Genomic DNA, 57,671 nt, shown 5'->3' with positions numbered 1-57,671 from the left:
TATTATTAGGATTTAGCTTTTTAATTACTTTCATTTCAAATGGACAAATTCTGCCTGTACGTTTAACAACAGAAATGGCTGAAAATCCATTAGCAGTGGTTCAGAATCAGCCGAGATTGAGCTGGCAGTTGGTTTCAAAAGAATCTGATGCATCACAAATAGCTTATCTTATTTTAGTGGCTTCTTCTGCAGAAAAACTAGACAATGATGATGGAGATATTTGGAATTCGGGAAGAGTAAATACCGATAAAAACCTGCATATCGTTTATAACGGAAAACCATTAAAAAATGAAACCAAATATTTCTGGAAGGTTAAAGTTTGGAACCAATCAGGAAAAATTTCAAAATGGAGTAGAACCGCTTCGTTCAGAACGGCGCCGCTGGAATCAGATTTAAATCCGACTTGGATTGGTGCGATTACCAAAGCCGATAGTCATTTGCCGGAAGGCAGAAACTACCATACCGCCACTTTCAACAGAGAAAAAAAGAACTCGTTTATCAATGCTTCTGATTCTTTGGCACGCAGAAGTATCATGCTTCGTAAACCTTTCGAAATAAAAAAAGAAATCAAAGAAGCCGTTATTTATATTTCAGGTTTGGGACATTACGAATTAACCATCAACGGAAAAAAAGTGGGTAACAGCCAATTTGCGCCTTTGTGGACAGATTATGATAAAACCGTTAATTACAATGTTTACGAATTAAGCACAAAAGAATTTCAAAAAGGCGATAACGTAATTGGTGTTTTGTTAGGAAACGGAATGTACAACACATTGGCAGAAAGATATACGAAATTTTTTGTGAGTTTTGGCCCGCCGACTTTATTCTTTAAAATGAAAATCAAGTATAATGACGGTTCAGAAGAAATTATAAAATCTGATGGAAGCTGGAAATACAGCAAAAGTCCGATTACGTATAACAGTATTTTTGGAGGAGAAGATTACAATGCCAATTTAGAGCAGAAAGATTGGAATCGTAAAGGTTTCAAAGATAGAGATTGGAAAAAAGTAGTCATTCAGGAAGTACCAAAAGGAGTTTTAAGACCTCAGACAGCGCCACCGATTACGATTCAGAAACAATACGAAGTTAAAACCGTAAAAGAACTGAAACCAAATTTCTATGTTTTTGATATGGGACAGAATCTTTCAGGATTTCCGACTATCAAAGTAAAAGGAAAAAGAGGACAGTCGATTCGTGTTTGGGTTGCTGAAGGCTTAAATGAAGAAGGAACAATTGCGCAAGGAAGATCTGGAAAACCGTATTACTACGATTACACTTTAAAAGGCGATGGATTTGAAGAATGGACGCCAAAATTTAGTTTCTACGGTTATCAATATGTTCAAATTGAAAACATTAATTACAAAGAAGATAAAAATAAAGATCTTCCAACTTTGGTTGATTTAAAATCGAATTTCATTTACAATTCGGCTGGAGAAGCAGGAAGTTTTTCATGTTCGAACGACATTTTCAACAAAACACACGAATTGATAAACAATTCAATCAAAAGTAATTTTCAAAGTGTTTTTACGGATTGTCCGCAACGTGAAAAGTTAGGCTGGCTCGAAGAAATTCAATTGAATGGTCCAGGTTTGATGTTCAATTATAATCTTCAGACTTTCCTTCCTGCAACGATGCAGAATATTTCTGATTCACAAAGAGAGAATGGTTTAATTCCGACAATTGTTCCAGAATATGTAATCTTTGGAGGCGATTTTACCGATTCTCCAGAATGGGGAGTTACAGGCGTAATTCTGCCTTGGATGTATTATGAATATTACGGTGATGCTTCATTATTAGAAAAATATTATCCGATAATGAAAAAGTACGTCGATTATTTAGGAACGAAAGCGACAAACAACATCGTTTCGCACGGATTAGGCGATTGGTACGATTACGGAACACATCCTGCGGGATATTCTAAAAATAGTCCGATTGCGCTTTCTGCCACTTCTCATTATTATTATGGAGCATATTTAACGGCGAAAGCATCAAAATTGCTAGGAAAAACCGAAGATTTTGAGAAATACAATACGTTGGCTTCAGAAATTAAAACAGCTTTCAATAAGGAGTTTTTCAATGAAGAAACCAAACAATACGGAACAAGTAGTCAGTTTAGCAATGCCGTTCCGATATTTATGGATATTGTGGAGCCTCAGTATAAAGAAGATGTAATGCAGAATTTACTAGCTGATATCAAAGAAAAAGGAGATCGTTTGACAACGGGAGATGTTGGAAATCGTTACTTATTTCAGGCTTTGGCAAGAAATGGCGAAAACGAAACTATGTACAGAATGCACAATCATTACGATGCGCCGGGTTACGGTTTTCAGATTAAATTTGGCTTGACCACTTTAACGGAACAATGGGATCCGAGAAAAGGAAATTCGTGGAATCACTTTATGTTAGGGCAAATCGAAGAATGGTTTTACCAAAGTTTAGCCGGAATTATGTCCGATCCTGATAAACCGGGTTTCAAACATTTCTTTATTCAGCCGGAAGTGGTGGGCGACATGACTTTCGCAAAAGCGGACTATCAATCGGTTTACGGAAAAATTGCTTCTTCTTGGGAAAAGAAAGGCGGCAAATTTATTCTGACAGTTCAGATTCCTGTGAATACAACAGCGACAGTAAAATTACCAGTTGCTAAAAATTCAGAAATAAAAATTGATAATAAAAAGGTTAGAGCAGGTTATAATGAAAAAGATAAAAAGCCATTTTTAGAATTAGGATCTGGAATTTATATAATAGAATGCACAATATAATGGAACGCGGATGAGACGGATTCGCTATCGCGAAAACGCTGATTGACACGGATTTTTTTATTTGTTTTAGGAAAAGAAAATCCGTTTTTATCCGCGTCTTTACGAAGTAAATCTGTTTCATCAGCGCACCAACACACAACAATATTAAAATGAAAAATTTAAAATACATCTTCCTAGTTTCTATTTTTGCTTTGACATTTGTCAATGCGCAAAGTACTTCTGATACTAATTTTAGAAAACCGGTTTCAGAAACTTTAAAGAAAATAGAAACTACTTTTAACGTAACCATCAACGACGACAGAGGATTACTGAAAGGAAAAGAACTGGATTATGCCGATTGGAGAATTGAATCAGGAAATCTGCCGCTTTCGCTGACCAATATTTTAGCGCCGTTTGAATTAATGTATTTTAAACAACCCGATGGAACCTACATCATACGCAAGTATGAAAACCATAAAGTTTCGGTAGATAAAGGAAAAGAGCGTTTGTTTTATTTAGAAAGCCTTTATTCGACCAAAGAACAATGGGAAAAACGCAAAGCAGAGTTAAAAGCTTGTATGATCACTTCGTTTGGTCTGGACAAAGCGCCGCCAATGCCAAAATCAAAACCTATTTTAACTCCAAAAAGAATTTATAAAGATTATAGCGTCGAAAATATTGCTTTAGAAGTTTTGCCAGGCGTTTATGCCACAGGATCGATTTACAAACCGTATCCGTTGAATAAGAAGTCAGCTGTAATTATCACACCAGATGGGCATTTTGGAGACGGTAGATACAGAAAAGACGAACAGTACCGTTGTGCTATGATGGCAAAAATGGGCGCCATTGTAGTCGGTTACGATTTATTTGCCTGGGGAGAATCGTTACTACAATTTCCAGAAGAAACACACAGAAACAGCATCGCATCGACAGTCCAGTTGTTGACAGGAATCCGTTTATTGGATTATTTAGCAACCGTAAAAAATGCTGATATATCAAGAGTTGGTGTAACGGGAGGTTCTGGTGGGGGATCACACACGATGTTTTTAGCTGCAATTGATGATCGTGTAAAAGTTTCGGCTCCGGTTGTAATGGTTTCCTCTCACTTTTCAGGCGGTTGTCCATGCGAAAGCGGACGTGGAATTCACTTATGCGGAAATGGAACCAATAATGCGGAAATCTCAGCTATGATGGCTCCAAAACCACAATTGATTGTTTCTGACGGAAAAGACTGGACGCTTGCAGTTCCCGAAATGGAATTCCCTTTTATCCAAAGAACGTATGAATTGTACGGAAAGAAAGATTTAGTCGAAAATGCTCATTTTGCAAAAGAAGGCCACGATTTCGGAATTTCAAAACGTATGGCTTTGTATCCGTTTATGGCCAAATATTTAAACTTAGATTTGAATAAAGTGAAGAACGATAAAGGCGAAATTGACGAATCGACTTGCGTAATTGAGTCAAAAGAAAAACTGCTGGTTTTTGGAGATAAAGGAGAAAAACTACCAAAAAACGCATTGAAAGACATCAACAAATTATATGAAATGTTCGGAGAAAAAAATCTGAAAGTTTACGAGGTTAAAAAATAGATTTATAGCCACGAATTTCACGAATTTACACGAATTATTTTTTTTTTGCCACAGATTAAAGGATTTCCACTGATTAGAAAATCCGCTAAATCTGCTAAATCTGCGGGAAAAATTACTCTCGCAGATTTAACAGATTATGGAGATAAAAAAATCCAAATAATCCATTTAATCTGTGGCAAAACAAATTAGAGAAATTGAAATAAAAATTAAAAAAGAAATTAGTGCAATTCGTGTAATTCGTGGCGAAAAAAAAATATAAGTATGAGATTGAAAATTAAAATAAAGGCGATTTGTCTTGGGATTTTTTCCTTAACAGCAACAGCTCAAAGCGACCTAAAATTATGGTATGATAAACCTGCATCCATCTGGAACGAAGCCTTGCCTTTGGGTAATGGACGTTTGGGAGCAATGGTTTTTGGCGATCCAGCAGTAGAACGTTTACAATTGAACGAAGAAACAATCTGGGCAGGTTCTCCAAACAGTAATGCACATTCCAAATCAATAAAAGCACTTCCAATTGTTCGACAGTTAATTTTTGATGGAAAATTTGATGAAGCGCAGGATTTAGCAACACAGGATATTATGTCGCAGACGAATGACGGAATGCCGTATCAGACTTTTGGAAGCGTTTATATTTCGTTCAACGAACATCAAAAATATACTGACTATTATCGTGATTTAGATATCAGTAACGCTACAGCGAAAGTAAAATACAAAGTAAACGGTGTTGAATTTACAAGGGAAATTCTAACCGCATTTTCAGATCAGGTCATTGTGGTGAAACTTACTGCGAGTCAGCCAGGACAGATTACTTGTAATGTTTTCATGAACAGTCCGATTGATAAAACGGTTGCTTCGACAGAAAGAAACCAGATTATACTTTCGGGAACTGGAACAAATTTTGAAAATGTAAAAGGAAAAGTAAAATTCCAAGGCCGATTAACCGCTAAAAACAAAGGCGGCCAAATCGATGCAAGTAACGGCGTTTTAAGTATCAACAAAGCCGATGAAGTGACTTTGTACATTTCGATTGCAACGAACTTCAAAAACTATCAGGATATTTCAGGAGATGAAATTGCAAAAAGCAAAGATTATTTAGCTAAAGCGGAAACAAAAGATTTTGAGACGATAAAGAAAGCTCATGTCGATTATTATCAAAAATTCTTCAACAGAGTATCTTTAAATTTAGGTTCTAATGATTTGATTAAGAAACCAACAAACGAAAGAATCCGAGATTTCTCGAAACAATTTGACCCACAATTAGCGAGTTTGTATTTCCAATTCGGGCGTTATCTTTTAATTTCAAGTTCACAGCCAGGCGGTCAGCCAGCAAATTTACAAGGAATATGGAACGATATGGTGACTCCGCCTTGGGACAGTAAATACACCACAAACATCAATGCCGAAATGAATTACTGGCCAGCACAAGTAACGAATCTTCAAGAAATGCATGAACCGTTTGTGCAAATGGCAAAAGAATTAAGTGTAACTGGTGCAGAAACAGCAAGAATGATGTACAATGCCAGCGGTTGGGTTTTACACCACAACACCGATATTTGGCGTGTTACTGCTCCGGTAGATTCAGCTGCTTCGGGAATGTGGCCGACAGGAGGCGCCTGGGTTTGTCAGGATTTATGGGAAAGATATTTATATACAGGCGACAAAAAATATTTAGCAGAAATTTATCCGATCATGAAAGGCGCAGCTGATTTCTTTTTGGATTTTATGGTGATAGATCCAAACACAAAATATTTAGTGGTCGTTCCGTCAAGTTCACCTGAAAATACACACGCAGGCGGAACTGGAAAATCGACTATTGCATCAGGAACCACAATGGATAATCAGCTAGTTTTCGATTTGTTTACCCATGTTATCGAAGCTTCAGCTTTAGTTTCACCAGATGCAGTTTATGTGAAAAAAGTAAGCGATGCTTTGGCAAAAATGCCTCCAATGAAAGTGGGAAAATACAATCAATTACAGGAATGGCAGGACGATTGGGACAATCCAAAAGACAATCACAGACACGTTTCGCATTTGTACGGATTGTATCCGAGCAATCAGATTTCGCCAATCAAAACACCAGAATTATTTGAAGCAGCAAAACAATCATTGATTTACAGAACAGACGAATCTACAGGCTGGTCAATGGGATGGAAAGTGAATTTGTGGGCAAGATTATTAGATGGAAATCACGCTTATAAATTGATTCAGGATCAATTGCATTTGGTAACAGCAGATCAAAGAAAAGGAGGAGGAACGTATCCGAATATGTTAGATGCACATCAGCCATTTCAAATTGATGGAAATTTTGGATGTACTGCCGGTTTTGCCGAAATGCTGATGCAGAGTCAGGAAGATGCAATTCAGTTACTGCCTGCTTTACCAACGGTTTGGAAAGACGGAAGCATAAAAGGCTTAGTAGCAAGAGGCGGTTTCGTAATCGATATGACTTGGAAAAATAACAAAGTTTCGACTTTAAAAATTTATTCTAAAATTGGAGGAAACTGTAGATTGAAAGTAGAGAATACATTAAGCGGTTCTTCAATCAAAAAAGCAAAAGGGAAAAATTCAAATCCGTTGTTTTATGATGTGGAAGTGAAGAAACCGATTATTTCTAATGAAGCAAAATTGCCTAAAGTTCAATTGCCAACGTACAATATTTACGATGTGAATATGAAAGCGGGACAGACGTATATTTTTACTGGGAATTAATATATTATAAGTCTAGTTTGTAATTTCGAGGAACGAGAAATCACACTAGAAACTCCGCACAGAATGTCGCCAATCTTTGTCGAATCCCGCGTGTGATTTCTCCCTTCGGTCGAAATGACAAAACAGTATGAAAAGAACAAAATAAAAAACAGAATATGTTGCAATATTTCAAACATAAAATAATAACACTTTCAATTGTAGTCGCTTGTATAAACAGTGGTTGCAAATCGACTGCGGAACATTCTCAAAAAGCAAAATCGGTTATTTTAAAAGAAAAAAACTTCAAACATTATGTTGATTATTTCAATACGATGGAGGACGAAAATTTAAAATTTGCGATTCCGAATGATAGTGCGTGGACTTGGATGGAAAAGAATATTCCGTTGTTTGAATGTCCGCAGCAGAATTTTGAGGAGATTTATTATTTCCGTTGGTGGAGCGTTCGTAAACATATCAAAAATACACCACAAGGATTTGCGATTACAGAGTTTTTAGTAGATCGTTCTTATGCCGATAAATACAATATGATTAGTTGTGCTTTGGGACATCATATTAACGAATTCAGATGGGTTCATGATCCGAAATACATTGAGCAGGATGTGAAACTTTGGTACCGAGGAAATGATGGGAAACCAATGAACAAATTGTATAAATTCAGCAGTTGGACGGCTGATGCTTTATACAATCGTTATTTGGTAAATAAGGATGAGAAATTCTTATTGGATTTATACCCGGATATGGTTAGGGATTATGCCGTTTGGGAAAAAGAGCGTCAGCGTAAGGACGGTTTGTTTTGGCAGCACGATGTAAAAGACGGAATGGAAGAATCTTTAAGTGGCGGGCGTAAGGTGCAAAATGCTAGACCAACGATAAACAGTTATATGTATGGAAATGCTGTAGCAATTTCTAAAATGGCTGAAATGAAAGGCGATAAGGAAGTTGAAGCAAAATTTAAGGCAAAAGCTGATGTTTTGCAACAATTAGTAGAAACGAAATTGTGGAATAAGAAAAGCGAGTTTTTTGAAACTTTTACAGAAAAAGATACATTAGCACAAGTTCGAGAAGCCATCGGATTTATTCCGTGGTATTTTAACCTTCCTGAAAAAGGTAAAGGTTTTGAAAAAGCCTGGGAGCAGATTAAAGATGAAAAAGGATTTTCTGCGCCATTTGGTTTGACTACGGCTGAGAGAAGAAGCCCAAGATTTAGAACGCACGGAACGGGAACCTGCGAATGGGACGGAGCGATCTGGCCATTTGCAAGTTCGCAGACGTTAACGGCTTTGGCGAATGTTTTGAATAATTACAATCAGAATTATGTAGCAAAACCTGATTATTTCAAACAGATGGAATTGTACGTTCAGTCGCAGTATTACAGAGGAAAACCTTATCTTGGCGAGTATTTAGACGAAACAACAGGATATTGGTTAATGGGTGACAGAGAAAGAAGTCGTTATTATAATCATTCAACATTCAACGATTTAGTGATTACAGGTTTGGTTGGGTTGCGCCCGAGAGCAGATGAAAAAATTGAAGTAAATCCGTTAATTCCTCAAGAAAAATGGGATTGGTTTTGTCTGGATAATGTTTTGTATCACGGTAATATTATTACAATTATTTGGGATAAGACAGGAGAAAAATATAAAAAAGGTAAAGGTTTTAGAATCTTTAAAAACGGAAGAGAAATTGCAGCTTCTGATAAATTGGAGAGAGTAATTTCAGAATAGAAAATTTATTCTAAGACTTATGATTGAAAAAAAAATAATTTACAAACCTATACATGATTTTGATCAAATCATTACTCTCGATGAGTATTATGAACTTGAACATAAAGAATCAGAAAAAGCGATTAAAGATATTCAGAAATTAGCTGTAAAAGATCTCGATGGAGTAAAACGTTTCTGTGAAAGTCAACTTTTTGCACAGTCTGATAAAGTTAGCTTTGTTTATTATTCGCTAAGCGAAGATGAAGATATTGATAAATGGGCAGATTTTCTATGCGATGAATTTAGCAGAGTGTATCAAATAGCACTGAACCAAAATAAAATTAAAGAACTTTCGTCTGTTTTAATTGAGATTTTAGTTGAAGATATAAGTTCATATAATGCAGACAGAGTTAGGGAAACATTATTAAAGGGTTTGGATCATATGGATTTGGAAACTCGTTTAAATGCTCTAGAATTTCTTCCTGATTGGATTGATGAACAGGTTTTGAAGAGTAATCCAGCTGTAGTATCAAAGCTGAGACAAAAGCTGAAAGATCCTGAGTGGAAGATGCGTTGGGAATCAAGTAAAATATTAGAACAAAATAAAATTGCGTTTGAAAGTTTAAGCACATTGGATAAATTAAGACGATTTATAAAAGCTTAATTTTTTTAGAATTAATTAGGTATTAAGCTTCGGAGAAGCATAATATTTATAGAAAATACAAACCCAAATGATAAAAAGCTCCAGCGGAGCGATACCTATAGAAAAATTATATCGCCCCGTTGGGGCTTATTGAACTAACTATTATAAATCTATAAATATATCGTCCCTCTGGGACTTTACATTGGTTACAATAACATTATGAAAAAGTTTTTTTTACATCTTACCTTAATCATTTCACTTTTCACCATTTCGGCGAAAGCCCAAAACAAAGTCATTATAAGTGATTTAAAGTGCGAAATGCTGACCAATCCGGAAGGAATTGATGTTTTACAGCCAAGATTGAGCTGGAAAATAAAAGCAGATGTAAACGATGTAAAACAAACTGCTTATCAAATTTTAGCCTCTTCGTCTTTAGAAAAACTAAATGCAGGGAATACCGATTTATGGGATAGCGGAAAAGTACAAAGTGATGCTTCAGTAAGTGTAATTTATAACGGAAAAAAGCTAAAAGACCGACAAGACGTTTACTGGAAAGTAATTGTTTTTACCAATAAAGGAGAAGTAAAATCGGCAGAAACGGCGCATTTCAGCATAGGAATTTTGACTTATGCAGATTGGAAATCGACACGCTGGATTGGGTATGAAAAAACTTCTCTAGGAGATAGTATTTCGCAGTATTCTAGATTGTCAGCTCGTTATCTGAGAAAAGAAATTGACTTAAAAAAGAAAGTCAAAAGTGCCAAAGTTTATATTATAGGAATGGGCTTGTATGAATTATTCATTAACGGAAATAAAATTGGAGATCAAGTTCTGGCGCCCGTTCCTACGGATTACACCAAAAATGTAAAATACAATGTTTTTGATGTGACTTCGCAATTGCAAGAGGGGAAAAATGCGTTGGGAACGATTTTAGGAAATGGACGTTTTTTTACCATGCGTCAGGATTATAAACCTTATAAAATCAAAACTTTTGGTTATCCGAAAATGGCTTTGCAGTTGTTTGTAGAATATACAGATGGAAGCAGAGATGTGATTAGAACCGATGATACTTGGAAAATCACAACTGACGGACCAATTTTATCCAACAACGAATACGATGGGGAAGAATATGATGCTCGTAAAGAAATGAAAGGCTGGAATACCATTAATTTTAATGATAAAAAATGGCTTTTGGCAGAATATGTTCAGGAACCAGGCGGATTCTATGAAGGACAGATGTCAGCGAATATGAAGGTGAAACGTGAAGTAAAACCGATTTCGATCAAAGAGACTTCAAAAGGAACTTATATCTTAGATATGGGGCAAAATATGGTTGGCTGGTTACAATTGAAAGTAAAAGGACATGCAGGCGAAAAAATCACGATGAAATTTGCAGAGTCTTTACAGCCAGATGGTTCATTATATATTGCCAATCTTCGTGATGCCAAAACGACTGATATTTACACGTTAAAAGGCGAAGGCGAAGAAGTGTGGGAACCTCGTTTTGTTTATCACGGATTTCGATTTGTTGAAATTTCCGGCTTCAAAACAAAACCTACTTTAGAAAATTTTGTTGGGAAAGTAGTTTATGATGATATTCAGACCACGGGAACTTTCGATTCTTCGAACCCGATAATGAACCAAATTTTTAAGAATGCATGGTGGGGAATCAGCGGAAATTATAAAGGAATGCCAATTGATTGTCCTCAGAGAAACGAGCGTCAGCCTTGGCTGGGCGATAGAACAACAGGCGCTTACGGCGAAAGTTTTTTATTTGATAATCAGACGTTATATGCAAAATGGTTAGACGATATTAAAAATGCCCAAACTATCGATGGCGGAATTCCAGATGTAGCACCGGCTTTCTGGCGTTACTATGGCGATAATGTAACCTGGCCGGGAACTTATATTACAGTTGCAGATATGCTGTATCAGCAGTTTGGAGATAAAAAAGTAGTGGAAAAACAATATCCGTCTATGAAAAAATGGATGGATTATATGGAAGAAAATTATCTGGTTGATAATATCATGACCAAAGATAAATACGGCGACTGGTGTGTGCCGCCAGAATCGTTGGAATTAATTCGTTCGAAAGATCCTTCTCGTTTAACAGATGGCGAATTGATTTCGAGTGCGTTTTATTATCAGCTTTTAAACATCATGAAAAAGTTTGCTGTAATTGCCAATGCTCAAAATGACATCAAACATTATGACGAATTAGCGTCAAGAATCAAAAAAGCATTTAATTCGAAATATTTCAATGCATCAAAAAATAATTACGCCAATAATACGGTAACAGCCAATTTACTGCCTTTGACTTTCGGAATGGTTCCAGAAGAATTACAGCAAAAAGTTTTCGAAAATCTGGTTAATGAAGTAGAAGTGACTAAAAACGGTCATGTAAGTACAGGCGTTATCGGAACTCAGTTTTTAATGCGAACATTAACCAATTTTGGGCGTGGCGATTTGGCTTTCAAGTTAGCTTCAAACAAAACCTATCCAAGCTGGGGTTATATGGTCGAAAATGGTGCAACAACCATTTGGGAACTTTGGAATGGAAATACTGCCGATCCTGCAATGAATTCGCAAAACCATGTCATGCTTTTAGGTGATTTATTGATTTGGTATTACGAAAATATGGCTGGAATCAAAAGCAATCCTGAAACTCCAGGTTTCAAACAAATTATCATGAAACCTGACTTCAATGCAGGATTGACTTATGTAAATGCTTCTTACGAATCAATTTACGGAACAATAAAAAGTAATTGGAAAAAAGACAAAAAATCTTTAGTTTGGAATATTACCATTCCTGCGAATACTTCTGCGGTTGTATATCTTCCAACAGACGACGTGGCTGCTATTTCGATCAATAAACAAAAGTTAGATAAGAGTTCTTACGTGCATTCTGCAGAAAAAAATCAAATAATTGTTACACTTTCGTCAGGAAATTTTGCTATAAACGTTAAATAATTTACATTTTTAGTAATTCGGGACAGTACAGGATACATTGTTAATTTTTTAGTGTTATTTTTACACTTAATAAATATTTTTGCCTAAAAAAATAGTAGGTATGTATTTATAATCGAAAATTTTAATTCATAATAAAATTGAGAATGAAAATAACAAAATTAGCATTTGTCTTGTTTGGACTTTTCCTTTTAGGAAGTTGTAAATCAGCTTTAGAAAAAAAAACTTGGAAAGAAGGAATTTTAGTAGATGAATTTATTTATGATAAAGCACCTTATCCATCTTGTCACGCTGTTACAATTGTCGAAGCGACAAATGGTGATTTAGTTTCATCTTGGTTTGGAGGAACTCACGAAAGAAATCCTGATGTTTGTATTTATGTAAGCATCAAACCTAAAGGAAGTGATAAATGGGGTGAGGGAGTTAAAGTTGCCGATGGTGTTATGAAAGAAGGACCAAGATTACCTACTTGGAATCCAGTGTTATATCAAATTCCAGGTGGCGATTTAATGCTTTTCTACAAAATAGGACCAAAACCATCAGAATGGTGGGGCGTAATCAGAACTTCATCTGATGGCGGAAAAACTTGGTCTGAGGCTAAAAAAATGCCTGATGGTTTCTTAGGTCCAATCAAAAACAAACCTGTTTTATTAAGCAACGGAACATTGTTATGTCCGTCAAGTATTGAAGGCGATGGCTGGAGACTTCGTATGGAATCTACTCCAGATTTCGGAAAAACTTGGGTAATGGGCGATACGCTTCCAAGAGGAAAACAAAAAATCAATGCGATTCAGCCAAGTATTTTATTCCATAAAGACGGAAGTATTCAGGCTATCGGAAGAACTAGAAACAGAGCTATTTTCAGCACATTCTCAAAAGACAACGGAAAAACGTGGTCGGATGTTAAGTTAATCGGGCTTCCAAATAACAACTCAGGAACAGATGCTGTTACACTTAAAGACGGCAGACATTTGTTAGTTTACAATCATGTTCTTCCTCCAGGAAAAGAAGCAAAAGGACCAAGAACGCCATTGAATGTTTCGGTTTCTAAAGACGGAATCCACTGGAACGCTGCTTTGGTTTTAGAAGATTCAAAAATCAGTCAATATTCTTATCCTTCCATGATTCAAAGTTCAGACGGAATGGTGCATATCGTTTACACTTGGAGAAGAGAAAAACTTAAATATGTAAAAGTTGATCCAAGTAAACTGATTGCACTTCCTATCAAAAACGGAATTTGGCCAGGCGACGAAGGAAAAGTAGTTACGGCAGTAAAAGCTGAAGAAGAGTAAAGAACAGTTGGCCACGAATTCCACTAATTTCCACTAATTTTTTCTCTAATATTAATTCGTGAAATTGGTGTAATTCGTGGCAAAAAAAATATAACCATGAAATCTAATAGAAATTTATTTATTGTACTGTTTGTTGTTCTATCAGTAATATTCAACAGCTTTGCAACAGCTCAGTCTTCGAGCAAAAAGCAAAAGTATAAAGTGGCAGTTTGCGACTGGATGATTTTAAAAAGACAAAAATTAGGTGCTTTTGGTTTAGCAGCTGAAATAAAAGCTGACGGAATCGAATTGGACATGGGAGGTTTAGGAAATCGTCCCACTTTTGACAGCAAATTGGGCGACCCAGTTGAGAGACAAAAATTCTTAGATAAATCGAAAGAAACTGGTGTTGGAATCAGTTCTATTGCCATGTCTGGATTTTATGCACAGTCTTTTGCCACAAGAGAAATTACACCAATGATTACGGATTGCATCAAAGCCATGAAAGATATGAAGGTTAAAGTAACGTATCTGCCTTTAGGAACTCAAACCGATTTGGTTAAGAATCCTGAATTACGTCCAGAAGTGATCAAGAGATTGCAGTGGGCAGGAAAAGAAGTTGGGAAAATTGGCGGAGTTATCGCAATTGAGACTTCTTTGAGTGCGACAGAAGAGAAAAAACTTTTAGAGGAAGTTGGCTCAAAATATATTAAAAGCTCTTTCAATTTTGCAAATGCTTTAGATAATAAAAGAGATATTTCTTCGGAATTAAAAATTTTAGGAAAGAAATATTTAGCACAAATTCACGCTTCGAATACCGATCAATTTTGGTTAGAAAACGACAAAGCGATCGACATGCCAAAAATCAAACAAACTTTGGACGAAATGAAATGGAGCGGATGGCTTATTGTAGAGCGTTCTCGTGATGTGACACAAGTTCATAATGTAAAAGCCAATTACGGAGCAAATGTGGCTTATTTAAAACGCGTTTTTCAAAATTAATATTATAGCCACTCCCGATAGCTATAGGGATAAAATGATTAAAATGATTTTTTTTTAATTTGTGAAAATCTTTTTAATCTATGGCAAAAAAAATCAAAATAAAATCTGCTTAAATCTGCCTAATCTGCGTACAAAAAATTTCACGCAGATTTTTATAGATAAAGGCAGATTTAGGAGATTATTTTTAGAATGGATACCCAAAAACAACATATCATGAAATATTTACAATTACTTTTTTTATGTTTTTATGTCTCTTTCGCGACAGCACAAAATATCACTATTGTTAGTGATGCCAGTTCGCCAAGAGCAAAATTTGGAGCAGAGAAATTATCAGGAACCCTTTCTGCAAAAGGTTTCAAAGTTGCTTCTGCTGAAAAATTCAAAAAATCAAAAGATAAAGTAATTGTCATTGGTGAAAAAGGAACTGATTTTTGGAAACAAAATGCTAAAAGCGCCAAAATCGACGATAGTAAATTGACGAAGAAAGAAGGTTTTCAGATTCGTACTCAAAATAATGTAATTTATATTGAAGGAACAGATGCTTCAGGAACTTTGTACGGGGCATTAGAATTAGCAGATCGTATTAAAAATTCAGGTCAGCTTCCATCAGAAATTAATGTTGAAGATTGTCCAGAAATGGTTTTGCGTGGAGCTTGTATCGGAATGCAGAAACCTGTTTACCTTCCGGGACGTGATGTTTACGAATATCCGTATACACCAGAAACTTTTCCTTGGTTTTATGATAAAGCTTTATGGGTAAAATACTTGGATATGCTGGTAGAAAACCGCATGAATTCTTTGTATTTATGGAACGGACATCCGTTTGCTTCTTTAGTAAAATTAAAGGACTATCCGTTTGCAGTTGAAGTAAGTGATGAAGACTTTAAAAAGAACGAAGAAATTTATAAATTCCTTACGGTTGAAGCAAACAAGCGTGGAATCTGGGTAATTCAAATGTTTTATAACATTCTTGTTTCCAAACCTTTTGCAGAACATTATAATATTAAAACACAAGATCGTTCAAGACCGATTACACCGTTATTGTCAGATTATACAAGAAAATCAATTGCAGCTTTTATTGAAAAATATCCAAACGTAGGATTAATGGTTTGTTTGGGAGAAGCCATAAATACAGTTGATGATGACGTAGAATGGTTTACCAAAACGATTATTCCAGGCGTTCGCGATGGTTTACAAGCATTAGGAAAAACAGAAGAACCGCCAATTATTTTGCGTTCTCACGATACAGACGGACCTTTGGTAATGGAAAAATCACTTCCATTATATAAAAACTTATATACAGAAAGTAAATATACAGGAGAATCTTTAACGACTTACACGCCGGGTGGTCCTTGGGGAGAAACGCACAAACAATTGAGTGCCCTTAAATCAATTCATATTGAAAACGTTCATATTTTGGCAAACTTAGAACCTTTTAGATACGGTTCACCAGATTTTATCCAGAAAACCGTAAAAGCGATGCACAGTGTTCACGGTGCAAATGCACTGCATTTATATCCGCAAGCTTCGTATTGGGATTGGCCGTATTCGGCAGATAAAACAAAATCAGGAGAACGTTTATTAGAAATGGATCGTGATTGGATTTGGTACAAAGCTTGGGCAAGATACGCTTGGGACAGCAAAAGAGACCGTAACGAAGAAGTGAAATATTGGGATAAAGATTTAGCTGCGAAATTCGGAACTTCTCAAGAAGCAGCAAATAACATTTTAAGAGCTTACGAAGAAACAGGAGAAATTGCTCCAAAAACCTTAAGACGTTTCGGAATCACCGAAGGAAACCGTCAAACCTTATTGTTAGGAATGTTCGAAAGTCAATTGGTCAATCCGTCGAAATGGAGAGTATATCCGGGATTCCACGAATCTTGCGGACCAGCGGGCGAATTGCTTTTAGAATATGCTAAAAAAGAATGGAATAATGAACCGCATTCTGGTGAGCTTCCAACACAGATTATTGCCGAAATTACAGAACACGGAAGATTAGCCGTTGAAGCGATTGACAAAGCTGAAGCAAGCGTAACCAAAGACAAAGAAGAATTTGCGCGTCTTAAAAATGATATGCATGCTTATAAAGCGTTTGCAGATTTCTTCTCAGAGAAAGTAAAAGCTGCTTTATTGGTTTTAAGATACAGTTATTCAAATGACATTACTGATTTAGATAAAGCTATGCCTCATTTAGAGAAAAGCATCGAGCACTACGAATTATTGGTAAACTTAACGAAAGATACGTACTATTATGCCAACAGTATGCAGACAGCTCAACGTAGAATTCCAATTGGAGGAGACGACGGAAATAATAAAACTTGGGCTGAATTATTACCACATTATGAGCGTGAATTAGCCAATTTTAAAAGAAATTTAGAAAAACTAAAATCTTCTAAAGATGGTAAAATTGAGACGAAAGAAGGAAAACCTTGGAAAACGGCAGAAGTAAGTTTCATTGATGAAAAACCAGGAACTTATTTAGTGAAAAAAGGAACAAAAGTGTACGGAACAGATATTTCTGAGTTAACCAAAGTTGCTCCTGAACTTCAAAACCTAAGAGGATTCTCATTCGTAGAAAACGATCAAAATGAAAAAGGAACACATTTGAAGTTTAGAAACACAAAAGCGGTTAAATTAGTGGTTGGATATTTCAATTCAGATCAAAAGAGGTTTTTGTTACCGCCAAGTTTAGAAACAGATGCAGCAGGAAACGCTCACGGTCAAGCCGAAGTGATTTTAGCAAGTGCGATAAATTTAAAAGAATTACCACGTGTAAACATTCATACCTATACTTTCCAGCCGGGCGAGAATAAATTAGATTTAGGAAAAGGAAAAGTATTGATTTTAGGTTTCATCGACGCAGATCAAACGGTAACGCCACGTGATGTTGGATATATCGATGCAGGAGAAAAAGCGGCGATCGACTGGTTGTTTTATTAAGAATAATTTGGGCGTGTCCCTCCGGGTCGGGCTGTACGTTCCCGCTTTTTTTAAGGCAAGACCCGAGCGTTAGCGAATAGGCGGAGCAAAAATGCCCTAAAAAAGAGCTCCACTGCCATCCCTCACGCGAACAACAAGGAATAAACACAATCTTGTCATCCCGAGGAACGAGGGATCTTCGCAAGTAACTCCACAAAGATTGGCGACATTTCTATGCGGAGTTACTTGCGAAGATTTCTCCTTACGTCGAAATGACAAAAAGTAGAGAATGTAGAACAATTTTAACAGCCTTATATTACTTATATGGTTCAATAAAAAAATATGAACAGAGTAGTTTTTTTTATTTTTTGTTTTTTTTCAAGTTTATGCTTTGTTTGGAGTCAGAGCACAAAAGGTTCGGCGAAAGTTCGAAAGGAAGTTTCGCTGAACTCATCTTGGGAAACCATTATTTTGGATAATCCGCAAGACGAGAAATCTTTTGTGGAGAATCCAAAATCAGATCAATGGTTAAATGTAAATGTTCCTCACAACTGGGATCAGTATTATGGTTTTAGAAGAACAAAACATGGGAATTTGCATGGTACAGCTTGGTATAAAAAGACTTTAAAGCTTGATAAAAAAGACAGTTCAAAACAGCATTTCCTCTATTTTGAAGGTGTTAGTTCGTACGCAACTGTTTGGGTAAACGGCAAAAAAGTAGGTGAACATAAAGGCGGACGAACTACTTTTACAATAGATATTTCAAAAGCAGTTTCTTTTGATAAGGAAAATACGATTTTAGTAAAAGCAGCGCATCCATCTTTTATAGCAGATCTTCCTTGGGTATGCGGAGGCTGTTCTGGCGAATGGGGATTTTCAGAAGGTTCTCAGCCAATGGGAATTTTCAGACCCGTTTCTTTGGTAATTACAAACGATGTTAGAATTCAGCCGTTTGGAGTTCATATTTGGAATGATAAATCGGTTTCTAAACAAAAAGCGATTCTTCATACCACTACAGAAATCAAGAATTACGGCACTTCAGATCGAAATGTAACGATTGAAAATATCCTTTTTGATGCTTCAGGAAAGAAAGTTGCAACCCAAAAAACGAATATTAAAAACAGTTCAGGAGAAACAAAGGAAATAGTACTTACACTTCCTGAGATTCAGAATCCGAAATTATGGTCGCCATCCAATCCGTACTTGTATAAATTGATGACTTCAGTTTATGAAAATGGAAAAATAATCGACCAATTAACAACGCCTTATGGAATCCGTTGGGTGAGCTGGCCAGTTAGCCGAGACGGAAAAGACAACCGCTTTTTTATCAATGATGAACCTGTATTCATCAACGGAACTTGTGAATACGAACATTTAGTTGGAAACAGTCATTCGTTTTCAGATGAAATGATTCATTCCAGAATTGAGCAAATCAAAGCAGCAGGATTTAATGCTTTTAGAGAAGCGCATCAGCCTCATAATTTATTATACCAAAAAGAATTAGACGAAAACGGAATCTTGTTTTGGAGTCAGTTTTCTGCACATATTTGGTACGATACGCCTGAGTTTAAAGAAAACTTTAAAAGCTTGTTGCGAGAATGGATTAAAGAACGCAGAAACAGCCCGTCTGTAGTAATGTGGGGATTGCAGAATGAAAGTACTATTCCAAAAGAATTTGCAGAAGAATGCACACAGATTATCCGCGAAATGGATCCGTTATCAGCATCGCAAAGAATCGTAACAACTTGTAACGGTGGAGAAGGAACAGATTGGAATGTAGTTCAAAACTGGTCGGGAACGTATGGCGGAGATCCATTAAAGTATCATTTAGAAATGACGACTCAGTTACTAAACGGAGAATACGGCGCATGGCGTTCAGCTGATTTACATACTGAAGGCGAGTTTGATCAAAAGGGAACTTTAAGTGAAAACCGTTTTTCTCAATTAATGGAAATCAAAGTTCGCGAAGCCGAATCGGTGAAAGATAAAATTGCTGGACAATTCAACTGGCTTTTTGCTTCGCACGAAAATCCGGGGCGCGTGCAAAATGGAGAAGGTTTTAGGGATATTGATAAAGTCGGGCCCGTAAATTATAAAGGACTTTTTACAATTTGGGGAGAACCTCTGGATGCTTTCTATATGTATCGTGCGAATTATGTTTCGAACAAAACCAATCCGATGGTTTATATCGTTTCGCATACTTGGCCAAGTCGTTGGGAAAAATCGGGAATCAAAAATGGAATTGATATTTATTCGAATTGTGAAGAAGTAGAATTGTTCAACGATGTGAATAAATCTTCTTTAGGGAAGCTAAAAAATCCTGGAATCGGACAGCATTTTCAGTTTAACAATGTTAATGTTCAATACAATGTTTTGTATGCAGTTGGATATGTTAACGGAAAAGCAGTTGCTAAAGATTATATTGTTTTGAATAATTTTCCAAAAGCACCAAATTTTGAGGCTTTAATAACCAATAAAGCAGATGTTATAAAAGCGAAAAGCGGTTATAATTATATTTACAGAGTAAATTGCGGAGGTTCTGAATTGACAGATTCATCAGGAAATATTTGGCTTTCTGATACGCACAAAAACGGAAAAAATACCTGGGGATCATTATCTTGGACAGATAATTTTGAAAAGCTTCCTGATTTTTTCGCAAGTCAAAGAACAACTTTTGATCCAGTTAACGGAACAAAAGATTCAGCGTTATTTCAAAGTTTTAGATATGGTGTTGATAAACTGAGTTATGAATTTCCTGCACCAGACGGAGAATATTTGGTAGAATTGTATTTCACAGAACCTTGGTACGGAACAGGAGGAGGAATGGACTGCAAAGGATGGCGTTTGTTTGATGTTTCTATTAACAACAATGTTGTTTTAAAAGATTTTGATATTTGGGCAGAAGCAGGACATGACAATGTATTAAAGAAAACTTTTGTTGTAAAAAGTATAAACGGAAAAATAGTGATTTCGTTTCCTAATGTAAAAGCTTCGCAGGCAATTATTTCTGCAATTGCGATTGCAACAAAAGATAAAAATGTAAAACCAGCAAATGAATCACTAAAAAATATTCAGAATGTAAGTTTAGATTCTAAAGATTTTAAAATTGCTTCTTGGTTAGATATTAATTCGAAGCAATTCACAAACTCAGAAGTGATTTTTACAGAATTGCCTTCGGAAGTTTTTGGAGCAGATTATTTACAGTTTTCTAGTAGTACAAAAGTTTTAGGTTCATTTACAGCGAAAGAAGAATCGACTGTTTATGTTCTAATTGACAGTAAAATCACTAAGACATTAAATTGGCTTTTTGATTATAAAAAAAATGAAGAAAAAGCGAAAAACAGCAACGGAATTTCATTTGACGTTTTCACTAAAAAAGTAAAGAAAGGAGAAAAAGTCGTTTTTGATAATGCGGAAGCAATATCTTCAATTGCCGTTGTTCCAATTTATGATATGGGCGAAAAAGACGATTCAAGACCAGTTGTAATTATTGAAGCTGAAAAAACGAAAACAACGGGAGACGGAATCGAAAAAGGAAATTTCAAAAAAGCTGATTATATTGAATTCACAAAAAAGACAAACAACAGCATTGAGTTTGAAGTAAAACCGGGTGTTGCCGGAATTTATTTAATGCGTTTCCGTTTTATGAATAGAAATGAAACTCCGTTAAAAGTCAAATTCAAAATGGAAGATGCTTACGGAATTTTAATGCGAAATGATACAATTGAGTTTTTTCCATCGCCTGAAAAATGGAAAATTTTAAACACAACTTCGGGTGGTTATATTAACGCTGGAACATATAAAATAACGTTGGAAGGTGATGATTTGAAAGGATTAATGTTAGATAATTTTGAGTTTCAATAATTTTTTTTGAGGTTCAAAGTTACAGAGATGCAAAGAGACAAAGGTTTTTCTCTGTACCGTAAAATTAGTTTTGTCAGGCTGAGCGAAGTCGAAGCCCGTGCAAAGTTGATACCAAGTCTAGTTTGTCATTTCGACCGAAGGGAGAAATCACACTAGAAACTCGACAAAGATTGGCGATTTACATTGCGGAATGCCGTGTGTGATTTCTCCCTTCGGTCGAAATGACAGAGAAGTTATTAGATTAGAATAAAAAAACATATTTATGATTAAACATAAAAACATATTTCAAAAAATTACAGTTGCCTTATTGTTTTCGGTATCAATTTTTGCACAGAAGCCAGCTAGAATTGTCGAAGATTTTAATAAAAATTGGAACTTCAAATTAGGAGATTATCCAACAGCAATTCAAGCTGATTTTAATTCTAAAGATTGGCGAACACTTCAATTACCGCACGACTGGAGCATCGAAGGTGCTTTTGATAAAAACAGTAAAACAAAACAAGCACAGGGATTTCTACCTGCGGGAAAAGGCTCGTATCGCAAGGTTTTTACCGTTTCTAATAATTGGAAAAACAAAACGATTTCGATTGAATTTGATGGTGTTTTTAAAAACAGTGAAGTTTTCATAAATGGAAAATCTTTAGGAATACGTCCGAACGGATATATTTCTTTTGGTTATGATTTGACTCAATATTTGAATTTTGGAAAAGAGAATATAATTGCCGTAAAAGTTGATAATGACGCGCAGCCAAATTCTAGATGGTATACAGGTTCGGGAATTTATAGAAATGTAAGATTGGTTGCGAGCGAAAAACTGCATGTAGGGAAGTGGGGAACTTATGTAACGACTCCTGAAGTTTCAGCAGAAAAATCAACAATACATTTAGAAGTAACAATTGATAATGATAACACTTCTGCAAAAGAATTTAAATTGGTTACTTCGATTATAAATGCTGAGAATAAAGAAGTTGCTAATTTTACTTCAACAGAAAAAATTGGTGCTAAAACATCAGAAAAAAAGGTTCATAATTTGGTTTTAAAGCAACCGAAATTGTGGAGTACAGAAAATCCATATTTGTATAAAGTGATTACTAAAGTTTATGAGAAATCTAAACTTGTCGACAATTACGAAACACCGCTAGGATTCCGTTATTTTAATTTTGATTCAGAGAAAGGATTTTCATTAAATGGTGTTCCAACGAAAATATACGGAGTTTGTCTGCATCATGATAATGGTGCTTTGGGCGCTGTAGAGAATATCCATGCCGTTAGAAGAAAACTGACTATAATGAAGGAAATGGGTGCAAATGCAATCAGAATGTCTCATAATCCACATTCTTTGGAAATGATGCAATTGTGTGATGAAATGGGTTTTATTGTTCAGGACGAAGCCTTTGACGTTTGGAAAAAGAAAAAAGTAACCAACGATTACCATAAAGATTGGGATGCTTGGCACAAACAGGATTTAGAAGATTTTATCAAGAGAGACCGCAATTATCCATCGGTTATGATGTGGAGTATTGGTAACGAAATTAGAGAACAGTTTGATTCAACTGGAATTGCAATTACCAGAGAACTAGCTAAAATTGTAAAATCATTAGATACGACTCGTCCCGTAACTTCGGCTTTGACCGAAAATATAATTGAAAAGAATTTTATTTACCAATCTGGAGCTTTAGATATTTTAGGATTTAATTACAAACATGAAGATTATAAAGATTTTCCAACTCGTTTTAAAGGACAAAAAATATTGGCTTCTGAAAGTGTTTCGGCTTTAGAAACACGCGGACATTATGATTTTCCTGATGGAATTAAAGCGTGGCCGACAAAACACGGTGCGCCGTTTGACGGAAATGCTGATTGGACGGTTTCGGCTTACGATCAGGTGAAATCGTATTGGGGAGCAACGCACGAAGAAAACTGGAAAACGATCAAGAAACAAGATTTCATGGCGGGAACTTTTATTTGGACTGGATTTGATTATATCGGAGAACCTGATCCGTATCCATTTCCAGCGAGAAGTTCGTATTTCGGAATTGTAGATTTAGCTGGACTTCCAAAAGATGTGTATTATATGTATCAAAGTGAATGGTCGAACAAAGACGTTTTGCATATTTTTCCACATTGGAATTGGAAAAAAGATCAAGAAGTTGAAGTTTGGGCATATTACAATAATGCTGATGAAGTGGAATTATTCTTAAACGGAAAATCCCTCGGAAAAAAATCAAAACAAAACGATGATTTGCATATTTCATGGAAAGTCAAGTTCGAACCAGGAATTTTAAAAGCAATTTCAAGAAAGAATGGAAAAGCAGTTTTAGAAAAAGAAATCCACACAGCCGGAGAAGCTTCTAAAATTGACTTGCAAGCAGATAAAACGACGGTTAAAAATGATACTTACGATTTGGTTTATGTAACTGTTTCTATGACGGATAAAGAGGGGAATTTAGTATCCGATGCCATGGATTTAATCAATTTTGAAGTTACAGGCGGCGGAAAATTGGTTGGAGTTGATAATGGTTATCAAGCCAATTTAGATTCATTTAAAGCGAATTCTTGTAAATTGTTTAATGGAAAATGTATTGCGATTATTCAATCGAATGGGAAAAAAGAGAATATTCAGTTGAAGGCTTTGACTGGCAATGGAATTTCAGTTTCGTCAATTCAGATAAAGGTTAATTAATTTTATATTGTTTTCTATAAATAGTAAGCTCCGCTGGAGCTTGTTCTAAAGAAAAAGACGAGCAATAATTTTTTTAAGCGCTGGAAGAGCGATAATAGGTGTAGAGAAAATATGGTGTATATAGAATAAGCTCCAGAGGAGCAAAACATAAAAAAATCCGCTTTCAAAATTTCGAAGCGGATTTTTTTTATTTTAGTAAACTGACTTACATGAAATATGGAAAAAGAAAATACCACAAGAATTAAAGGGGAAATTTTGCTGGGTATTATTTTTGCCCTGGAGTTGTACGCTTTACCAACACAGTTTTATTTATTATTAAATGGATCTGATTTTACCTTTTTTAGCGCCGCAGTTCGCTTTTTTAGCTTTTTTACAATTACCACAAATACCATCGTTTTTCTTTGTACAGCAATACTATTATTTGGCGGAAAAAGTATAGCAAATGCTTTTTTTAGAAAATGTACAACCATCACTGCGATTACCGTTTATATTTTGATTGTAGGAATCGTTTTTAATTTGCTTCTTCGTTCAATTGCTGATTTAAAAGGACATCACCTTATCGTGAGTGAAATATTTCATACGGTTGTTCCTGTTTTATTTTTCTTTTATTGGCTGTTTTTTATAAGTCCCGAAAAAATCTCCTTTAGAGTTATTCTGTATTGGCTGTTATATCCAATCTTGTATATGATTTACACAATATTTCATGGCTTTTTATCTAGTTTTTATCCTTATCCTTTTATAGATGTTACGAAACTAGGTTTTAAAACTGCGCTTGTAAACGGATTATTGGTTCTAATTGCTTTTGTGATTTTGTCCTTGATTTTAGTTTCTATTTCTAAAATCAGAAGTAAGGATTCTGCTTAATTGTTTTTGTAAAAATCAGTTTCAAGAAAGAATGGAAAAGTAGTTTTAGAAAAAGAAATTCATACAGATGGAGAAACTTCTAGAATTGATTTAAAAACAGACAAAACAATAATCAAAAATGATAATTACGATTTAGTTTATGTAACTGTTTCTACAGTTGACGCAGCTGGAAACTTATTTCTAAATGCGACAGATTTAATCAATTTTGAAGTTACTGGCGGTGGAAAATTGGTTGTAGTTGATAATAGTTATCAAGCCAATTTGGATTCTTTTAAAGCTAGTTCCTGCAAGTTATTCAGCGAAAATTTTTTGAACTAACTTATCCAATTTTGCCATTGTACAATTATTTTCCATTTTCCGTTTATTTTTTTCAAATATATGGCTTGTCCACTTCCGCATAAACCACCACATTCGTAATCTAATTCGACATATGCATTTTGTTTGTCAGAAGAGAAAATAGGTATTGTCATTTCATAAAATCTTGATCGTTGCCTGTTTTTACGTCTAATTTTGGTTTTTTCAATTGTAGTTGTATTTAATTTTTCAACAATAGATTTTCCAATTTTTAGTTTATCTGGATTTGAATTTTGTTCTAACAGATACAAAGAATCTTTAGATGAGAAAAAAGTTTGCCCTTTTATTTTACTAGGTATTAATTGAGTAATATATATACCGCCAGAAAGGGGAGGGAGTGCTATAAAATCTTTGCTGTTTTTTTTGTGAGGAATCGATATGTTAAGCTTTCTAAGTTCACTGCAAAACATTATAGAATCTTCACTTTTGGAAAAAACATCTAAACTATCCTGAATTATAATTGCTTCTACAATTTCATTGATATCTTTAATTTGCTCAGAAGCGATGCTGGTTTTCTCATTTTTGTTTTGACAGCTGCAAAAAACAAAAATGAGCACTATGTGAAGAATTGGTTTTTTCATGTCTAGATTTTAACGTCTTAAAGTAAAAGTAATGAATTAATGTTATCTTCTTCAAGCAAAAATATTCAAATCAAATTCTTGTATAAAAAAATATTCCGCCCCAAAATAGGAGCGGAATATTTACCATTTAAAAAAAAATCAAGAATTATCGCTATAACTCAAGTTATCGTTCTTAGAAAACACCAATGTAGTGGTTTCCTGGTTTGTTAACCAATTTAGCACCTTTGGTAACAGCGCCAGTTGCAGCATTGATAATGTAAATGTTTCCATCTTTACCAACTGGTGTAACTGCAATGTATAAATCGTTTCCGTCAACTACAAAACCTTGGTATTGACCAAAATCTAAAGCTGTATCATAAGCAATACCTTCAACTAGTTTAGCTGTTTTTGCATTAAGATCAATTCTTGCTACATAACCTTGGTTCGTACCTTCGTAAGTATAAACTGCGTAAGCAATTCCGTTTCCTACATATCTCCATGCATCAATATAAGAACCTTTAACTCCAAGGGCAGTATCTAAACTGAAAACATAAGAGTTATCGTATTCATTGCTTTGGTTGATTTTTAAAATATAAGAACCTTTTTTAGTATCTCTTTGAGTTGCTTGATAGATGTTTCCATCATTTGCTACAAAACTGTTGAAACTTCTGTATCCGCTTGTATCTCCAAAACCAACTGTCGAAGTAATTACTTTAGGGTTTTGTAATGAAGGATAGTCAACAACAACAGATTTAGATCCTAAACGCTCAAAATCACTTTCGATCAATCCTGTAGAAGGATTCGTTTTACGCATCCAAGTTCCAATGATTAATTTGTTTCCTGCTTTGTTTAATGTTGGTGCATCTAAACGGAAAATATGGTGACCTAAAGCTTCTTCAGCTGCAGTTAATGCAATTTCATATTGTCTGTAATCAGAAATTAAGAACTTTTGTAAATCAAGGCTTAAAACGGTTGCAGAACCTCTTGTATATTTATATGTTTTTCCATCTGTTTGTGTAACAACTGTAGGAGTAGTTACGTTTACTGCTACACCAGTTTTATCGCCGTCAAAAAGTTTTACCCATCTAGGAGATGTTCCTGCATATTGAGAGATATTTACTGTTGTTCCTGATTGTGTAAAGCTTTTTCCTCCATTAACTTTGTAAGTCATGAATTCACCACCATTAGCACCAGTATAGGTAATATTAAATAGTGTGCTTCCATCTACAGACGATTGTAAACGAGCTGTTCTTGTTGATTGTACAGGCTCACCATTATCAAAAGCATTAATAGAAATGTTTGGGTTTTTAGCATCTTCTTTGCTAACAGAAAAAACTCTTGTACCACCGTTTCCATCTCCAGGATTCGTTTGCATTAAAGCTCCTGCAACCGTGATCCATCGGTTTTCAGTAACTGGAGGCAATACAGATGGTTCCTCTTTATTATCATCACTGCTGCAGCTTGTAGTAAGGGCAAATGTGGTTAAAACCAATCCACATGCAAGTAGTTTAAATGTACTTTTTTTCATATCTATGTGTATTAAAAAATTAATTATTTACTAAAATTTATTGAGAGTGTAATTTAATTTTAAGTAGAAACCTCTTCCAGGTTTTTGAACAGCAAAGTTGTCGTAGACCTGAACATTTGTAATGTTCTTGACATCAAAACTTGCTATAAATTTCTTGTTTGGGAATGTATAAGTTATCCCTAAATCCTGCGGAAATTGATTTGGTGTCTGATCGTTTTCACTTTCTTGCCATGTTGTATAAAATGCACCTACATAGCCTGCATTGTAATAGAGATTTAATTCTGAATTTTTTTGCAGGATGTCTTTAAAATTATACTGAATATTACCATTTACAGTGAAATACGGCTCATTTGGTAATTGCTGATTGTAGTATTCTAACAACAGTCCTTTCTCATCGTATTTCGTTTTATACAGTGAATTAAATTTCGACATATTCATCGATACAAACAATCTGTTATTATTAGAGTATTCAGCCGAAAATTCATACCCCAATGATTGCGCTGTTCCTAAATTTACAAATGGAGATGTCTGCAAGGCTTCATTTACACGATTACTAAATGCAAGTATAATTTTATCTTTAGAATTTCTCCAAAACCCAGAACCGTTAAAACTAAATTTATGATTGTTAATTTTATACGGCCCAAATCGTAAGCCTATATTTAAGTTATCACTTTGTTCTGGTCTTAATCCACTATTTGGTGTTTGATTTTCACTAGGATTACCAAAGATTTCACCTTCTGAAGGAAGTCTTATTGCTCTTTCTGCAGATAAATTAAACATCATTTTTGGGAGAATAAAATAAGATGAAGCTAATCCGTAACCGTAAAAAGTGGTATTGTTCTTTTCTAATTTTTCTTGAATAGTGGTCTGCTCTCCAGTATTAACTATTACTGGTGTTCTTTGTTCTGTTTTTTGATTGTATCTTTTTCCAAATAAGCTTGTTCTTAATCGAGAATTAAACGCTTCTAGTTCGTAAGCCAATGATAAAACGCTTTTTTCAAGGTCTCGTTTTTGCTGAAAACTCCTTTCCAGTTCAGATTTCATTTCGTCATAATCGTCTCGCTCAAAAGAGTAAAGCATACTACTGAATACAAACTTATGATTCTCATTCAGTGAATAATTTAAACCACCTCTGGTACTAAAAATTTTACTGTTGATATGCAAAATAGTAGGTGCACCTTGTTGTGCTCCGTAAGGTGATAAAATAGGTTCACCGCGAAGCCCCAATGTTTTTTCATTAAACCAGTTGTAATTCCATTTAACTGTATCGCTCAGTACTTCGTTTCTTTGACTGAAAACAGAATTAACTGTAAACTCAAGTCCTTTTACAAGAAAATCTTTCTTACTGTAATTAATGCTTATAACCTTGGCATCAGACTCGGTAAATCGACCTTTATAAGGTCTTGACATCGCCTGTCCGTGCTGAATTTCATTATAATCATCAGAAGTATTAAAACCTATCAAGAACGTATCTGCCCAATTAACGTTTGTAAAACCCGCTTCGATTCGACCTCCGTAAGAACGATAAGCATCTTCAAAACGTTTTGCTTTAATAGGCGTTTTTTGTCCGTTTGATAAAATGTTGTAGGCAAATTTCCCCCAAATTTCATAGTCATTATCAGAGTAATTATAAAAACCGGAACCTTTTAAAGTAAAACCATTTTTATCTCGATAAGTAGTGTTAAAATTAGATTGAATCGTATTAAACGAACCATAAGATATAGATGCGTTTAGGGTGTTTTTAGCTCCTTTTTTTAGTATTACATTAATTGCACCGCCTAAAGCATCATCGGCCAAATATGCAGGAACAACACCTTTGTAAACTTCAATACGCTCAATTAATGCTGGAGGAATACTGTTTAAACTAAACGATGAACCGTAGGTTGAAATTGGAATACCATCAATAAATATTCGGATTGAATTACCTGTCATTCCGTTTAGGTTATAATTTACACTTGAGCCTAAACCTCCGTTTTGTCGAACACGAACACCAACTGATTGCGCTAATAAATCATTTGTTTGAATGTTTCTTTTTGCTGCCTCTTGCGTTTCGATTACATTAACAGAAAAACCTTTATCTATAATCTCTTTTTTAGCCGTCTTTTTTGTGATTACAACTTCTTCTAAATGTTTAGTATCATTTTTTTTCTCTAATGTAATAGCAATTTGATGTGAAGAATGATTCAAATGAACTTCGATCATTTTTGTATTTGCTTCTAGTGAAGAAACTTCTAAAGTGTATTTTTTAAAAGGAAGACCTTTGATTTGAAATTTACCCTCATTGTCAACAATAGCGAATTTTTGTGTGCCAGAAACCAATACTGTTGCTCCAAGAGCTGTTTCATGTTTGCCAAATGTTACTTTTCCTGTAATAGTACCGGTTTGTGACCATCCCGTAATTGTGACCATTAAAAAGATAAAATAAATAAACCTCATAACTGCGTGTAGTAAATAAATTGTGCAGCAAACTTATGAGTTTATTTAAATTTAATCTAAATAAACGAATTAGAAAATCATTAGATTTACATTAGAAAATCATTAGAATAGAATTAGAATTTCTAATGTTGGGAAAACAGGGAAAACAAAGGCCTTAGGGTAAATTGTAAGTGCTTTGTTGTTAGTTTTTTACTTGTTTTTTGTGTGGTAAAATAAAACAGATAAAACGAGAAAACAGTTTAGAAAGTATTAATAATCGAATATTTTAATCTTTAAAATTAGAGACTATTATTAAAGTTTTGCCTTGAAATGTTTAATATTGAAGTTCTTCGATTTGATCACTTTTCCGTTATCAGTAATCATAAGGCAGCTGTATTCTGGGAATTTTTGCAGTAAGAGCAGACCGTCTTTTTGACCTAATACCATTAATGAAGTGCTTAGTCCATTTGCGGTTTCTGCATTTGGGCCAAAGATTGTAACGCTGCATAATCCAGTTACAGGATAACCAGTCGCAGGATTTATAATATGAGAATATCGTTTGCCGTTAAAAACAACAAACTTTTCATAACTGCCAGAAGTGGTTACAGCACCTTGATTTAAAGGCACAACTGCCAAAAGTTTTTCAGGTTTAAACGGATTTGTAATACCTATTTTCCAGTCTTCTCCATTAGGTTGTTTTCCCCAAGTACTCATATCACCAGAACCGTTTATAATCCCGGCTTTAATGCCTTTTTCAAGCATCATTGTACGGCATTTATCAGTTGCATAGCCTTCGCCTAAAGCGCCAAAACCAATTTTCATTCCCTTTAGTTTTAGAAAAATAGTCGATTGCACACTGTCTAGAATAATGTTTTTGTAACCTACTTTTTCTACAGATTTTTTTATGGCATCCGCCGAAGGCATTTCTGTCATCGATCCGTCAAATTTCCAGATTCTATCCATCGCAGCAAAACTTACGTCAAAGCCGCCATTTGTTATTTCAGAAAATTTGATTGCTCTTTGTGTTAGTTCAAAAACTTCCCGATCTACTTTAATTGGTTTTATTCCCGCATTTTGATTGACTTCAGAAACTTGCGAAGTTGATTTCCAATCAGAGATTAAATTCTCAATTCGGGTAATTTCAGCAATTACTTCGGTTATATTTTTTTCAGCAGTTAGAGAATCTTTGGCAACAATACTGATATCAAAACGACCACCCATAAGAAGTGTAGTTCTTTTTCGCAAAACCTGCGAATGTGCAGACAAACTAAATAGTAGGAGAGAAAGAATTAGATAAATGTTCCCGTTTTTTCTAAGCATGAAAAATCTTTTTTGATAGAAATTTTATAAAAGCCCCAGTGGAGCGATCTTTAATTATTAAAATATGTCACCCCTCTGGGATTTGTACTGACTATTTGGAAAATAAAGATTTGAAAATTAACCATTAACAATTTATAATTATCAATTAACTAATAGCAATCCGTTAATATTTGTCCGTTATTTTTATAATGCAGGAGATCTTTGGTTCCATTTACCAGACACAATTCATCAAGAATGGTTTCAACATCTTTTTGCATGGCAAGTGAACCACAGATCATAATTACGCCGCCTTGTTTTAGTAAATCTACAAAAAATACAGCATCTCTTTTTATAAGATCCATTACATAAATATGTTCTGCTTCTCGTGAAAATGCCAAATGAAAACTTGACAGCTTTTGTTTCCCAATCATTTCATCTGTAAACTTTTTGTAACCCGTTACAGTTTCTGTCTCCATTCTAAAACCGCAATACAAATGTGTTTCGGTTTTTTTCTTGTTTTGCTCAATCATTCCTAGAAAAGGAGCAATACCAGTTCCGTTTGATATTAAAGCCGCTTTTGGAGCTTTTGTTGGAAAATGAAAAGCTTTATTATTTATAATTCTAGCTTTAATTACATTTCCAGGAGTAAGATCATTAAGATAACCAGAACCCAATCCGTGCGGATGTAGTTTTACAACTAATTGTATGTTTCCAGAATGATTTCCAATCGAGTAGAGACGTTCTCGTGTGTCATTAGCAGGATAAATGGCTAATAAATCGCCAGAGTTAAATTTGGCGCGCATATTAGCACGTAATGTTACAAGAAAAGTATGTTCTTCCTCAGAAATTGCGGTTTTATCTAAAACCATTAATTTCTGTAAACCTTTTGGAACATGATTGTATAAAGAAGGTGTTGTGGCTAAAGGAATTCCAGTTTCGGCGCTCCATAATTTTGCCCAGTTTACAAATTCCACAGCCGATTTATCATTTACAGTCTGCATTTCTAAAACGCGTTCTGTCCAGTTTTGATTTTCTAAAAGCTGATCGATTTCAACAGCAAATTTGCAAAAATCAGGATAAGCAGTAGAACCAAAACCAACTACTGAAAACTTAATTTTTTGCTCTTGATTTTGTTTTTGCAGTAAGGCTTTAAATTTATTTCCATTTGATGGCGGATCTCCTAAACCATGTGTTGAAGAGAAAACTATAATATGTTCTGCTTTTGGATAAATCGAAAAACTATTCAATTCTGTAATAAAAGCTTTTTGTCCTTGATCTATTAATTGTTTATGAATTGCATTTGCAAATCTAAAAGAACTTCCGTTTTCAGAACCAACTAAAAGTATGTAATTGCTTTCGTGCGCTTTGAATTTGTTTTTGATTCGGCTTGATCTGCGTTTTAAAGTAATCGCAAAACCAGAATAAATAAAGAATAGAATATTAATACAAGCAATGGCTAATATTACAGCCCAAACAGCATTAATTCGCCCTGTATGAAGATCAAGGCTCAAATCGGCAAATTGAGCAGTAATTGGCGACTGTTTTTCTGTAATTATGGCTCCTGTAACTTGGTTTACTTCAATTTCTTTATTTTTTAATGCTATGATATAGTACTCTTCAGGATCATCAGTAAACGGAAATTCGATTTTCTTTACATCTGAAAGAAGTGTGCTTTTAAAGATTGAAGTTTTTTTAGCTTCTGCCGAAAGTTCCGTTTTTACAGGTTTGGCTTTTTTATCGCCCATGAAAAAGTTGAATCTTTCAAGCGTTAAATAAGTCCCTGTTAATGCTATAATCAAAATCGGAATTAAAGTCAATCGCCCTAAAATCACATGGTAATACTGCGCGAAGTATTCTTTAATGACTTTGGAGAAAAAATTACGAATTCCTCTTTGTCTGTTTAAAACAAGAGCAAAACCGGAAATAGAAATCAGGACTAATAAAAAAGAAATAACACCAACAAAAAAACGCCCTGCTTCATGCAGGTTTAAAGAACGATGAAAAGCAGTTATCCATTGAATAAATTCACTTTTTTTTGCAGGTGTTCCTAAAGTTTTACCTGTTCTTGGGTCTATATAAGCATTAATATCATTTCCATCTTCATCAATTGCCTGAAGCGTTACAAATTGATTATAATCGACACTTAATTCTGTAATTTCTGGATATGTTTTTTTTAATGCCGGCAGCGTTTGCTCTAAGGTTATCACATCAAAATTTTCGACTTTGTACGGAAGTGTTTTTTCCTGTACAGCATCAACGGCAAGAATAGTACCTGTCACAGAAGCTAAAAGCAGAAATATCGAAGAAAATAGGGCTAAGGCCAAATGTGCGTAACGCCAGAATGAAAGAGTCATTGAGTGTAATCTATTGAAATGTAATCAAATGTTTTAAGCTTTGTCAAAGTTTAGAACCTTAACAAAGCTTGAATTTTAAGCAAGTTACTTGCTTGAATTATATTTTATTCAGTCTCACGTATCTGATATACCCTTTACCATCTGTTTTTGCGGCTAAACCTTCAGTAGTAAGAGGAATTTCAAGATCGCTTACAAAGTATTTTTGATCTTCAACAGCTGATTCAAATCTTAATTTGTAACCTTTGTTTATCTTAGAGTTTTCAATTTCTATTGTTGTTATGCTGCGATCTCCGCCAGTTACAGAAGCACCTGTTTTGGAACTAATATCTTCGTTTTTTTTAGTTTGAAATTTATTCCATTCTTTTAACGATTTATACCATTTTTTATCGTCTCCCATTACATAAAGAGTTTTTTCGTAGTCGCCGTTAGCATTAACAAGTGATACCACAATATAAGCTCCTTCGCCCATATAATTAGCCATTTGAAGCATGCATTTGTATTTGCTTGTTTGTGCGTTTGCCTGAAATGAAATTAGGCAGATAAGAGCGCCTGTAAGAGCGATTTTAAGTATTGATTTCATTGAAATATGAGTTATTATGAGTTATGAATTATAAGTTTTGAGTTTTAAGTTCTGTTTGATATAAAGAAAATCTATACACAAACTTACAACTCAAAACTCAAAACTTTTAAGAGTTATTTTAAAAATTCTACTGAAATGTTGTTTTTTGTAAGCGACTCGTTTTCTTTTGCTAATGCGTAAGCGCTTTCATCAAATTCTGTGGTAACCTCTTTTTTTGCACCAACAGAAACAAGATATTTTAGAATAGAATCATCTTTTGCAACCATAGCCGCTCTGTGTAAAGCTGTTAAACCATCTTTGTTTTTAGCATTTACATCCACTTTTAAGTCCGTTATTTTTTTAAGTAGAGAAATATCATTTTTTGGAATTGCTAAATGATATAAAGTATTACCGTCTTTTTGAGCAGCAGCTAAATTTAACCCTTTATCTTGAAGTAATTTTGCTTTAGCATCAAAAGGATCTTGTTTTGGCGCAGCCTCTCTATCTCTTCCAGCTGGTCTGTAAGATTGAACAAGGTAAACCCCTAGATTGTTTCCGTCTTTATCAGTAACATTTACATCAGCACCTTTGCTTAATAATAAAGATACAGCTTCAGGAGTTCCTGAACGCACAGCATAAGTTAAAGCCGATTCTCCTTTTAGGTTTTGAGAATTTACATTTTTTGCAAGCGGAAGTAATAATTCTAATATAGAAGTGTCTCTTGCCGAAGCCGCGATCATTATCGGAGTCGTACCTTCTTTATTTGCTTTATTAGCATCAGCACCTTTGCTTAAAAAGTATTTTACAATTTCAGTTTGATTTGGTTTTCCAGCCAAGAAATAAAGTACATTTTCACCTGATTTATTTTCTGCAGTTGCTTTGATTTTTACTTCTTCAACTAAATATTTATAAGTTTCAAGAGTGTTAGATTCTCTACGACTTCCTTGAGCTGCAAAAAGTAAAGCATTATCAGTTGGTTTTACACCTTTTGCTAAAAGTTTCTTTAAAAGATCAATGTTTCCTGTTCTTGCTGCATAAGTAAAAGCAGTGTTTCCGTCGTTATCAACATCTTTAAGAGACATTCCTTTAGTAGTAAAGTATTCCGCTGCTTTAAGATCTTTATCAGCAGGAATAGCTAAAAGTAATAAGTTAGCACCGCCTTGGTATTTTTTCTTCGGATTAACTCCAGCTTTAAAAAAAGCTTCGTACAAAGCAGGATCAGATTGACCATTTGATGCTGCAAAATCTACAGGAGTAGTGCCATGACTGTCTTCATAATTTACATCAGAACCCTTTGCAATTAAATATTGTACTAATTCTGTATTACCTCTATAGGCAGCCCAATGCAGGTAAATACGGTTATCATGAGTCATTTTATTTATTGGATTCCCAGATTGCTCTAATAAGAATTTGATGGTTGCAATAGGAGCATCATTGTTAATAGCTAAAGTGGTAACATCAAAAGCATTTGCATTTGCTTCTGCAGGATTACTGCCTTTTGCTATTTCTGCTTTTACTACAGTTACGTCAGGTGAGTTTTTCCAGAAAGATTGCTCTAGTAAAGTGTTTTTTTGCTGTGCATTAACAAACAAAACAGCTGTTAAAGCCAATGAAATAAAAAGATTCTTTTTCATAATTTATTATTGTTGTTTAACGTCCCTTTATATATGGGGATAATGATCTATTTAGAATAAATAAAAATAAAGGACAAATGTAAAGATTTATAGTTTTAAATCAAGTTTTATTGATGCCAAAAAAAATAATTCTAATGATTTTTTAATGTTGCCTTTTTAGACGCTTTTGAAAAACGATCGATTATCGTTTTTAGAAGGCTTAGATATCAATATTATATTTTGGTTTAAATTGATCTATAGGTTTTTGGTTTTTTATGGTTTAAATATTTGATAAAGAGTTTTTTATGTTTTATTTTTTTATAATGTGAATGGCTTTTTTTTGTTTTTTAATTTGAAAAAGGAACATGCTTTTTTTGTGAATTATTGGCGTTTGTATTTTGTTAAATAACAGATTTTGAAGGCAAAATTTGGAGTTAGATGTTGATAAGTGTTTTTGAAAATTTGGTATTATTTCAGTTTTAATTGTTGACAACTCTATTTAGATTTAGTATAAATAGCTGATAATTCAGCAAGTACTGAAAATTATGCACCTGTTGATAAGTAGTTTTTTTACCACTTTTTTGGACTGCTTTTGGCTGTTGATAATTGATTGGTTTTTTAACATCAATCTTTGGTCAAAAATAGAACTGTGGGTTAATTTTGTAAGTATAAAAAATAAAGTAATTACCACTTCAGACTTTCGTTTTTTATCTTTTTTTAGTCACCACTTAAATAGTATATATTATGTCTATATTTGATAAAAGAGTCAATTATAAACCTTTTGAATATCCAGAGGTTTTACAATTTACAGAAGCTATAAATAAAGCGTATTGGGTTCATACAGAAGTTGATTTTACTGCTGATACTCAAGACTTTCATGCACATTTAACATCAGCAGAGAAAACTGCAGTAAAAAATAGTTTATTGGCTATTGCTCAAATTGAGGTAGCCGTAAAAAGCTTTTGGGGAAATATTTACGAGCACTTTCCAAAACCTGAATTTAATGGTTTAGGCAGTACTTTTGCAGAGTGCGAATTTAGACATTCAGAGGCATATTCCCGCTTGCTTGAAGTGTTAGGATACAATGATGAATTTGAGAAACTTTTAGACGTTCCAGTTATTCGCCGACGTGTAGAATATTTGTCAGATGTACTTAAAGATACTCGTTCGCAGGACAACAGAAAATATATGGTTTCGCTGATACTATTCAGTATTCTAATCGAGAACGTTTCACTTTTCAGTCAGTTTGCAATTTTGCTTTCATTTACACGATTTAAAGGTTACATGAAAAATGTGAGCAATATCATCGCGTGGACTTCAATCGATGAACAAATTCATGCTAATGGCGGAATTTATATCATCAATAAAATCAGAGAAGAGTTTCCTGATTATTTTGACGAAGAAACGCTGACACTTGTCAGAGAAACAGTAAAAGATTCAATTGCAGTTGAAGCAGATATTTTAGATTGGATATTTGAAGAAGGTGAGATTGAAAGCATCAAAAAAGGCGATTTGGTTAATTTCATGAAGTTTAGAATTGATGAGAGTTTAAAACAAATCAATATTCCAACCATATTTGATGTAAAAGTGGAAGATTATAAAGCTTTGGCTTGGTTTGAAGAAGAAGTTTTTGCTAACAGTTTGGATGATTTTTTTGCTAAACGTCCTGTAGAATATACAAAACATGACAAAAGTATAACAGCAAACGATCTTTTCTAAAAGCAAAAAATACATATGAATACAATAGACATAAATGAAGTAAATGATCTTCCGCAAAATGAAAATGGGTCTAAAATGTGGTGGAAGAACTCAGAGAGTGAACAAATTTTAAATCGTGGTTATCTTTTAAAAGGAGAAACTGTTGAAGGTGCAATTGACAGAATATGTACTGCAGCAGCCAGAAGACTTTACAAACCAGAGTTAAAAGAATCTTTTGTTGAAATGATCGAACGCGGCTGGATGAGTATAAGTTCGCCGGTTTGGGCAAATATGGGAACTGAAAGAGGACTTCCAATTTCTTGTTTTAATGTACACGTTCCAGATAAAATTGAAGGAATTACGCATAAACTGGGCGAAGTGATTATGCAAACCAAAATTGGAGGAGGAACTTCTGGTTATTTTGGTGAACTGCGTGAGCGTGGAAGTGCTGTAACAGATAACGGAAAAAGCAGCGGAGCAGTAAGTTTTATGAAGCTTTTTGATACTGCAATGGATACGATTTCGCAAGGCGGAGTACGTCGTGGTGCTTTTGCGGCATATTTAGATATTGATCACCCGGATATTGAGGAATTTTTGAAAATTAAAAGTATCGGAAATCCTATTCAGAATCTGTTTACTGGAATTTGTGTTCCTGATTATTGGATGCAGGAAATGATTGACGGTGACAGCGATAAGAGACAAATTTGGGCAAAAGTTTTAGAAAGCCGTCAGCAAAAAGGACTGCCATATATTTTCTTTAGTGATAATGTAAATAAAAGCAAACCACAAGTTTACAAAGACAAGAACCTTAGAATTAACGCTAGTAATTTATGCAGCGAAATTATGCTTCCGTCAACAAGCGATGAATCATTTATTTGTTGTTTATCTTCAATGAATTTGGAGCTTTATGAAGAATGGAAAGATACAGAAGCTGTAAAACTGGCTATATTTTTCTTAGATGCTGTTTTGCAAGAATTCATCGAAAAAACAGAAGGGAATTATTATCTTTCTGCGGCAAATAAATTTGCAAAAAGACATCGTGCACTTGGGCTTGGTGTTTTAGGATGGCATTCGTATTTGCAGAAAAATATGATTCCGTTTGAAGGAATGGAAGCTAAAATGAAAACGACAGAAATTTTCAAACATATAAGCGATAAGGCCGATAAAGCAACTCAGGAGTTGGCTAGAATTTATGGTGAACCAGAATTGTTAAAAGGTTACGGAAAACGTAATACAACAACAATGGCAATTGCTCCTACAACATCATCATCGGCGATTTTAGGACAGACATCTCCGGGAATTGAACCTTTTAGCAGTAATTATTATAAAGCTGGTTTAAGTAAAGGTAACTTTATGCGTAAAAATAAATATCTGAAAAAGCTGCTTGAAGAAAAAGGTTTAGATAATGAAGAAGTTTGGAGAGAAATTATGCTAAATGGCGGAAGTGTTCAGCATATGTCACAGCTTTCTCAAGCTGAAAAAGATGTTTTTAAAACGTTTAAAGAAATCAGTCAGCTTGAAATTGTACAGCAGGCGGCAATTCGTCAGAAATTTGTAGATCAAGGGCAAAGCTTGAATCTTAATATTCCGGCAGAACTTCCAATTAAAGAAGTAAACCGTTTAATGATAGAAGCGTGGCAGTTGGGAGTAAAAAGTTTGTACTACCAAAGAAGCCAAAGTGTTTCTAAAGAATTAGTAACAAGTTTGGTTAGCTGCAGCAGCTGCGAATCATAAAAGAATAAAAGCCGAATCTAAAATTAAGATTCGGCTTTTTTGTTCATATTTATTTATCAATGGCTTCGACAGAAGCTCCAGAAAGTTTAGTGTACCAATAAAACGTTGCTATTTGTCATTTCGACGTAAGGAGAAATCTCCACGAGAAACTCTCCAAAGATTGGTTTACTGTTGCGGAGTTACTGGCGGAGATTTCTCCTTACGTCGAAATGACAAAAACGAGAAAAAAATTTGGGACTAAGTGTTTAAATTAAAAACTAAACTTTAGATTTTAATCTGCTCAACGTTTCCTGCGAAATATTGATATACGATGCCACAATTTTATTAGGAAGTCGTTTTACAATTGTTGGATTGATTTTTAAAAGCTGATTGTATCTTTCCAAAGCATCCATAGTTGTAAATGACATTAATCGATTGGCATTATTTACATATGCTTTCTCTAAATAATTGCTATAAAATTCCCGCCATTGCGGAATGATTTTCATCAAATGATTAAAATCTTCATGTGATATCGCAAGCAATTCAGATTTTTCGATTACCTGAATATTTTCTACAGCAGGCATTTTGGTTATAAAACTAACTAAAGCTGTGGCAAATTGATTTTCAAAAGCAATATATCGAGTCGCGTCTTTTCCTTCTTCATTAATAAAAAAGATTCGGACACAGCCTTTACCAACAAAAAAAGTCTGCTGACTAGTTTGTCCTTGTTCAAGCAGTATCTCGTTTTTATTTTTCTTTAAAGGTTTAAAATAGGAGAATATCGTTTTTAAATCTTCATCAGAAATAGCAATGCTTTTTCTAATATAATTGCCAAGCTGTTCGTATATCATTTTAGTTGTAATCTCGCACGAATTTACGGTAATAGATAATATCTTCTATCGATAAAACTACTAAATCATGTTGTTGTGCAAAGCTAACGATTTTGTCAAGTTTTGCCATGCTGCCGTCTTCATTCATTAATTCACATAAAACAGCTTCAGGTTTTAAATTGGCTAATTTCATTAAATCGACACTTCCCTCAGTGTGGCCGTTTCTTTCTAAAACTCCATTATCTTTGGCACGAAGCGGAAATATATGTCCTGGTCTAGCCAAGTCTTCGGGTTTGGCATTTTGCGCAACAGCCGTTTTAATTGTTGTAATTCGATCAGCAGCAGAAACTCCTGTCGTGACACCTTTTTTTGCTTCAATTGTTATGGTAAAAGGCGTTTGAAAACTGCTGGTGTTTTCTTTTACCATATACGGAAGATCTAATTGATCTGCTTTTTCATTCGGAAGGCATAAACAAACAATTCCGCTGCATTCACGAATCATAAGCGCCATGTCCTTTACTGTAATGTGTTCGGCTGAAAAGATTAAATCGCCTTCATTTTCGCGATTTTCATCATCAGTTACTATAATTCCTTTTCCGCTTTTAAGCTGTTCTAAAGCATTTTCTACGCGTTCTTTGCTTGTAATTCCAAATTGAACTAACGGACTTAATTCTGTACTAATCATTTTATTGTATTTTGAAATTGTTTTAGAAATAATTGAATGAGCAAATCTAAAGTGGTTTGTAATGTAAAAGTTTGATATAGGTCAATAAATGGATAGTGCTTTAGATTTGTTTCAGCATGACGCAAGACAGTAAAAACAAGTTTTCCTGAATAATATACCTACGAGATACTTATAAAATATTTCCTGTAAAGGCGCACGGCAATGCTTCTCCATTCAGATAGAAATTCAATAGATTATTTTTTTAGTAAGCGCCACTAATAATTATCATAAAATCTTAATTTAGCAACTAGAAAATTTAATCCAAAACCACTAAAAATCAGTAATAAATGGAAAATGTTACCGTAATTATAATGCTGCTGTTTGGCGTCGCTTTTTTGAGTCTTGTAAGCAAAAGATATAATTTTCCGGTTCCAATAGTGCTTGTTCTCTGTGGTGTAATTATAAGTATCGTTCCTGGACTTCCCGTAATATCACTTAGTCCAGAAGTTGTGTTTATTATATTTTTACCTCCTTTGTTATATCATGCCGCTTGGTACACAAGCTGGTCAGATTTTAAACAATCCATTAGACCAATAACTTTAGCCGCCGTTGGATTGGTTTTGTTTACTACAGTTGCGGTTGCAATTGCAGCACATGAATTAATAGAAGATGTCTCTTGGCCGTTAGCCTTTTTAATTGGCGCAATCGTTTCTCCTCCCGATGCTGTTTCAGCAACTTCTATTACCAAGGGTTTAGGATTGAATCCGAGGCTTATTGCGATTCTTGAGGGAGAAAGTCTTGTTAACGATGCGAGTGGTCTGGTGGCTTATAAATATGCACTTACAGCGATCACAGCAGGTAACTTTGTATTGTGGCAGGCAGGATTAAATTTTGTACTGATGTCGCTAATTGGAATTGCGATTGGTTTAGTCGTTGGTTTTATAATGAGTTACATTCATAAGCGATTTGTTTGCGACGAAATAATCGAGGTTACTCTTACGCTGCTAACACCATTTGCATCGTATTTGCTGGCAGAGCATTTTCATGGTTCTGGAGTTTTGGCCGTTGTTGCTACAGGACTTTATTTATCGGCGAGATCAGGAACTATTTTTACGCATGAAAGCCGAATTATGACAGGGACAATCTGGAGCGTTTTAACTAATATTTTAAATGGTTTAATTTTTATTTTAATCGGACTTCAGTTGAGACAGATTATGGCTGGAATTAGTAATTATTCGGGAACGTCATTGTTGCTTTGGGGAGCGGCGATTAGTGCAGTGGTTATTTTAGTTCGTTTTTTATGGGTAGTTCCTGCCGTTTTGATTCCCAGATGGCTTAGTAAACGAATTAGACAGAAAGAGGAGTTTGACTACCGCAATATGATTATTTTTGGCTGGTCTGGAATGCGCGGTGTTGTTTCTATGGCGGCAGCATTAGCACTTCCGCTTATGCTGAATGAAACGGAAGCATTTCCGCTGCGAAATTTGATTATTTATCTGGTTTTTTGTGTCATCGTTTCGACTTTAGTAATTCAAGGTCTTACGCTTCCTTGGGTAATTAAGAAGCTAAAAATTGAGCGTTATTCTATACTTGCCGAGGAATATAATATTCGAAATGTAATTGTATCCGAAACGATTGCTCATATTGAAGATAATTTTTCATTATTAGATGGTGATTTACTGCACAATATTAAAAGTAAATATGAAGTGAAATTTAATCGTTTACAAAAAACGGAACTGCCGGCTAATTTTTTTGGAAATGGAAAAATGCTTGGAGGCGAGATTTTTAATGATTTTACAAAACTTCAGATTGATCTTCTAAATGTAGAGCGTGGGAAACTTGAAGTTATGCATAAAGGAGGATCTGTTAATGAAGAGATTTTTAGAAAAATTGAAAAAGAACTTGATCTTGAAGAAACCAGATTGTGGATGGAAATGTATGAGGAGTAGTTTTCTTTAAGGAAAACATAATAACCTATTATTTTGATAGGTTAATAAAAGTTTTGATGTTTTTTGCTTTTTATTTCAAAATAACTCTTTAAATTTGCCGCACCAATGAAAAATGATAACCAGAGAAAAAAATATTATAGCTGCAGCATGATGATGTGCTGTATGACTGCTGTGAGATTTATTGATCTGGCTTGTATATAAAAAATAATGATATTTATTTTAAAAGCCTTTCATGATTTAATTGAAAGGCTTTTTTATTTAAAATTTCCATATTCTAAGTAAAATTGAATAGACAAAATGATTGAATTAAAAAATGTAACTAAAACTTTTCATCAAAAAGACAGGATTGTAACTGCTTTATCTGATGTTTCGCTTACAGTTCCGCCAGGAAAGATTTTTGGGGTAATTGGAACTTCTGGAGCAGGGAAAAGTACGCTGATTAGGTGTGTGAATCTTTTAGAAAGACCAACTTCAGGAGAGATTATTGTAGACGGGAAAGCATTAATGCAGTTATCAAATGCTCAACTGGCAATTGAAAGACGACAAATAGGAATGATTTTTCAGCATTTTAATCTGCTTTCTTCTAGAACTGTTTTTGAGAATGTTGCTTTTCCGTTAGAACTTGTCGGTACTTCAAAATCAGTTGTAAAAACACGCGTTTTAGAGTTGCTTCAGTTAGTAGGTTTGGCAGAAAAAGCAAACGATTATCCTGCAAGCCTTTCTGGAGGTCAAAAGCAAAGAGTTGCCATTGCGAGAACATTAGCTAATAATCCTAAAGTTTTGCTGTGTGATGAAGCGACAAGTGCACTTGATCCAGCAACAACACGATCAATTTTAAACTTGCTGAAAGATATAAACCGTCGTTTAAATATTACGGTTTTATTAATTACACATCAAATGGAGGTTGTAAAATCAATTTGTGATGAAGTAGCCGTAATTAGTCACGGAAAATTGATAGAGCAGGGAAGTGTTGGAGAAATTTTTGCAGATCCGAAACACGATTTAACGAAGGAATTTATTGCATCATCATTGCATCTTGATGTTCCTACGGTTTATCTTGAAAAATTACAAAAAGAAGATAACGGAAATTTAAATCCGTTATTAAGACTTGAAATGACTGGAAAATCAGTTAATGAGCCTGTTATTTCAGAAGTTTCGAGACTTTTTGATACTAATTTTAAAATTGTAAGCGCTCAGATGGACCAAGCGGGAGATGTTAATTTTGGCGTAATGCTGATTGAATTATCTGGTAAACGGGAGAATTACAAAGCTGCTATCGAATATTTTATTTCAAAACATATTAAAACAGAAATCATAGGTTATGTCTGAATCCATTATTGACTTATTATTAAAGGGAACTTTGGAAACTATAGTAATGACATTTGTGTCTGGCTTTTTTGGCTTTTTACTAGGTCTTCCAACAGGAATTTTACTTTTTCTGACTCGAAAGAATCAAATATTAGAACAACCCGTATTAAATAGAATATTGTCTGTTTTAGTAAATGTATTTCGTTCTATTCCATTCATTATTTTAATCGTTTGGATGATTCCGTTTACACGTGCAATCGTAGGAACTTCTATAGGTGTAAGCGCAGCTTTGGTTCCATTAAGTATTGGTGCTGCACCGTTTATTGCCCGTCTTGTAGAAAACAGTCTTTTGAGTCTTCCATCAGGATTAATTGAAGCCGCAAGAGCTTTAGGTGCAACTCCTTTGCAGATCGTATATAAAGTATTACTTCCAGAAGCGTTGCCGTCATTAATAAACGCTGCTTCTATAACATTAATTACACTTGTGGGGTATTCTGCAATGGGTGGTGCAGTTGGTGCCGGCGGTTTAGGGCAGGTAGGATATCAATATGGATATATTGGTTATGATGCTGTAACAATGAATTCAGTATTAGCTTTACTGGTACTCTTGGTATTCTTGATTCAGTTTGCTGGAGATGCTTTATCAAAACGATTTGATCACAGATAATTTCAATTAAAAATTAAGTAGTAAAAATTAAAAACATAGGAATGAAAAATATAAAAAGTTTTATTAAAGCAGGTGGAATTATAGCATTGTCATTAGTTTTATCAAATTGCGGAAAAAGCAAAAATAATGACCCGCATCATATTAAAGTGGGTGTTGCAGCTGGACCAGAATATGCTGTTGCTCAGGCAGCACAAAAAGTAGCTAAGGAAAAATACGGACTAGAAGTTGAACTCGTTTCATTTAATGATTATGTAATTCCAAATGAAGCTTTGAGTCAAGGAGATATAGATGCAAATGCTTTTCAGCATAAACCTTATCTTGACGAACAGTCTAAACAACGAGGTTACAAATTGGCGATAATTGGAAAAACATTTGTATACCCAATTGCTGGTTATTCTAAAAAAATAAAAAGTCTTTCGGAATTGAAAAACGAAAGCACAGTTATTATTCCAAATGATCCAACAAATGGAGGTCGTTCATTATTGCTTTTAGAGAAAAATGGTTTGCTGAAACTTAAATCAGGAATCGGTTTATTACCTAAAGTAACAGATATAGTAAGCAATCCTAAAAATCTGAAAATATTAGAATTAGAAGCGCCACAATTACCTCGTGCTTTAGACGATCAAAATGTAACGATTGCAATTATCAATAATACATTTGCTTCTCAGGCTGGATTAGTTCCTGCTCGTGATGCATTGTTTGTGGAAGATAAAGATTCCCCTTATGTAAATCTTGTTGTAAGCCGTGAAGACAATAAAAATGAAGAAAAAGTAAAGCAGTTTTTGCAAGCTTTTCAATCACCAGAAGTAGAACAGGCTGCAATTCGCGAGTTTAAAGGCGGTGCTGTAAAAGGCTGGTAAAAAAACATAAAAAACTATTATTTTAAAGGCCTTTAGAGGCCTTTTTTTATGTTCTTATTTTAAGTTTTGGGAAATAGAACTGTTTGATCTCGAATGAAATAAGTCTTATTTTGTTGTTTTTCAGACGTTTGAGGATTAGCTAGATTAAGGTTTACATTTATTTTTGCTGCTGAGAAAAATGATTTAGAACGATCTGAATCATTTGTTATGAAGTAAAAAGTATTCTTAATTAATTCTGTTATGAAAATATTCAATTTAACACTATTCTTTATTGTAAGTTTTTTTAATACTCCTGTAGAAAACGTAAACGACAAGCCTGCTGCAATTATTGAAGATGCAAGACTGACACAGCAGCTAACTGAAGTAAAAGCATTATTAAAGAATCGCTCTGGGTATAATGATAAGATTGTTTTTCTGGTTGATATGAAAATCAAATCGGGGTACAATAGGTTTTTTGTTTATGATATAGCCAACAATAAAATTTTAGATAAAGGACTTGTGGCTAATGGATCAGGATCTGAAACGGCTGTAAAAGGAGATTTGAAATTTAGTAATGAACCCAATTCTAAATGTACTTCGTTAGGCAGATATTCCGTAGGTAAATCGTATAAAGGAATGTTTGGCAAAGCCTATAAATTAAGCGGACTTGATGAAACTAATAGTAATGCGGCTAAAAGAGCTGTCGTTTTACATTCGTACTCTGCAGTTCCAAATGATGAGCAGGAGTATTATATATCAAACAGTCAAGGTTGTCCTATGGTAAGTGAAGTTTTCTTTAAAAGATTAGAAAAGATCATTGACGGCTCAAAATCGAACATTATCTTGCATATTTTTTATTAATTGAAAACATTGAGGCTTTTTGTTACGGAGTTTCGTGTGCGATTTCTCCTTACGTCGAAATGACAAAAAAATCCCTAACCATATTAGACTTTTATCAAAGACTTTCGCATTTTTGTCATTCCGAGGAACGAGGAATCTTCACGAGAAGCTCCACAAAGATTGGTATTTTACTATGTCGAGTTACTTGCGAAGATTGCTTCGCCAGTTCACTATAGCTCGTGTCCTCGTTCCTTGGGATGACAAATTTTAAGAACTAAGTCTTGTATTATATTCCTCCATATCGAATACTTGATCCTAAAATAAGCATCGTTACACCTATTAAAGTAACACTAATAATAAGGACTGCCATTTTATTGATATTATGTTTGCTGAGATTTGGTATTACACTAAATTGAGCAATGAGTGCAAGTAAAAAAGTAGAGAGTAATAATAAGAGTTTTACAGAAACAACTTTTTCGATTCCGCTGGAAAAACTAAACCAAGAATCAAAAGAAACTCCAAAATCATACGCCATCATTATTCCTGTAATAATTAGTAAAAGAAGAGAGCTCATGCCTAGAGCTTCAAATTTTTTCTCATAGTTTAAAATAATGGCTGGGTCTTTTTGCTTTAAAGCTAAAGGCAGGTATCGAATGCTTAAAACAAGATGTCCGCCCACCCAGATTGTTGCTGAGATAAGATGAATTATCAAAAGAAAATGGTGCAGTTTCATGAGCTTTTTGGTTTTGGATTGATAAAAGGTAAGAGCAGCGTTTTTTAGAAATTATTCTCTAAAAACAATTTTTACTTTTGATGCAGAAAAATCGGTACTACTCATTTTTTGATCAGAACGATCTAGAGATGTTAGTGTTGGCACATTATTTCTAAAATGCTGGATATAATAGTTTCCCTCAAAATTTTGAGTTTCAAGATAGGTTCTCATCTTTAATAATTCTGATTTATTGATAAGATTTGAATGTATTGTTGTACGTACTTCAAACTGAATTGAAGAGGCTATTAAAAGTAATAAACTTTCTTCAAATTCTAAAAATAGATTTGATTTTGTAATCTCTTTAAAAGCATCTGGAAGACTTTTAAAATCTAAAGCAACATAATCGATCAGTTTTTCAGAGATCAGTTTTCTCAGAACATTTGGTTTCGAACCGTTAGTATCAACTTTCACTGTAAAACCTAGGGCTTTAATTTTTTTTATAAAAGTAATTATGTTTTTATGCATGGTACATTCGCCGCCGCTTAATACTACACCATCTAATAATCCTTTGCGTGTTTTAAGAAACGCAAGAACTGTTTCGAAATCAATACTTCCTTTACCAAGAACAATATCAGGATTGTAACAATATAAACACCGCATATTACAGCCTGCAAACCACATAATGCAGGCTGTCTTATCCGGATAATCTAATAAAGTAAAGGGCGTAATGTTGTAAACTGCCTTATTGGATAGTGGATTCCTTGAAATGGGTACGTTGTTGATGTTCGCCTTTTTTTCCAATATTAAAACTTTCTACGGGTCTATGATAGCCCATTACTCTTGTGTAAACTAAACATTTGCTTCTTTTAACTTGCTGCTGTGCTAGAATTTCATGACATTGTGTTTTCATATATTTCGGATTTTTGATTATTCTCGCTGAGTAAAATTTCGTCGCATTTTGGGCAGTATTCATGTTCGCCATTTAGATATCCATGAATAGGACAGATGCTGAAAATTGGTGTAACCGTTATGTAAGGTAGTTTGAAATTTGTCAATACCTTTTTCACAAAGTTTTTACAGGCTTCTGGACTGCTTATTTTTTCTCGCATATAAAGATGCAGTACCGTTCCGCCGGTATATTTACATTGTAATTCGTCCTGAAGCAATAAAGCCTCAAACGGATCTTCGGTATGATCTACAGGAATTTGTGAACTGTTTGTATAATAGATATTGCTATTTTGACCTGCCTGCAAAATTTCTGGAAAACGTTTTTTATCCTCTTTTGCAAAACGATAAGTAGTTCCCTCTGCAGGAGTAGCTTCAAGATTGTATAAGTTTCCTGTTTCTTCTTGGAATTCTTTCATTCTTGATCGAATATGATCTAAAACTTCAATTGCAAAATGAATCCCAGAATTGGTGGTAATATCTTGTTTTCCATCAGTAAAATTAAGCACCATTTCATTCATTCCGTTTACACCGATGGTTGAAAAGTGATTTCTAAAATGCTGAAGATAACGTTGTGTATAAGGATAAAGTCCTCGGTCGTACATTTTTTGAATAAAGATTCTTTTTTTCTCTAAAGTCGATTTTGCTTTTTGAAGCAGTTCATCTAAATGATAAAACAGTTTTATAATATTCCCTTTATGTAAATATCCCAAGCGAGCCATATTGATCGTTACTACGCCAATGCTTCCAGTCATTTCGGCACTTCCAAATAAACCGTTTCCTCGTTTTAATAATTCACGTAAATCAAGTTGAAGTCTGCAGCACATACTTCTAACAGCATTTGGTTTATAAGCTTCGGGATTTTCTATTCTGTTGCCATTTTCATCTAATATATACTGACTTCCAATAAAGTTTTGAAAGTATGAAGAACCAATTTTAGCTGTATTTTCAAACAATAAATCAACATTTTCACCTTCCCAGTCAAAATCCTCTGTTATATTAACCGTAGGAATTGGAAACGTAAATGGCTGTCCGTTTGCATCACCTTCGGTCATGACGGTATAATAAGCCTTATTAATCAAGTTCATTTCCTCTTGAAAATTGGCATATTTTAAATTCGTTAAAGCTGCAACTCCTCTTTCGTTTGCCTTTTTTATTAAGATTGGGTCATTTGCAGTTAGAAATAAATGTTCGTTATTTCTAGTTGGAATCTGCTCTTTTAAATCATCAGGAGTAATCCAATCTAAAGTTATATTCGTAAAAGGAGATTGTCCCCATCTTGCAGGCACATTCAGGTTATAAACAAAACTTCGAATCGCTTTTAGAACTTGATCGTAACTAAGCTGGTCTTTAAAGACGTATGGCGCAAGATAAGTATCAAATGAACTGAAAGCTTGAGCGCCTGCCCATTCGCTTTGCAGAATTCCTAAAAAGTTAGCCATTTGTCCAAGCGCCTCTCTAAAATGCGATGGAGGTCTGCTTTCAACACGACCGCGCACGCCGTTGAATCCTTCATTTAACAAAACACGGAGACTCCAACCAGCGCAGTAACCAGTTAAACAATCGAGATCATGAATGTGTAAATCACCATTTCTATGTGCAAAACCTTCTTCCTTATTGTAAATTTTATCCAGCCAGTAATTCGCAATTATTTTTCCTGCGGTATTATTAACTAATCCTGCATTAGAATAGGAGGTATTGGCATTGGCATTAATACGCCAATCAGATTGGTTGATATATTCTTCAATAGTTTGTGTACTGTCGACATACGTCGTGCTGTCATTGAAACCATCAATATGTTCTCGCTGCAGTTTTCGGGTATGGCGATAGATAATAAATGAGCGCATGGTTTTAAAATAACCATTTTCAAAAAGAACTCTTTCTATAATGTCCTGAATTTCTTCTACCGGCCATGAATATTTTGATTCAAGACCTAAAGAAACCAGTTTGTATATCTTTTTATCAACAGGCAGATTTACGCTCTGAAAGGCTTTTTCAATAGCATCTTTAATTTTATAGGCTTCAAAAGGTTTGTAATCGCCGTTACGTTTGATCACATATTTTTCCATGTTTTGTATGTTTAAGAAACTTTCTCAAATTTTTTCTCGAGACTAATAGCTTTTGGAAACAGTATATTGTTTTCCATATGAATGTGTTTGTGCAGATCGTTTTCAAATTCCTCCAGCATTGCAAATGTTACTTTGTAGGTATTGCAGGCATCAGCAGGAGGAGAGTAATTGTTGGTTAAAGCGGCAATTTTTTTAAAACGATCACCCTCAGTATTATGTTCCTGTTTCATCATCGCGATAGGATTTTCGATAGTTCCAAAATGCGGCATTTCTAGAAAATCACCTTTTATTTGAGCCGTTTTCATTTTTCGGATAAAAGGAAAAAGTATAACTTCTTCTTTTCTCATATGCGCCGAAAGATCTGCAGCTGATGCTGAAAAAAGAGAATTGATATCGAATAATTCTGGATGTCTTTCGCCGTGAACATTACAGAGTTTGTTTAAAAACTGAAATAGTACCGGCGTTTTTTCTTTTACATAACGATGATGTGTTTTTTCTATATAATCTGTAAGTAAGTCCAACGGCCAGGTTTTATAATCAAATGATTGATTTGCCTCGCTTGTTCGAGTTCTTTCAATTTCTGCAATTAATAACTCTTCATCAATAGCTCTTTTTTTGCATACTTCTTCGATAGTGCGGTGTCCTTTGCAACAAAAATCAATACTGTATTTAGAGAAAGTTGCTGCTGTTCTGAAATCATCTGCCACGATTTCGCCAATTGTATTTTTTGGTGTTATTTCCATTTTTTTGAAGAGGTTTTAATCATTCAATTAGTTAGAATGGGTTCTTTTATTTTTTTACATTGTTTAATGATAATTAAGGCTGTGACAAGCATATTGCTGAATTCAATAAAAGGAATTGCGATTTTGTCTTTTTCGATTAGAGAAACGGCTGCATTTTTCAGCATTTTTATTTTTTCTACTGCATGATCTTTATCACGATTTTCGCTGGTATAAAAAACGGTAATTAAAACTTGCAGTTCTTTTTTTAGGATAGCAAAAGCTTCGGTAGTACTATTGTCTGCTTGGGAAAACTTTGGACTAGGTATTTTTGATGAAAATGCAAAATTTTGTATTGTTTTATCTATTTGTTCTGAGGCTTGATGTGCAAAAACTAAGGCTTCTAAAAGCGAATTGGAGGCTAAACGATTTTTGCCATGTAATCCTGTTCGGGCACATTCTCCTATGGCATATAGATTTTGAATTGCCGTTAAACCATTATGATCGACTTTTATCCCGCCGCATTGATAATGAGCCGCCGGAACAATTGGAATTAGATCTTTTTCGGGCTTTAAACCTGCTAGATTGCATTGTTTTGCAATTACAGGAAATTCTTTGTAAAACTCGACTGAATCTAAGTGACGACAATCAAGATAAACGTGTTTTTTATTAGATAGAAGCATTTCGCTGTTAATGGCATGAGAAACGATATCACGTGTTGCTAATTCGCCTCGGGAATCATATTTAAACAAGAATCTTTTTTGATCTTCATTAACAACATAAGCGCCAAAACCACGAACTGCTTCTGAAATTAGAAAAAACGGATTTTTGCTGCCGGCAAACAAGGCGGTGGGATGAAACTGGATGTATTGGAGGTCTTCAATTTCGATCCCAGCGCGGGCAGCCATTGCAATACCGTCACCCGTGGCAATTTCAGGATTGGTTGTGTTCTCAAAAAGCTGGCCGCAGCCGCCTGTACTCAATATGATAGTTCTGGTTTGTATATATTTTACGGAGTTACTTTTTTTATCATAATAAAAAGCACCAGTGCAAAGATTTTCTTCTTCAATTTTTTCAGTATTCAAATCAATAACTTGATGATTTTCGAGTAACTGTATATTTGGAAGTTCTTTTATGATATTCAGAAGTTTTTTTTCAATTTCTAATCCAGAACTGTCTTTATGATGCAATATGCGATGAGTAGAATGACCGCCTTCTAAACCCAAATTCCACTGTCCGCGCTCATCTTTATCAAAAGAAGTTCCAATGTCTAAAAGTTCTTTTAACCTTTCTGGCGCCTGATTAATTACCATATTTACAATAGTTTCATCACAGCTTCCGTCGCCTGCCAGCAGTGTATCTTTAATGTGCTGGTCAAAGCTGTCTTTTATCAAATCGGTTACAACCGCAATACCGCCTTGTGCCAATTGTGTATTTGTACTTTGAGCACTTTCTTTGGTCATAATTACAATTGACAAATCGGGTCTTTTTTGAGCTGTTTTCATAGCTAGAAAAAGTCCCGAAATACCTGAGCCAATTATTAAGATGTCAGTTTTAAGCATTTTGTTGGTTTTTTTGTTCTATGATAATTCAAGCATTCTTTCAATCGGCTGCAAAGCTTTAACTCTTAAGGATTCAGATATTTTAATTTCTGGACTTTCGTTACTGAGGCATTGCAGGAGTTTTTCAAGGGTATTAATTTTCATAAAAGCACATTCACTGCAGGCACAGCTGTTGTCTTCTGTGGATGGGGCCGGGATCAGCGTCTTATCAGGTACAGTTTTTGAAAGTTGATGCAGAATGCCGGCCTCCGTAGCCACGATGAAAACGGAAGTAGGATCCGTTTTAATAAAGTTAATAATACCCGAAGTAGAGCCAATATAATGCGCCGTTTTCAAAATATGACTTTCTGACTCCGGGTGGGCGGCAATTTTTGCCGTTGGATTTTTTATATAAATTTCAATTAACTTGTTTAATGAAAAGGCTTCGTGAACCACGCAAGAACCTTCCCAGAGTACTAAATCACGCTGAGTTTCTTTTTTTAGATAATTTCCCAGATTTTGATCGGGAGCAAAAATTATCTTTTTGTTTTGAGGAATTGATCCTATTATCTTTTTTGCATTAGATGATGTGCAAACAAGATCGCTCATCGCTTTTATTTCGGCAGAACAATTAATGTACGTTACCACAACATGATCTGGATATTTTTCTTTGAATATTTTAAAATCTTTCGGGTCACAGCCGTCAGCGAGTGAACAGCCGGCCTTTAAATCTGGAAGCAGTACTTTTTTGGACGGATTAAGGATTTTTGCGGTTTCTGCCATAAAATGAACTCCGGCAAAAACAATAACATCTGCATTGGTTGCCTGTGCTTTTTTGGATAATTCTAAACTGTCGCCAACAAAATCTGCAATATCTTGAATGTCTTCATTTTGATAATAATGAGCTAGAATGACAGCATTTTTTTGCTGTTTTAGGCGGTTTATTTCCCGTATCAAGAATTGTTTATCCATTTTTTTTTAATCTGTTTTTTTTGAAAAAATCAAGCTGTACTAAAGAAATGCGACAGTTGGTAAAACTGAAGTTTGTAATGAAAGTGGTAGTTTTTAGGATGCTTGATTGTGAATTTTAATAGCGTAAATATATTGCCATCAAAATTTTCAAACTATGATTCCAATCATACTGTATTATTTTTATTTTTTTATGTTCTGTTTTAAAAGTCAAACGTAAAACTGGAAAAAACGAAGTTTGAAATCGGCTTATCTAAAACTGAAAGTTAGATTAACAAAGACGTTGCGTCCCATTCGCGGAATTTTATTCCAGTCTGAAAAAGTGGTGTAATATTTATCAAAGATATTTTCTACACCCGTTTGCAGTTTTATTGAATTTTGATTGTAATGAAATACATATCCAGCATTGAAATTAAAAATCAAATAATCCGGCGTTTTTGTCTGACCGTATGTTGCTGCAAATTCTTTTTGAGCAAGATTTCCCAAAGCCGAAATTCCTAAATTTAGATTCTGTTTTTTATAGTCAATTCCTGCGCTGTATCGTATTGGGCTTATAAAAGGAATATTGTTTCCTTGATTGTCTTTGCCTAAACTATAAACCAGCTGTGTTTTTAAAAGCCAGTTTTCAAATAGAGAATATTCTAAATTTAAATCCGCATTAAAAATAGAGGCATAGCTTAAAGCTTCGTATTTTTTTACACCAGACGCTCCAATTGTCATAGGCAGAATATTGGGATCAATTTGCCCTACGATAAAATCATTAATATGAAAGTATGATGCGGTAATTTTTGTGCTCAATTGATTTGTTTTATACCCAAGTAAAAGATTGGCTTCTAGGGCTTTTTCGTTCTTCAAAAATGGATTTCCTATGTAATCATAAAAATCACTGCTGTTGTAAAGATAAAAACCATAACCTTCAGAAACAGAAGGAGCTCTTTCTGCATAAGCACCTCCAAAACCATATTCAAAATTGCCTTTTTTTTGAGTAAAGTTTGCAGAGAAACTTTTTAAGAAACGGTTTTTTGAAGCCTCCATTTTAGGATAAAAAATACGCAGACTCTGCAATCCAAAATCATTTGCAACATCATTTGAATGAAATCCAACAGAAGTTCCAATTCTCAAAGTGGTTTCTGATGCTATTTTAATATAATCTTCAAGAGACAAACCGTTATAAAAAGTTCGTACATCAGGCCAAGTGTACATAAACATTAAATTTTCTGTGGGATCAGCAGGATACATTGTCATTTCGGCAATCGATTTGTTGTAAAAAGCATTTAAGTCTGCCGTAAAATCGTGTGTTTTATATTTCCCTTTTAGTCTAGAATAAAATCCATAGGTATCAGACCAGCCAGGCATATCCATATGAATGGGAACAGATGGTCTTTTAGTATCGTCCATTTTATGAGTTATGCTGTTTCCGTAAACCTTTGTTTCCCAGTTTGAAATAGTACCAGAATCGGGTGTATAACGATAGCTTAAAGACATAATTTCGGCTTTTGCCAGCGAAACATCCATCGGCAGAGCGGGATAACCTACATTTGTTGCGTTATCATAAATTAGCGAAGTTTCCAGATTATTTCTCTTATTTATAAAATATCCGGCAGTTGCAGCAATGTTGTATTTTGTAAACTGAGAAAAATTGATTTCTTGATTTCCACCAGCTTTATAATTCTCAGCATCACGATGCATAAAATCAACATGAGCGTAAAACTTTTCATTATTGTAGCCCAATGAACCTCCAATAATTTTTTGCTGATTATTGCTTTCGTAACCTGTGTTAAAACTGCCATTCCATCCCAAAGTATTTTGACTAAAAACAGAACGTTTTAGATCTATAGAGCCGCCAATTGCCGTTCCATGACAGCTTGCCTGCTGACCAGAAGCAACCGCAGCTTCTGATAAATTTGATACTTCAACATAAGAGGTTATAGGATCCATTTTATCAGTACAAGCTCCAAAAATGCGCATTCCGTCAATAGTAATAACAGTGCGTTCTGTAGACATGTTGTTAATTGTAGGTTCCCAGGCATAAGCGCCTCTTTTTATCATATTTACTTTTGTAGATTTTTGAAGATAATCTTCTACAGAAGTCAAGGATTTTGGCTGTTTTTGATGTAAAGCTGCTTTTTTTCCAATAACAATAATTTCATTTAAATTTTGAGCCGAAAGACTGTCTTTTTGTTGTTCTTGTCCCCAGCAGATTGTTGAAAAAATAGTTAGAATACATACTATTATCTTTTTCATCACTAGATAAATTATAAGAAAGAGACAACTACAATTGCCTCTTTCTTGTTAATAATGAACGTTTAAAATTCGATTTCAAAATAAAGACTGCTTGCAGGATTTTCTGTTGTTACAGGTTCTCCTTTTAGTACTTCATCTGAGGCATTTAAAACCTGCATATTAATTTTCCAATATCCAGTCATGGTCAATGAAAGTTTTCCTTTATAGAAACCTCCCGCTTGAGATTGTACTAAATCGGTGTTATTTGGTGATCCATGATTTCCCATACTTGGCATTCTAGGATCTATTTTTATTTTAAAATTGTTTACCGCAGTAAACGTCATCATATCTTCCATTTTATAAAGTCCAACAGCAGCATCGTTTATGGCCACTTTCGGATTTTCGGGTGCGATATAAGCTAGTACATATTTGTTGCCGCTATTGTCTTTAAATGAGGTTACAGTACGTTTTGGTGATGTAGTTACAGCAATCGTATCTGCAACGGTATAAGCAACATTATTGATGGTATAATTAATTTTAAGTTCCCAAAATTCCTTATCGTTTTGTGCCATCTGAAAAATAATATCACCTGAGTATAAGGTTTTTTTATCTGCCGTTTTGGTCACAGCTGATTTTGGACATGAATGCTGCATCATAGTCATATGCATAATTGGTGTCCAATCAATTTTAGCATCTGTAATATAGGCGCTGCTTTTTTTGTCTTTTATTCTAATTGTAATGGTATTGTAGCCTTGAATTAAAGTGCCCTTTTTTGAGTACAGTTCAACGACATGATTGTCATTTGTTAATTCTTGAATTTTTTGAAGTCCAAGTGTTTCATCAGCTGGAATTGCAGTTGAAGAATCATCATCAGAAGAACAAGAAATATAGGTAATCGCTAAAAGGAAAAGGGTAATGTATTTTAAAGTTTTCATAGAATATTAATTTAAATAAGGATAATACGATTTCTGCCGAAGTAGATTTCGGAGAAAATAAAGTGTAAAACATTGAAAAATTAATAGTTGAAAGCCGGTGGACGAAAAACAGAAACTGCGTCTAAATGCGAGTATAGATTTTTATAGACTGAGTTTATTTTTAAGTGGGTTTTGTGAGCTGTTTCAAAACAAAATACAGGAAGGTTTACTATGAATAGTACAACTGTTTCTGCTGTTTCTGTTTTTTTCTCATTAGAGGCAGGAACATCATTTTTATACGCTTTTGCCAGTTCTTTTTTCAAATGACATTTTCCATTACAGCTTAGTTCTGGAGCATTTTTGTTTTCGCATAATTCAGTTACAATGTAATGGTAGTTTACCACATAATCCAAAAATGGAAACGCAGGTCTGAAAACCACTGAAAAGAGAAATATGTAAACAAAAAACTTCATCTGTTTATTTTAGAGTACGAAGGTATCATGAACTTTTTCGGGATAGTATGATCGTAATCATAATTTAAGAAATACATGTTGTGGAACTTTGACCTGTAGTTTAACAAATAAAAAAAAGCAAACACATGAACAAATTATTTTTAATAGCAATGTTTGGCATTTTCTTTTTCGTGTCCTGCGGAAAGGATAAATCAAAAACAGATGAAGATTTTTCGACTCCGCCGCCTGCAGAAAAAACTGCCGAAGCTGAATCATACGATCCTCAAAGGGGACTCGGGAAATATTCGACTGTAGAATTAGGCGCTTCCTTAGATAAAGCAATGGCAGAAAAAGGACTTAAAGCTGCCGAAGTAAAATGTACTTCATGCCACAAACCTACAGATGAGAAACTTGTTGGTCCGGGATGGAAAGGTGTAACGGAACGAAGAACACCACAATGGATTATGAATTTTATCACAAATCCTGATCCTATGATTGATAAAGATCCAGAATTGCAGGCTCAATTAGAGCTTTGTATGATTAGAATGCCTAATCAAGGTTTAAGTGATGATGAAGCTAGAAGTATTCTGGAATATATGCGTCAGAATGATGGAGTAAAATAATCTCCAAAATAAATCAGAAATCTAAATAATAACCATATGAAAAATAACTTTTTAAAATCAGTTTTTGCCATTACTTTGGGCTGTGCTTTTTTTGTTTCTTGCAAGCCTAAAGACTCTTCAGATGCTGTTGATGGCGATGTAGCCAGCAAAGTATATGTTGCTCCCGGTAAGTATGATGAGTTTTACAACTTTGTCTCTGGCGGATTTAGTGGTCAAGTGAGTGTTTACGGACTTCCAAGCGGGCGACTGCTTAGAGTAATGCCTGTATTCTCTGAAGATCCTCAAAGCGGCTACGGCTACAGCGAGGAAACAAAACCAATGTTAAACACTTCTCACGGATATGTGCCTTGGGA

The 57,671-nt window shown here is 34.5% G+C and carries 40 protein-coding genes and 1 pseudogene (1 of these 41 running past the window's edge); 22 read left to right on the top strand and 19 right to left on the bottom strand.

From position 1 onward, the window contains the following. From BOW55_RS04595 to BOW55_RS04535, 13 genes are all read left to right on the top strand, one after another. Positions 1-2,762 carry the 3' portion of a glycoside hydrolase family 78 protein gene (locus BOW55_RS04595; RefSeq protein ID WP_129023168.1) on the top strand. 19 nt of this gene lie to the left of the window's left edge, so 2,762 of the gene's 2,781 nt are visible here — the last part of the coding sequence; its start codon lies beyond the left edge, outside the window; it ends in the stop codon at positions 2,760-2,762. A gap of 149 nt (positions 2,763-2,911) precedes the next feature. Next, positions 2,912-4,330, top strand: a complete 1,419-nt coding sequence (locus BOW55_RS04590) for an acetylxylan esterase (RefSeq protein WP_129023167.1) — start codon at positions 2,912-2,914, stop codon at positions 4,328-4,330. A 261-nt stretch (positions 4,331-4,591) separates the two neighbouring features. Further along, the gene (locus BOW55_RS04585) at positions 4,592-7,042 is read left to right on the top strand and encodes a glycoside hydrolase N-terminal domain-containing protein (protein ID WP_129023166.1); all 2,451 of its coding nucleotides are present in this window, start codon (positions 4,592-4,594) and stop codon (positions 7,040-7,042) included. A 155-nt stretch (positions 7,043-7,197) separates the two neighbouring features. Further along, positions 7,198-8,766, top strand: a complete 1,569-nt coding sequence (locus BOW55_RS04580; RefSeq protein ID WP_129023165.1) for a glycosyl hydrolase family 65 protein — start codon at positions 7,198-7,200, stop codon at positions 8,764-8,766. Between the two features lie 19 nt (positions 8,767-8,785). Next, positions 8,786-9,409, top strand: coding sequence for a hypothetical protein (locus BOW55_RS04575; RefSeq protein WP_129023164.1), 624 nt, complete (start codon positions 8,786-8,788; stop codon positions 9,407-9,409). 198 nt (positions 9,410-9,607) lie between these two features. After that, complete coding sequence (locus BOW55_RS04570; RefSeq protein WP_129023163.1) at positions 9,608-12,358, top strand: glycoside hydrolase family 78 protein; 2,751 nt, start codon at positions 9,608-9,610, stop codon at positions 12,356-12,358. 143 nt (positions 12,359-12,501) lie between these two features. Beyond that, positions 12,502-13,647 (top strand): exo-alpha-sialidase, encoded by a 1,146-nt coding sequence (locus BOW55_RS04565; protein ID WP_129023162.1) that lies wholly within the window; start codon positions 12,502-12,504, stop codon positions 13,645-13,647. Positions 13,648-13,743: 96 nt separating this feature from the next. Further along, on the top strand, positions 13,744-14,628 hold the full coding sequence (locus BOW55_RS04560; RefSeq protein ID WP_129023161.1) for a sugar phosphate isomerase/epimerase: 885 nt from the start codon (positions 13,744-13,746) through the stop codon (positions 14,626-14,628). A gap of 213 nt (positions 14,629-14,841) precedes the next feature. Then, a complete protein-coding gene (locus BOW55_RS04555) occupies positions 14,842-17,571 on the top strand; it encodes a glycoside hydrolase family 20 zincin-like fold domain-containing protein (RefSeq protein ID WP_129023160.1) in 2,730 nt (909 codons plus the stop codon). A 321-nt stretch (positions 17,572-17,892) separates the two neighbouring features. Further along, on the top strand, positions 17,893-21,414 hold the full coding sequence (locus BOW55_RS04550; protein WP_129023159.1) for a malectin domain-containing carbohydrate-binding protein: 3,522 nt from the start codon (positions 17,893-17,895) through the stop codon (positions 21,412-21,414). 262 nt (positions 21,415-21,676) lie between these two features. Then, the gene (locus BOW55_RS04545) at positions 21,677-24,097 is read left to right on the top strand and encodes a sugar-binding domain-containing protein (RefSeq protein ID WP_129023158.1); all 2,421 of its coding nucleotides are present in this window, start codon (positions 21,677-21,679) and stop codon (positions 24,095-24,097) included. A gap of 216 nt (positions 24,098-24,313) precedes the next feature. Next, positions 24,314-24,961 (top strand): Pr6Pr family membrane protein, encoded by a 648-nt coding sequence (locus tag BOW55_RS04540; protein ID WP_129023157.1) that lies wholly within the window; start codon positions 24,314-24,316, stop codon positions 24,959-24,961. Between the two features lie 57 nt (positions 24,962-25,018). Further along, entirely contained in the window at positions 25,019-25,279 is a 261-nt protein-coding gene (locus BOW55_RS04535; RefSeq protein WP_164975000.1) for a hypothetical protein, read from the top strand. On the opposite strand, the gene BOW55_RS04530 is transcribed toward BOW55_RS04535, so the two are convergent. From BOW55_RS04530 to BOW55_RS04500, 7 genes are all read right to left on the bottom strand, one after another. Continuing rightward, the gene (locus BOW55_RS04530) at positions 25,276-25,896 is read right to left on the bottom strand and encodes a hypothetical protein (protein ID WP_129023156.1); all 621 of its coding nucleotides are present in this window, start codon (positions 25,894-25,896) and stop codon (positions 25,276-25,278) included. The two genes, BOW55_RS04535 and BOW55_RS04530, sit on opposite strands and share 4 nt — an antisense overlap. A 172-nt stretch (positions 25,897-26,068) precedes the next feature. Further along, positions 26,069-27,403 (bottom strand): hypothetical protein, encoded by a 1,335-nt coding sequence (locus tag BOW55_RS04525; protein ID WP_129023155.1) that lies wholly within the window; start codon positions 27,401-27,403, stop codon positions 26,069-26,071. Between the two features lie 30 nt (positions 27,404-27,433). Beyond that, on the bottom strand, positions 27,434-29,812 hold the full coding sequence (locus tag BOW55_RS04520; protein WP_129023154.1) for a TonB-dependent receptor plug domain-containing protein: 2,379 nt from the start codon (positions 29,810-29,812) through the stop codon (positions 27,434-27,436). A 318-nt stretch (positions 29,813-30,130) separates the two neighbouring features. Next, positions 30,131-31,138: an FAD:protein FMN transferase gene (locus tag BOW55_RS04515; RefSeq protein WP_129023153.1), complete on the bottom strand. Its 1,008-nt coding sequence runs from the start codon at positions 31,136-31,138 to the stop codon at positions 30,131-30,133. A 149-nt stretch (positions 31,139-31,287) separates the two neighbouring features. Further along, on the bottom strand, positions 31,288-33,471 hold the full coding sequence (locus BOW55_RS04510) for a PepSY domain-containing protein (protein ID WP_129023152.1): 2,184 nt from the start codon (positions 33,469-33,471) through the stop codon (positions 31,288-31,290). Between the two features lie 97 nt (positions 33,472-33,568). Next, on the bottom strand, positions 33,569-34,051 hold the full coding sequence (locus BOW55_RS04505) for a DUF2271 domain-containing protein (RefSeq protein WP_129023151.1): 483 nt from the start codon (positions 34,049-34,051) through the stop codon (positions 33,569-33,571). Between the two features lie 113 nt (positions 34,052-34,164). Beyond that, a complete protein-coding gene (locus BOW55_RS04500; RefSeq protein WP_129023150.1) occupies positions 34,165-35,664 on the bottom strand; it encodes an ankyrin repeat domain-containing protein in 1,500 nt (499 codons plus the stop codon). Positions 35,665-36,387: 723 nt separating this feature from the next. Here BOW55_RS04500 and BOW55_RS04495 point away from each other — a divergent pair. Beyond that, on the top strand, positions 36,388-37,362 hold the full coding sequence (locus BOW55_RS04495) for a ribonucleotide-diphosphate reductase subunit beta (RefSeq protein ID WP_129023149.1): 975 nt from the start codon (positions 36,388-36,390) through the stop codon (positions 37,360-37,362). 15 nt (positions 37,363-37,377) lie between these two features. After that, a complete protein-coding gene (locus tag BOW55_RS04490; protein ID WP_129023148.1) occupies positions 37,378-39,075 on the top strand; it encodes a ribonucleoside-diphosphate reductase subunit alpha in 1,698 nt (565 codons plus the stop codon). A 257-nt stretch (positions 39,076-39,332) separates the two neighbouring features. Here BOW55_RS04490 and BOW55_RS04485 read toward each other — a convergent pair whose 3' ends face one another. Both BOW55_RS04485 and ribB read right to left on the bottom strand, forming a co-directional pair. After that, positions 39,333-39,905 (bottom strand): Crp/Fnr family transcriptional regulator, encoded by a 573-nt coding sequence (locus tag BOW55_RS04485; protein WP_206733586.1) that lies wholly within the window; start codon positions 39,903-39,905, stop codon positions 39,333-39,335. 1 nt (position 39,906) lies between these two features. Next, positions 39,907-40,569 carry a 3,4-dihydroxy-2-butanone-4-phosphate synthase gene (ribB, locus tag BOW55_RS04480; RefSeq protein ID WP_129023147.1) on the bottom strand — a complete coding sequence of 221 codons (663 nt, stop codon included), beginning with the start codon at positions 40,567-40,569 and terminating at the stop codon, positions 39,907-39,909. A gap of 326 nt (positions 40,570-40,895) precedes the next feature. On the opposite strand from ribB, the gene BOW55_RS04475 reads away from it, so the two are divergent. The 5 genes from BOW55_RS04475 (at position 40,896) to BOW55_RS04455 (ending at position 46,172) form a co-directional block, all read left to right on the top strand. Continuing rightward, entirely contained in the window at positions 40,896-42,497 is a 1,602-nt protein-coding gene (locus tag BOW55_RS04475; RefSeq protein WP_129023146.1) for a Na+/H+ antiporter, read from the top strand. A 297-nt stretch (positions 42,498-42,794) separates the two neighbouring features. Next, the gene (gene metN, locus BOW55_RS04470) at positions 42,795-43,826 is read left to right on the top strand and encodes a methionine ABC transporter ATP-binding protein MetN (RefSeq protein ID WP_129023145.1); all 1,032 of its coding nucleotides are present in this window, start codon (positions 42,795-42,797) and stop codon (positions 43,824-43,826) included. Beyond that, the gene (gene metI / locus BOW55_RS04465) at positions 43,819-44,472 is read left to right on the top strand and encodes a methionine ABC transporter permease MetI (RefSeq protein ID WP_089054837.1); all 654 of its coding nucleotides are present in this window, start codon (positions 43,819-43,821) and stop codon (positions 44,470-44,472) included. Before metN ends, metI begins: the two co-directional genes overlap by 8 nt. A 41-nt stretch (positions 44,473-44,513) precedes the next feature. Then, positions 44,514-45,332: a methionine ABC transporter substrate-binding lipoprotein MetQ gene (gene metQ, locus BOW55_RS04460; RefSeq protein WP_129023144.1), complete on the top strand. Its 819-nt coding sequence runs from the start codon at positions 44,514-44,516 to the stop codon at positions 45,330-45,332. Positions 45,333-45,572: 240 nt separating this feature from the next. Continuing rightward, complete coding sequence (locus BOW55_RS04455; RefSeq protein WP_129023143.1) at positions 45,573-46,172, top strand: murein L,D-transpeptidase catalytic domain-containing protein; 600 nt, start codon at positions 45,573-45,575, stop codon at positions 46,170-46,172. Positions 46,173-46,437: 265 nt separating this feature from the next. On the opposite strand, the gene BOW55_RS04450 is transcribed toward BOW55_RS04455, so the two are convergent. From BOW55_RS04450 to BOW55_RS04405, 10 genes are all read right to left on the bottom strand, one after another. Beyond that, positions 46,438-46,884, bottom strand: coding sequence for a CopD family protein (locus tag BOW55_RS04450; protein ID WP_129023142.1), 447 nt, complete (start codon positions 46,882-46,884; stop codon positions 46,438-46,440). A gap of 51 nt (positions 46,885-46,935) precedes the next feature. Then, the gene (locus tag BOW55_RS04445) at positions 46,936-47,664 is read right to left on the bottom strand and encodes an anaerobic ribonucleoside-triphosphate reductase activating protein (protein WP_241686471.1); all 729 of its coding nucleotides are present in this window, start codon (positions 47,662-47,664) and stop codon (positions 46,936-46,938) included. After that, positions 47,606-47,773 (bottom strand): anaerobic ribonucleoside-triphosphate reductase, encoded by a 168-nt coding sequence (gene nrdD, locus BOW55_RS21645; RefSeq protein WP_123872374.1) that lies wholly within the window; start codon positions 47,771-47,773, stop codon positions 47,606-47,608. The genes BOW55_RS04445 and nrdD overlap by 59 nt, the downstream gene beginning before the upstream one ends. Next, positions 47,754-49,877, bottom strand: coding sequence for a ribonucleoside triphosphate reductase (locus BOW55_RS04435; protein ID WP_129023141.1), 2,124 nt, complete (start codon positions 49,875-49,877; stop codon positions 47,754-47,756). Before BOW55_RS04435 ends, nrdD begins: the two co-directional genes overlap by 20 nt. Positions 49,878-49,888: 11 nt before the next feature. Beyond that, positions 49,889-50,620 carry an iron-sulfur cluster repair di-iron protein gene (ric, locus tag BOW55_RS04430; protein WP_129023140.1) on the bottom strand — a complete coding sequence of 244 codons (732 nt, stop codon included), beginning with the start codon at positions 50,618-50,620 and terminating at the stop codon, positions 49,889-49,891. Positions 50,621-50,643: 23 nt separating this feature from the next. Then, positions 50,644-52,158, bottom strand: coding sequence for an L-aspartate oxidase (nadB, locus tag BOW55_RS04425; protein ID WP_129023139.1), 1,515 nt, complete (start codon positions 52,156-52,158; stop codon positions 50,644-50,646). Between the two features lie 18 nt (positions 52,159-52,176). Further along, on the bottom strand, positions 52,177-53,109 hold the full coding sequence (nadA, locus tag BOW55_RS04420; protein ID WP_129023138.1) for a quinolinate synthase NadA: 933 nt from the start codon (positions 53,107-53,109) through the stop codon (positions 52,177-52,179). 246 nt (positions 53,110-53,355) lie between these two features. Further along, positions 53,356-55,350, bottom strand: coding sequence for a TonB-dependent receptor domain-containing protein (locus BOW55_RS04415; protein WP_129023137.1), 1,995 nt, complete (start codon positions 55,348-55,350; stop codon positions 53,356-53,358). A 62-nt stretch (positions 55,351-55,412) separates the two neighbouring features. Beyond that, positions 55,413-56,264 (bottom strand): hypothetical protein, encoded by an 852-nt coding sequence (locus BOW55_RS04410; RefSeq protein WP_129023136.1) that lies wholly within the window; start codon positions 56,262-56,264, stop codon positions 55,413-55,415. Between the two features lie 80 nt (positions 56,265-56,344). Further along, complete coding sequence (locus BOW55_RS04405; RefSeq protein WP_241686470.1) at positions 56,345-56,716, bottom strand: hypothetical protein; 372 nt, start codon at positions 56,714-56,716, stop codon at positions 56,345-56,347. Between the two features lie 125 nt (positions 56,717-56,841). Between BOW55_RS04405 and BOW55_RS04400 the strand changes: the two genes are divergently transcribed. Together BOW55_RS04400 and BOW55_RS04395 are read left to right on the top strand one after the other, a co-directional pair. Then, positions 56,842-57,318, top strand: a complete 477-nt coding sequence (locus tag BOW55_RS04400; RefSeq protein ID WP_129023135.1) for a cytochrome c family protein — start codon at positions 56,842-56,844, stop codon at positions 57,316-57,318. A gap of 36 nt (positions 57,319-57,354) precedes the next feature. Then, a pseudogene (locus BOW55_RS04395) lies at positions 57,355-57,671 on the top strand (nitrous oxide reductase); the annotation flags it as partial.

This window comes from Flavobacterium sp. YO12, assembly GCF_004119495.1.
Taxonomy (GTDB): domain Bacteria; phylum Bacteroidota; class Bacteroidia; order Flavobacteriales; family Flavobacteriaceae; genus Flavobacterium.
The sequence above is the reverse complement of the archived record's forward strand: the minus strand, read 5'-3'. Positions and strand labels throughout refer to the sequence as shown.

Excerpts from the sequence above, each read along its gene's own strand:
- BOW55_RS04590 (WP_129023167.1), top strand. The coding sequence starts at position 2,912 with ATGAAAAATTTAAAATACATCTTCCTAGTTTCTATTTTTGCTTTGACA.
- BOW55_RS04585 (WP_129023166.1), top strand. The coding sequence starts at position 4,592 with ATGAGATTGAAAATTAAAATAAAGGCGATTTGTCTTGGGATTTTTTCC.
- BOW55_RS04580 (WP_129023165.1), top strand. The coding sequence starts at position 7,198 with ATGTTGCAATATTTCAAACATAAAATAATAACACTTTCAATTGTAGTC.
- BOW55_RS04575 (WP_129023164.1), top strand. The coding sequence starts at position 8,786 with ATGATTGAAAAAAAAATAATTTACAAACCTATACATGATTTTGATCAA.
- BOW55_RS04570 (WP_129023163.1), top strand. The coding sequence starts at position 9,608 with ATGAAAAAGTTTTTTTTACATCTTACCTTAATCATTTCACTTTTCACC.
- BOW55_RS04565 (WP_129023162.1), top strand. The coding sequence starts at position 12,502 with ATGAAAATAACAAAATTAGCATTTGTCTTGTTTGGACTTTTCCTTTTA.
- BOW55_RS04560 (WP_129023161.1), top strand. The coding sequence starts at position 13,744 with ATGAAATCTAATAGAAATTTATTTATTGTACTGTTTGTTGTTCTATCA.
- BOW55_RS04555 (WP_129023160.1), top strand. The coding sequence starts at position 14,842 with ATGAAATATTTACAATTACTTTTTTTATGTTTTTATGTCTCTTTCGCG.
- BOW55_RS04550 (WP_129023159.1), top strand. The coding sequence starts at position 17,893 with ATGAACAGAGTAGTTTTTTTTATTTTTTGTTTTTTTTCAAGTTTATGC.
- BOW55_RS04545 (WP_129023158.1), top strand. The coding sequence starts at position 21,677 with ATGATTAAACATAAAAACATATTTCAAAAAATTACAGTTGCCTTATTG.
- BOW55_RS04540 (WP_129023157.1), top strand. The coding sequence starts at position 24,314 with ATGGAAAAAGAAAATACCACAAGAATTAAAGGGGAAATTTTGCTGGGT.
- BOW55_RS04530 (WP_129023156.1), bottom strand. The coding sequence starts at position 25,896 with ATGAAAAAACCAATTCTTCACATAGTGCTCATTTTTGTTTTTTGCAGC.
- BOW55_RS04525 (WP_129023155.1), bottom strand. The coding sequence starts at position 27,403 with ATGAAAAAAAGTACATTTAAACTACTTGCATGTGGATTGGTTTTAACC.
- BOW55_RS04520 (WP_129023154.1), bottom strand. The coding sequence starts at position 29,812 with ATGGTCACAATTACGGGATGGTCACAAACCGGTACTATTACAGGAAAA.
- BOW55_RS04515 (WP_129023153.1), bottom strand. The coding sequence starts at position 31,138 with ATGCTTAGAAAAAACGGGAACATTTATCTAATTCTTTCTCTCCTACTA.
- BOW55_RS04510 (WP_129023152.1), bottom strand. The coding sequence starts at position 33,471 with ATGACTCTTTCATTCTGGCGTTACGCACATTTGGCCTTAGCCCTATTT.
- BOW55_RS04505 (WP_129023151.1), bottom strand. The coding sequence starts at position 34,051 with ATGAAATCAATACTTAAAATCGCTCTTACAGGCGCTCTTATCTGCCTA.
- BOW55_RS04500 (WP_129023150.1), bottom strand. The coding sequence starts at position 35,664 with ATGAAAAAGAATCTTTTTATTTCATTGGCTTTAACAGCTGTTTTGTTT.
- BOW55_RS04495 (WP_129023149.1), top strand. The coding sequence starts at position 36,388 with ATGTCTATATTTGATAAAAGAGTCAATTATAAACCTTTTGAATATCCA.
- BOW55_RS04490 (WP_129023148.1), top strand. The coding sequence starts at position 37,378 with ATGAATACAATAGACATAAATGAAGTAAATGATCTTCCGCAAAATGAA.
- BOW55_RS04485 (WP_206733586.1), bottom strand. The coding sequence starts at position 39,905 with ATGATATACGAACAGCTTGGCAATTATATTAGAAAAAGCATTGCTATT.
- ribB (WP_129023147.1), bottom strand. The coding sequence starts at position 40,569 with ATGATTAGTACAGAATTAAGTCCGTTAGTTCAATTTGGAATTACAAGC.
- BOW55_RS04475 (WP_129023146.1), top strand. The coding sequence starts at position 40,896 with ATGGAAAATGTTACCGTAATTATAATGCTGCTGTTTGGCGTCGCTTTT.
- metN (WP_129023145.1), top strand. The coding sequence starts at position 42,795 with ATGATTGAATTAAAAAATGTAACTAAAACTTTTCATCAAAAAGACAGG.
- metI (WP_089054837.1), top strand. The coding sequence starts at position 43,819 with ATGTCTGAATCCATTATTGACTTATTATTAAAGGGAACTTTGGAAACT.
- metQ (WP_129023144.1), top strand. The coding sequence starts at position 44,514 with ATGAAAAATATAAAAAGTTTTATTAAAGCAGGTGGAATTATAGCATTG.
- BOW55_RS04455 (WP_129023143.1), top strand. The coding sequence starts at position 45,573 with ATGAAAATATTCAATTTAACACTATTCTTTATTGTAAGTTTTTTTAAT.
- BOW55_RS04450 (WP_129023142.1), bottom strand. The coding sequence starts at position 46,884 with ATGAAACTGCACCATTTTCTTTTGATAATTCATCTTATCTCAGCAACA.
- nrdD (WP_123872374.1), bottom strand. The coding sequence starts at position 47,773 with ATGAAAACACAATGTCATGAAATTCTAGCACAGCAGCAAGTTAAAAGA.
- BOW55_RS04435 (WP_129023141.1), bottom strand. The coding sequence starts at position 49,877 with ATGGAAAAATATGTGATCAAACGTAACGGCGATTACAAACCTTTTGAA.
- ric (WP_129023140.1), bottom strand. The coding sequence starts at position 50,620 with ATGGAAATAACACCAAAAAATACAATTGGCGAAATCGTGGCAGATGAT.
- nadB (WP_129023139.1), bottom strand. The coding sequence starts at position 52,158 with ATGCTTAAAACTGACATCTTAATAATTGGCTCAGGTATTTCGGGACTT.
- nadA (WP_129023138.1), bottom strand. The coding sequence starts at position 53,109 with ATGGATAAACAATTCTTGATACGGGAAATAAACCGCCTAAAACAGCAA.
- BOW55_RS04415 (WP_129023137.1), bottom strand. The coding sequence starts at position 55,350 with ATGAAAAAGATAATAGTATGTATTCTAACTATTTTTTCAACAATCTGC.
- BOW55_RS04410 (WP_129023136.1), bottom strand. The coding sequence starts at position 56,264 with ATGAAAACTTTAAAATACATTACCCTTTTCCTTTTAGCGATTACCTAT.
- BOW55_RS04405 (WP_241686470.1), bottom strand. The coding sequence starts at position 56,716 with ATGAAGTTTTTTGTTTACATATTTCTCTTTTCAGTGGTTTTCAGACCT.
- BOW55_RS04400 (WP_129023135.1), top strand. The coding sequence starts at position 56,842 with ATGAACAAATTATTTTTAATAGCAATGTTTGGCATTTTCTTTTTCGTG.